The organism is Acinetobacter sp. ANC_7504 (genome assembly GCF_056779995.1).
The window spans coordinates 692,059-749,370 of record NZ_JBWYIZ010000001.1 but is presented as its reverse complement, the minus strand read 5'-3'; the positions used below and the strand labels follow the sequence as shown (position 1 = coordinate 749,370).

The following is a 57,312-nucleotide window of genomic DNA, read 5'->3' as shown; positions in this document are numbered from 1 at the left end:
CTCAAATCCGATTAGCTGACAGTTATCTAAGCGAACCTTAGGTTGATAATACGGTTCGATTAAATTGTCCTGTATGATATAGCGAGCAGTATCAAGTTGTTGCATCTTCTTTTCAGCAAGTGCAAACATTTCGTCATCATACATACGATACCCACCACGACCTTTTTCTTTAAGATCATTTAGAGCGGTATCCGCACATTTCATCAATCCGAATACATCTTGAGCATCTTTAGGATAAATGGCACATCCAATACTCATCCCACTATTAATCACTTTTCCTGCATAAGTAATGGGGGCAATATTTTGTTTAAGCACTTTCTGTGTAGTTTGATGTAATTCTTCTTCTGAGGTCATCCCTGAGACAATAATTGCAAATTCATCTCCACCTAAACGTGAAACAATACACTTGCGATCCAAACTCTTTTGCAGACGTTTAGATAAGACTTTAAGTAGATGATCTCCAGCAGGATGACCTAAAGTATCGTTAATGTTTTTAAAATGATCGAGATCAATAAACATCATACCAATAAGTGTTTTTTCACGATTTGCTTGTGAAATCGCCGCTTTTAATTTATTTTTGAAGGCACGACGATTCATCAGACCCGTCAGATCATCATATTCACTGCTGATTTTTAGTTTAGCTTCGGCAACACGTTGACGGGTAATATCACGTGATACACAGAGAATACTGGTCGTATTTCCTTGTTCATCATGCACAGGTGTTAAAATATTATCCCAATACATCACAGTATCGCCGTGTGTGCTCATCCCCGCAAAACGGGCATTCTTCCCTCGAGCTGCTGTTTTAATCGCTTTTGCCCCCTGTTCACGTACTTCAGGTGGTAACAGCGTTAACCAATCCATTCCAAATTTCTTAACACGCTCTTGACCCAGTAATGCCATGCATCCAGATTTGTTCATGTGTTCAAGCTTGCCATCTGGTGTGATAATTTTTATACAGTCTACGCTGACATCGAGCATATCTGTATTCGCACGCAAGGCCTCAGCAGTTTCACGCATTTTGATTGTACGATCATGGATATTTGTGCAACTTATCATCCAATTTTGCTGGTTGGATTGAATCACCTTAGGTTCAGCAAGCATTAAGAACCAAAGATATTCACCTGATTTATTTTTTATACGACACTCTTTTTCAAATTTCTGACCGTTTTTTTGAGCATCATTCCAAATCTGATAAAGATGTTCAGCATCATCAGGATGAACAAATTTAAGCCAGTCTACGTCACGTAAGATTTGCGTATCCGCACCGATATATTGTTTAAGTGCGAGATTACAATACCCTGAGTTGGTGTGACTGACCCAAATCAAATTGGGCAGTAAATCGAGTGCAAATTTAAAGTCATCTGACAGTGTTAGATGCAAAGGCACAGCTTTGGACTGTAAATGATCAGCTCTATTCAGATCCAGAATGCTCATAGTTCACCTATTCGAAAATAACAACCCATCAAAATGACGAATACAAAAATCAGCGTAAAAATTTAGAATTTAATTAATCAGTATTTAAATTTAGTTAATAATGATTATTAATCATCATTAATTTTAAAATACGTGATAATAATAACACTTAAATGGACTAAATTAATACAAATACCATTTCTGCATGATACATAATTTTTATCACTTGTGAATATTAAATAGACAAAATGCATAAAAAATAATGAAATACGACACAATAATGAATTTATTTGATAATTCGACATCTTAGAATTAAATAATTCCGATTTTAATTAAAAAAATACCTACTTATATTAAGTAGGTGTTGAATAATATAAAAATAATCTAAACTTATTATTAATTTATTATAAAAAATCTTTAATGTTTTTGATCACCTCACTTGGTTTTTCTGCATGTAACCAATGTCCAGTGCCATCAATCGTCACAAATTTAGCTTTAGGATATTGGAACCGAATAAGATCGTTATCACGCTCGAGATTAATATAATCGGATAATTCTCCTTTTAAAAACAAAGTTTCATTCGATTGTGGATTAAGACGTTCCCATGACAAAATCTGAAAATATTGTTGTTTAAGTGCATCTAAGTTGAATAGCCAATGTCCATTGCGGAAAGATTTGAGCAGAAATTGAATAACGCCAATTTCATTAATATATTTCTGCATCAACTCGGTTGCCTCCTTTCTTGAAACAACTTGAGCTTTTTGAACTTCTTCTAAAGCTTTGAAAATTTGATCATGATGAGATTTTTGATAAGCGACGGGTGCCATATCAAGTACAATCAACTTAACTACTCGATGTGGTACAAGGTTTGCTAAGTGCATGGCAACTTTCCCCCCCATCGAATGACCAATGATGTGAAATTGTTGCACATTCATATCATCTAAAGTTTCTACAACATCTTGCGCCATGAGTTGATAACTCATTTGATTAGAATGAGGTGATAAACCGTGATTACGCAAATCAATTTGGATGACATCATGCGTTTCCTGAAATGCTCTCGCGAGCATGCCGAGGTTCGATAAACTACCAAAAAGACCATGAATCAGAACAAGAGCAGGTTGACGTTGATTCGCATTTGATTTGGTGATCTCAGCATTTAGTCGCATATATATACTCAAATAGCTTTAAAAATGTGATTCAAATTCTAACAGTAGAGTTTGTATTTTGGTGTTAGTTTAATTTTTATTTATATAATTCAGTAAATTAAAGACAATCAAAAAAATTCGGTTATAAGTAAAAGTATTGAGTTTTATAAAAATTAGTCCTGTAATTCGATCTTGTGATCGTGCGGAAATTATATATATTATCCGATTAAACTTTTTACTTTGAACATTTTAGGAAATTTAGACCATGTTTCATCATGTAGATGCTTATGCAGGTGACCCTATTCTTTCACTTATGGAAGAATATAGTAAAGATGAGCGTACTCAAAAAGTGAATTTGAGTATTGGTCTATATTATAACGAAGACAGTATTGTACCTCAGTTAAATGCGGTCAAAGCTGCGTACAAAAATATTGAACCGAGCAACGATAAAGTTAAACTTTATTTACCAATGGATGGTTTGAAATCTTATAACGAAGCGACTCAAGCATTAGTTTTAGGTCCTGATAGTCAAGCGCGTAAAGATGGTCGTGCTGTCACGATTCAAACACTTGGTGGCTCAGGTGCACTTAAAGTTGGTGCTGATTTTTTGAAAAAATATTTCCCTGAGTCAGATATCTGGGTAAGTCAGCCAACTTGGGATAACCATATCGCAATTTTTAATGGCGCTGGTATCCAATCTCATTTCTATCCTTATTTTGATGCTGATACAAATGGCGTTAACGTTCCAGCAATGCTTGAGGAATTAAAAACACTAAAAGCAAAAAGTATTGTTTTGCTTCATCCTTGCTGCCATAACCCAACTGGTGCAGATTTAACGCCAGCAGAATGGGATCAAGTGATCGAAGTACTTAAGACGAATGATCTTATTCCATTCCTTGACATCGCTTACCAAGGTTTCGGTAAAGGTCTTGAAGAAGATGCATACCTTATTCGTGCTTTAGATAAATCAGGTATGAATTTCATTGTGAGTAATTCATTCTCAAAAATCTTCTCACTGTATGGTGAGCGTGTCGGCGGCTTAACATTTGTCTGTGATGATAAAGCTACTGCTCAAAAAGTGCTTGGACAATTAAAAGCAACTGTACGCCGTATTTATTCTAGTCCAGCAAGCACAGGTGCATTGTTGGTTGAAAACGTGTTAAACAACGCAGATCTAACTGCTCAATGGCAAGCTGAATTACAAGAAATGCGTGAACGTATTATTAAAATGCGTGAATTGTTAAATGCTAAATTGAGTGCGGCTCTGCCTGAACGTGACTTTAGCTATCTAGTAAAACAACAAGGTATGTTCAGTTATACAGGTTTGACTGGCGAACAAGTGGATATTTTGAAAGATAAATATGGTATTTATTTAGTCCGTAGTGGCCGTATGTGCGCAGCAGGATTAAACTTGAATAATATTGATTATGTGGCTGAATCAATTGCAGAAGTTTTGAAAGCTACCGCTTAAAAACAAAAAACGGGTATATCGCCCGTTTTTTATTGCCCAATTAAAAATGTACAACTGTACGGATTGATTTACCTTCGTGCATTAAGTCAAAGGCTTTATTAATGTCTTCTAGCCCCATAGTATGAGTAACAAAAGGTTCTAATTGAATGTCACCCTTCATCGCATCTTCAACCATTTTTGGTAATTGAGTACGACCTTTTACACCACCAAATGCTGTACCCATCCATTTACGTCCAGTCACTAATTGGAATGGACGAGTTGAGATTTCTTGACCTGCACCAGCCACACCGATAATGACAGATTGCCCCCAACCACGGTGTGCACATTCAAGCGCTGAGCGCATTACGTTTGTATTACCGATACACTCAAATGAATGATCAACACCCCAGCCAGTCATCTCTACAATGACTTGTTGAATAGGTTGATCATAGTCCTTAGGATTGAGGAAATCTGTAGCACCAAACTGCTCAGCCAATTTAAATTTTTCTGGATTAGTATCCACTACAATAATTCGGCCAGCTTTGGCTTGTTTAGCACCTTGAACAACTGCTAAACCAATACCACCTAAACCGAACACAGCAACAGTATCACCTTCCTGTACTTTTGCAGTATTGTGAACCGCACCAATACCAGTCGTCACGCCACAACCCAATAAACAAACGTGTTCAGGGTTTGCTTCAGGATTAATTTTTGCTAACGATACTTCGGCAACAACTGTGTATTCACTGAATGTTGAACACCCCATATAATGGTAAATAGGTTCGCCGTTATAAGAGAATCGAGTCGTTCCATCAGGCATAACACCTTTACCTTGAGTGGCACGTACAGAGACACATAAGTTTGTTTTATTTGATTTACAGAACAAACATTCGCCACATTCTGCAGTATAAAGTGGAATGACATGATCACCTGGTTTTACACTGGTCACGCCTTCACCAACTTCAACCACAATACCTGCACCTTCGTGACCAAGTACCGCAGGGAATACGCCCTCTGGGTCTTCACCAGAAAGTGTAAATGCATCAGTATGACAAACACCTGTATGCGTAATTTTCACCAATACTTCACCAGCTTGTGGTGGAGCAACATCTAATTCAACAATTTGTAATGGCTGACCTGGACCGAATGCCACCGCTGCACGAGATTTCATGATGAAAACTTCCTTTGTAAATTAAGATTTAACAGATAAGTTACAGTAACCGCTTTTGATAAAAACATTCAACTATTTGATTGATGATATTATAGCCATACAACTGAATAATAAGATTTAGGAACGACAGCTTTGATGCTTATGTTGCGACATATATTGTGTTTACTCACATTCTTTATTTTAACTGGATGTAATTTGGCGATGAATACAAGTATAAAACAAGCCCCAATCCAACCTCATACCGCACTTTGGCTCAGTAATACACCAGAAACAAAACGCAATATTGAACAAGGTTTAACTGCATTTTTACCACTTCATGATCCTTTTATGAGTATGGCTTCACGTGTTCATTTAATACGTGAAGCAAATCATACGATCGATTTACAGTACTATATCTGGGAAAATGATGTGATAGGTCAGCATTTATTGTCTGACCTACTCAAAGCAGCTGATCGTAATGTGAAGGTTCGACTGTTAATTGATGATCAAAATGGCACTCAATTAGACTCGACCTTAAGTGCATTGTCTAAACATCCTAATATCGAAATTAAGCTATTTAATCCCTACAAATTTCGCAGCTTTAGAGTTTTGGATTATGTGTTTCGCTTTAATAAAGTCAATCATAGAATGCATAACAAACTGATTATTGCTGACGGAGCGATTGCTGTTACTGGGGGGCGTAATATCAGTAATGAATATTTTGATGCCAGTGACAATTTTCAATTCGCGGATATGGATATTTTATTTGCAGGGCAATCAGTTTCAGCTGCAAACACGGTGTTTCACCAATTTTGGAATGATGAGCTGAGTTATGATATTCAGCAAATAATTCCTGAGTCTCAAAAAGAATTAGCGCATTTAAGATCGCATTATTCAACCAAGCAAAATTTTCAAGGTGCTGAAACTAAAAAACGTATTGATCAAGCAGAACATTTTTTAGAAGAAAATTTAAAAAAACATCCTATTCGTTGGTCTAAAGCTCATTTTGTTGCAGATAGCCCCAATAAAATCAGAGCGAAAGCTCAATCTCATGAACTGCTGTTTAATCAGTTCAAATCCATTATGGGAAAACCCGCTCAAGAAATAAACTTGGTGTCTGCCTATTTTGTTCCTACTGTTCATGGTGAGTCTTTCCTCAAACAATTGAGTGAGCAGAATGTCAAAGTTCGCGTCTTAACAAACTCATATTTGGCAAATGATGTCCCGATTGTTCATGCATTTTATCAAAAATATCGAACCTCACTCTTAAGGTCAGATGTAAAACTTTACGAGTTTAAACCTTATATTGAACGGTCTGATCGGACTTGGTATGAAATTATGACGGGTAATGTTATTCCTGCGAAAGGAAAAAATGCGTCGCGGCTTCATGCTAAATTTTTTACTGTAGATGATAAAGTTTTTATTGGAACATTCAATTTTGATCCACGTTCAGCGTATTTGAATACTGAACTTGGACTGATCATTGAGTCAGCCGATTTTAAAACAGAGATATCTCAATCTTTAGATGAAAATCTTCCCAAAGTTGCCTATCAACTACATTTGGATGCACATCAAAACTTAAGATGGGAAGAACAACGAGGTGAAGAAAAGTTAATACATGATCATGACCCTGAAACGACTCGTTTTCAGAGATTTATGTTCAAATCTTTGTCCTATCTCCCAATCGAATGGATGATGTAAATTCTTTGTTGTGACTGGTTTGTACAATCAGGATAAATTGCATTATTATTCACGTTTTATTTTTTGAACCCTTGGTTCTACTCTACTCCCATGCAATTTTTTGATCTTAGTCGACAGTATAATCTGAACGACATACTCACCCCTTTTTTATCACTTGAAGATTTATCTCAGCATGAATGGTATTTAGCTAAAATTAGTGTTGATTATGATTGCCTTACTGATGAAGACTTAGTTGAAGGTTCTATCACGTTAAAATCTAACCATAATGTTCAAATTGATTTGGCTTGGTTAATTTTAGACAATGGTCATGAGTTACAAGTTTTTTTCAAAGGCATTGAAACCTCTGTCTCAGAACAAACGCTCGTGATTGTGAAGGGTGCCCGCTTAGTTGATGAAGAAGGACAAGAATTATCTGCTCAAGCATTATCTTTATGGATTGATGGTACTCTACTCAATATGCTTCCACATATTCGTAAAGAAATTAAATCACGTTTAAACTTGTGGGATTATGTAGATTATGATGTGTAATAAGCATCTCGATTGACTTTAACAGGTTGTTAAATTAATCCAATTGACTGGAAAAGTTCACGATAGTATTCGGCTTTCTTTTCAAGAGCTAAAGGATAAGCTCTTGAAGAAGATGGCATACGATGAATTCGGATATCTTTGTTATCAAATTGCAGATCCACGACTGTACCCATTTTAACTTTAGTGTGTACAGACGCATTCATTGACTTTAATAAGGTCTCAGTTGCTTTATCACCTGTGGTCATAATATCTCGACAATATGGAATTTTTTTAAGCAATAGAAACATATCTGTCGGTGTAACGATTTCTAGAAATTGATCTGAGGCATTGTCTTTCAAACGCCGTACTTGATAGGCTGTATCAAATATTGCAATGCCCAACTCATTTAGAAAATCTTTCAGCATTTGCTCTTTGAATTGTTTATTTTCACGGTCTAGAAAATAATGAGAGTCTTGAAAAAAGATCAACCCATATATTTTCCACATATCATTTTGAAAATTCGGATAATAAAAATCCATTTTCCATCTTGCTTTCGGCGGAGGAAAACTGCCAAGCATGAGCAATTTGGCTTGTTGAGGTACAAATGGCTCAAGTGGATGTGTTTCGATATCACTCATATCAAATTTCGGTCTAACTTTTCGATCTACAGTGATTTTGAATAATCGAACTAATTTTTTTTGCCCAAAGCTGATAGATTTCTTTACTTGGATGAAATCCATCCTCAGCCATCTTCAAATTGAGTTGTTTATACTCATCCAAATCATATTTAACCAATTCAAATTTTGGTTGTGGTTCAATCCAATTTTCCAATTCAACATTCATTTGATGGGCATATTTTCCAAACAACCAAGCTAAAGGATTTGGTAATGCAGGAAACTCATTCATCGGTGGAACTCCAGTCGCGATAATGAGCTTGGGTGAAAATTTCTCAGCGATCAGTGAATATAATTGTTCTTGTAGGCAGATCCATTTTTGTGGTGAGATGAGCTGTGTTACATCATTGACCCCTATCGAAGTTACTACAATATCAAACTGATCGTTATTAATAGCCTGTATAGTTCGAATTACATCTGAAGTACGATTTCCAGTTTTTGCAATTAATGACCAGCGAATTTGAAAATGATCTCTTAGTTCTTGTAACAATGTTCCGCTTAGCGCATCTTCTTGAAATTGCACACCCACACCAGCAGCAGCTGAATCACCTAAAATTAAAATTGATATTTGAGGGCCATTACCAACCAAACCATTTCTTTCCCCCAAAGCTTCTGCTAAACGAGGTGTATTTTTCTTGACTTGGTAACCTTGCACAAGTAAAGCTGGAATGAGTGCGATTGTCGCTAATTTAAGAAACATGTATTTGATTTTAGGTTTTGATATTTCCTATTTTAAACGATTTTTTGATATTTTCATTGCTATTTATTATTGAAAATAATTATCATTTACATAATTAATTCAAAGCTAAAATCCATGAATCATCCTATCAAATTTTTTTGTATATTGATGTTAGTGAGTTCCGCAGTAAGTGCTGATCTCTCTGTAAATCATTCATTACAAGTCAGCACTCAATCCTATGCCCCTGTATGTGAGGATATGGATGCTAAAAGTAAGGTGCTTCAACAAATCCAAAAACAGATTCAGATGTATCCTGATCAAAAAAATCATCTCCTCGATCAATTTTGGTCGGAAATTCGTAAAAATCAAACCCCAATAATTGAAGATTTTAATGAAACACACCAACGTGTCATTTATTTATATCGTGGTGCAAAACACAATGTGCGATTAATCGGTGGTCCGAGTAATGATCATGAGTGGTTAACTCGACTTAAAGGTACTGATATTTGGTTTAAAGAAAGTATTGTCGATTCAAGATTTATCGGAAGTTATAGTTTTGCTGTGGATTCACCGAATATCGATGGATATTTATCAAATTACTGTCCACATTTAAACCCAAATTTAAAAGAATCACGAGATCAGCGTCGATCTATTTTAAAGGTACAACAACTCGACCCTTTCAATCCTCATAAGTGGTTTGATTCTAAAAACATTGCCTTAAAAACGAATACCACGCTGAGGAATGAAAATATCGCAAAACTCAGTCGAGCGCCCAATTTTATTGATCCAACTCAAATGGCTGAAAAAAGTGAAAAACAATTAACTTCTTCCGTGTTGAAAAGTAAAGTTTTGGGAAATGATCGTCTTATTCAGATTTATGCAACTCCACCTCAAGTCGGAAAATCATATATCACTCTGATTTTTTTTGATGGTGAACAATATGCGCATTTAGTTAAAGTTCCCCAGATATTAGATCAGTTGGTTGAACAACAGCAACTCCCACCTATACAGGCTGTTTTTGTTGGACACCCAAATGATCAATTACGTGCTAAAGAACTTAGCCCCAATCCAGAATACACACAGTTTTTTCAAGAAGAATTATTGCCTTGGATGAGTCAACATTTGCCCAACCAACGTGATCACAACAAAACAGTCTTATTGGGTTCAAGTTTAGGTGGTCTGAGTTCTGCTTATTTGGCGTTAAAAACATCCAATGATATTAGTCACGTCGTGTCACTTTCTGGTTCATTTTGGTGGAAATCTGATCCAAACGATACAATCAATGGTATGAGTAAACTGATCAGAGCTTCAACATTAGACAATACAAAGAAACTCAATTGGTATATTTCAGCCAATAGCTATGAAAATTCGAGACAAAATAATAGCTTAAGCATTCTAGAAACCTCTCCGATTGTCGCTCAGGATTTAATCGATCAAGGACACAATGTTCACTATCAAGAATATATAGGCGGACATTCATATGCCGTTTGGCAAATCGTCATACAAGATGCTTTGAAATATTTCTTTAAAAATAAATCCCACTAAATGTGGGATTTATAAGACGTTATTTTAACTCAGCTTATTGACGAGCTGAAGCGGTAAAACCTTCATTGCAAAACCCAATGGCAACCATGGCCACTTTGGTACATATGCTTTGACTGGTTGCTTTTCGATTGCTTCAGCTAATAGTCGTGATCCTGTGGCTTGATCGACCTCAAAAGGTAATTTTCCAGCACCTTCATTAATTTCAGTTCGAATGTAACCAGGATAAATCGTTGAAACTTTAATTGGTGTTCCAAGAAGTTCAGCCCGAATCCCTTCGGCTAAATGCGCAATTCCCGCTTTACTGGCAGCATAAGCTGTAAGATGTTTTGGCATACCACGCAAAGCACTCATCGACGAAATTACAACTAAATGTCCTGAATTTTGAGATCTAAAAATTTCGACCGCTGCTTCACATTGTGCCATCGCAGAAATAAAATTAGTTTCAACTGTTGCTTTATTAATCGCAAAATTACCTTTACCGATACGACGTCCTTCGCCCACACCAGCATTGACTATCACTCGATCGATAGTGCCTAGCTCATCTTTAAACTCTTTAAATACACGGAAAACTTGCTCATCATCCGTGACATCCAATACCTTCGCACTTACTTTTACCTGATAGCGTTGTTCTATTTCATCTTTTAAAGCATACAACCTTTCTAAACGACGAGCACAGATCGCTAGGTTATATCCTTTTTTTGCAAACTCTTGTGCCATCCCAGCACCGATACCTGAGCTTGCACCTGTAATTAATATAGTTTTGTTCATTCCATTTTCTCTCTATGGCATATAGCCTTGATCAAATCCAAGTGAGCAAATCACGATCTTGTTCTTTTAAATAATGATGTTCATTTAAACTGAGTAATTGTGGTTCTGTACCAACCAATCTTAAGGTGGTAAAACTGGTATTGGTGATTGCCCAGTTCAATGCAAAAGTTTTGTCTGCACTTAAACCAAGTAAATGCCCTGCAACGACAGATATCACACCACCAGACGTATAAACTACGGCATAGCGAGGTTTTTCTGTTTCAAGTTGTATACATAGTTTGTTCAAGCCTTGAAGTACTCTTTGCTGAAATTGAGGCCAGCTTTCATCATAATCATGATGATGATCTCCCTTAGTCCAACGTTGAATTGCACCTTCAAAAATTTTTCCTAAATAGGCACGAGGATCTACCGCTTGACCAACATCTTTTTTAAGTAATGCAGGATCTGCAAAACGTGGTTCATATTTTGCAAACACTTGTTGATGATTGAACTCGTTCCAATGTGGATCGATATCAATATGACTGTCAGGAAAACACTCATTCAAAGAGATATCTGCCGTCTGCTGATGACGTTTCATCGAGCCAGCTAATACATAAGGCTGCTCTTGTATTAACTTTTGAAAATATTGTCCCAACACACGTGCTTGAACTTCACCTTTCTGAGAAAGCTGATCATAACTTTCAGCACCAAATGAAGCTTGACCATGTCTGACCAAATATATTGTCGTCATCTTGGCAGAATATCCTGTAATTTTGCGAGATAAGTTTTTGCAATTTCATTCGCTTCAAGCTTTTGTATACCTATAAGTTTTAAAGCACGAATATGTAATGCATGAATCACAATCCAAAAATCCTTAAATGCAGGATTATCCGTTTGTTTATGGTAATAACGATAATAAATTTGTTGTGCTATGACCGCTAATCTAAAGATCCCAAAAACTTCATAGAACGTCCAGTTAGATGGCTTTAGTCCTGTTTTTTCTAGGTAATAATCCACAACTTCTTTACGTGTAAACATGCCTTTAAGATGTGTAGGTTGTCGACGTGTCGATTTAAAGATCATATTGTCGTTTTCTTCAACCCAATATGCTAAGGCTGATCCTAAATCCATAAGTGGATCACCAATTGTCGCCATTTCCCAATCCAACACCCCGATGACCTCAGTAGGCTGTTGAGGATTCAAAATGACATTATCAAAACGCCAATCGTTGTGAATAATACAGTTGGTTGAATCCTCAGGAATATTGTCTTTAAGCCAATTTCGTACAAACTTAAAGGTCGGCACATTGATGGTATGGGCTTTGTCGTAGCGACTGTCCCAACCTTCGACCTGACGACGGCAGTAACCCTCACCTTTTCCAATTTGCTCAAGAGCTGTTCCTTGATAAGGAACTTGGTGCAATTCAATCAATTTGTCTAAAACATTTATACAAAGCTGATGCACATCAAATTCAGTGAGTTTTAGTTCTGGTGGAAGCTTTGCCCTTGGTATAATTCCCTCGATTCGCTGCATCACATAAAAATCGCATCCGAGTACAGATTCATCCTGACATAATGCCAGCATTTTGGGCACGACTGGATATAGATCTTTTAAAGCTTTCTGAACATTATGTTCTCGAACCATATCATGAGCAGATTTGGCTTTGGTTCCTGCGGGTGGTCTTCTTAATATCAGATCTGCATTGCTATATTTTAGCCGGTATGTCCAGTTTGAAGCTCCACCAGAATATTGTGTAACTTCTACAGGCTCAATCACTTCCACACCATTTTGATTTAACCAGTTTGTGACTGAAACGATATCGAGCTCTTCACCACGTCTGACTTGCCCTGCTGTATCTATAACTGACATATTTCTTCCTTAAATCGAGTGCTCATCTTATTGAGAATGACGAGTTGAAAAACCACGTTTCGCAAGTTCCAATTTTGCAATCATGCCTTTATGCACCTCATCTGGCCCATCTGCCAAACGTAATGCACGCGCTTGTGCAAAAAAACCTGTCAATGGCGTATCTCTAGATAAACCTGCACCGCCGTGAATTTGCATTGCCATATCGACAACTTTTTCCAAAACACTAGGTGCAACGACTTTAATTGCAGAGATTTCAGTGAGTGCAGCCATATTGCCCAGTTTATCCATTTTATATGCCGCATATAAGGTCAAAAGACGTGCTTGATCGATGGCAACACGCGCTTCCGCGACTCTTTCCAAATTACCACCAAGTTTCAAAATTTCCTTACCGAATGCTTTTCTTTGCATTCCACGATCAATCATTAATTCCAATGATTTCTCAGCAGCACCGATACAACGCATGCAATGATGAATACGTCCTGGACCAAGTCGCCCCTGTGCAATCTCAAACCCTTGACCTGCTCCACCAATAAAATGAGTGACTGGAACACGAACATTATTAAAGGTTACTTCTCCATGACCGTGTGGCGCATCATAATCACCAAATACAGGTAACATTCTTTCAATTTTTACGCCCTCAGTTTCAACTGGAACTAAAACCATTGAATGTTGTTGATGTCGACCTTTATTTGCGTCTGGTGTATGTGCCATAAATATAATGATTTTTGCATTAGGATCGCCTAAACCCGAAGACCACCATTTGCGTCCATTTAAAACAATTTCGTCTCCCTCAATTACAGCAGTGGCTTGCATGTTCGTCGCATCTGAAGAAGCAACTTCTGGTTCAGTCATGCAAAATACGGATCGAATTTTTCCGTCTAAGAGAGGTTTTAACCATTGCTCTTTTTGTTGTTCTGAGCCATAGCGCCAAATTAACTCCATATTACCGCTATCTGGCGCATTACAATTGAAAACCGTAGGAGCCAATAAACTACGGCCAGTTAACTCAGCAATGTGTGCATATTCTTGAACTGTTAAACCTTGACCAAATTCTGGGTCTGGTAAAAAAAGATTCCACAAATTTTGCGATTTAGCTTTTTGTTTGAGTACTTCAAGTTCTGCTGGCCACATCCATGATGTCCAATCATCACTTGAATTTAATTGATGAGCTTTATGCCAAAATTCTTGTTCTATAGGCTCTATTTCGTCTTGAATAAAGCGTTGTGCTAAATCATAAAAGTGTTTAGCTTTTTCCGTTAATTGAAACATTAATCCCTCGAACTATATTCTCATCACGCTTTACATCAACATAGCTTGAAACCTACTATGAATGAAATGATTTATTTAAATATTACTTTATGAATAGAATTCATCAGGAATCTGTGGATCTGAGCGCTTTTTCACACATTGATATCAATCTATATCCATTATTTATTGCGATATACGAACATCAAAGTATCAGTAAAGCCGCAAATTTGATGTGTATTACACAATCTGCAGCCAGTCACGCTTTACAGCGATTAAGATTACAATTGAAAGATGATCTTTTTATCCGAAGTGGTATAAAGATGGTTGCGACACCCTTTTCACATCAAATTTATCCACGAATAAAAGAAACATTAATCGCAATTCAGCATATCTCTACTCATCATATATCTTTTGATCCACTGACGATTCAATCTATTCGTATAGCAATTCATGATGAAATTGAGCCTTTAATTTTTCCGCAGTTAATCCGTCATTTTCGTGATTTAGGACTAGCAACACGGTTTCAAAGTATCAAATTAGATCGAACTAATTGGGCAAAAGATTTATTGTCACAGCAACTTGATTTAGTGGTCGATCTTCAACAGAAAGTTGATGAGAAAATTTATTTTAACCCTTTAGTGAATGATCGCTTTGTCATATGTGGTTTGACAACCATCGAAAATTTAGAACAATACAAACATGCCCAACATATTGGTGTTTCATCAAGGCATTCTGGTGTGCTTATTGAAGATTTACATTTTAAAAAGTTGAATATTCAACGTGATATTTTTTTACGCTGTCAACACTATTCAACAGCACTACAAATTTTGAAGGAGTATCCTGACACATTGCTAACCTTACCTTTTAGTATTTTAAAAAATTTGAAATTACCTCAAGATTTAAAAATTTCTGAACTCCCTATTGAACTGCCTCTAATGAAAATGGGAATTTATTGGAATTCACAATTAGCATCACACCAAAAGTTTGAGTATTTAATTTCAGAAATTAATAAAATTTTTGCTTAGGCTATTTAGTAGAAAATCTGTGTGAACACCATCTGTTCAATATTGAATCAAACACTCACTTGGAGTTGATTTATCATATTAAGGCTTGTTTTCTCTTGTATTTTCTATGTTTGATCAACTCCCTGCATCATGGCTCATTGGGCTTGGTGCAATTTTATGCTTGTTACTTCTTATTATCTTCAGACAAATATGGATTTATCTTCTTCAAGTATTTAAACCTTTTAAAAAAGGAAAAACTTATTGGTGCCGTGTTACAGCGGTGAGTGATGGTGACACCCTCTCCTGCCATCGTTTGAATTTTAGACGTTCTAAAACTAAATTACGCTTTGCTTTTGTAGATGCGCCTGAATCTAATCAAAGTTACGGGCTTGAATCCCAACGCTTAGTTAAGAAAATGGTTCAAGGTAAAATTGTTCGTGTAAAAATCACGGATATTGATCGTTATGGACGTTGCGTGGGTGTGGTCTACCGCTATCGCAAGAATATGAATGAAGAATTAGTGAGGCGTGGTGGTGCGTGGGTTTACGAAGAATACATACGTGATCCAAAGCAATTAAAATATATGATCTCGCTACAAGATAGTGCAAAACGCAATAAACGAGGTCTCTGGCGCGGGACCCGTCCTATTCGACCAAGTACTTTTAGAAAACAAAAAAACTAATATTTTCAGTACCCTGATTATCAATAAGTGCATTATGCTTGATTCGTCTAATAATTGAGCGTAAATTCAAGCCAACAAACTAGTTAGCTTGGTTAACTATATGCAAAACTCTCCCAAATTCCGTGTCGTATTGCTGCGAAGTGCGCGACTCTTTAGTGACCGTTTAAATGATATCTTGGCTCAATACCAACTGAACTATTCAATGTGGCAGTTGATTTATCATATCTATGATCATGACTCCATCACTTCAATTGATTTGGCTCATGAACTCAATGTTTCGAAACCATCAATTGCAAAACGCATTAATACTTTACATAAATTAGATGTTATTCAGTTTTTAGAATCATCTGATAAACGCCAAAAATTAATTCAATTAACCGAAAAAGGTAGAGATCTTTATCAAATTTGTACAATTCAGATTGATCAATTTGAACAACAGTTTTTGAATCAAGTAAATCCTGAAGACATTGCTCAAAGTGCTGAGACACTTCAACTGTTTTTGTCTATTTTAGAGCGTTATAAAAGCTTAAATATCGTGGAGGAGTTATGAGTACTTCCTCAAATCAAGTTAATCAGCCTCTTTGGACACGTAACTTTATTTTGGTCAGTTTAATTAACTTTCAATTGGTACTGACTTTTTATCTTCTCGTCATTGTCATTGTGGGATTTTCGATAGCAGAACTTGGAGCGACGACGGCGCAGGCTGGTTTAGTATCAGGATTTTTTATTGTGGGTACACTGATTGGTCGTTTATTGGTGGCTAAATTCCTCGTTAAATTCGGTTCTAAAGTCACCATGCTGTTCGGACTCACTGGATTTCTCATATTTTCAGGCTTTTATTTTCTCCATTTAGAGGTTGGAACTTTATTAATCGTTCGATTCTTGCATGGCTTTATGATGGGGGTTGCCTCCACCGTATTTGGCACAATTATCGCTCAAATTATTCCCGCAACCCGTCGTGGTGAAGGTATAGGTTACTACAGTATGAGTAGTACTTTAGGAACTGCAATTGGACCATTTTTGGCAATCTGGCTAATGCTTCATGTCAGTTACAACATTATTTTTGCCCTATCTTCAATCCTTGCAGTTTTATGTTTAATTACAGCTTTATTTATTCAAGTTCCTCAATTGCAACAGGTTTCGTCTATACCTGATCAGGCCCATACTCAAAATAGTTTTCTATCTCAATATATTGAAAAGAGCGCCTTACCCATTGCTCTGATCATGTTGGTAAGCTCCCTCTTTTACTCTGGTGTTCTATCGTTTATTAATTTTTATGCCAAAGAAATTGATCTGGTTGAAGCAGCATCATTTTTCTTTCTCATTTATGCGTTGACGATTCTGCTCTCTCGTCCTATTACGGGACCACTGATGGATAAAAAAGGCGAAAATATAATTATGTATCCGGCCTTTCTCATTATGGCACTTGCATTCTTCTTGTTAAGCCAAGCTAACAGTTCGGGCCTTTTGTTGATTTGCGCAGGATTATTAGGTTTAGGCTACGGTAATATCCAGTCAATTTGCCAAACAATTGCAGTGAAAAGTACTAGTTTGGAACGAATGGGATTTGCAACCTCAACTTATTTTATCTTTTTAGATGCAGGTTTGGGATTCGGTCCTTATTTCTTAGGTTTAGCTTTAGATTTGATCAGTTACCAACAACTCTATTTATATAGTGCTATGGGTACTTTATTTTGCATTGTCTTATATTATGTATTACATGGGAATAAAGTTAGAAATATGAATATTGCTTAGGCTATTTATGGGTTTAAAAAAAGCACTCCAATGAGTGCTTTTCCATATTTTATTTAAACATTTTAAAACGTGTGGCGTCGTCAATATAGCCTTTATCGAAAGCCTCTCCTTCTTTAGATCCAAATACCAATTGTGCGCGTAGTTTCCACGAAGCCGGTACAGCCCATTCAGATTGGACTTGATCATCTACAATCGGATTATAATGTTGAAGGTTTGCACCTAAACCTTCTGTATGTAAAGCTGTCCAAACCGCAAACTGTGCCATTGCTGTTGAATGTTCCGCCCAAATTGGGAAGTTTTCCGCATACGAAGGATATTTCTCTTGTAAGTCAGTGATTGTATCCATTTCTTCGAAAAATAATACAGTGCCTACGCCTGCAGCAAAGCTATCCATTTTTGCAGAAGTTTTTGCTGCACTCGCCTCGTCCTTCGCATATGACTTTAGCTTCTCTTTCACAAAGCCCCAAAACTTTTCATGTTCAGCGTTAAATAAAATCACCGCACGTGAAGATTGAGAGTTAAAAGATGATGGGCTTTGTTTAATCGCATTCTGAATAAGATCTGTTAAGTACTCAGGAGATTGTTCAACTGCTTTTCCTAAAGCATAAATCGTACGGCGTTTTTGAATTAAATCTAAAAATTGATTCGACATTTTCTGAAATCCTTTGGTATTTCCTCGGGGAAATACGATACTCTGACCTTTAATTCATTAGAAATACTTAACCAAAGATTAAATATTCAACAAATCAAATATGTTGTAGTGTTACATTAAGCATTTATCAGACCAACATCTATCCATTTTGAACCCTAATTCGAAGATTTGATTTTATTCGTATTTTTTTTACCCAATAGTAAAAAGCCCTCCATGATAGAGGGCTTTTCTTGGCATATGTAAGCTTAAAATTTAGCCTCAAGAACCTGAGCCGATACTTGGTTTTTCCATAGGGAGCGTAAGGTTGGCAAATAGAATTTTTCACCTAACTCTACTAATTCAGCATCAATCGCCGTATGAACTTCATGCATGAACAAATAGTCTAAATCTACCGTACTGAGCTTAGGTTGTTCTTTAGAAAACTTTGCTCTTTTTTGTTGAGCAGTTTTTACTAGCTGATCTGCAAATTCACGATTTTTGAATTGTGTAATGGCATTTAGACGCAGTTCAATAACACCCCAACCTGTCAGTAGAAGTTTGAACGTTTCAAAATCTTTTGTTGTTGATTCCCACGTCATGTCTTCTAGATTTTCATCTTTAGGCAGAACAGGAAGTAGTAATTCCATGATACTTGGGAAGATTTTTTTAAAGTTAAGAATAAATTTAACAGGATGTTCACCTGGATAATCTTGAAATTGAACATTTTTTTGAACATCTGTTAAATATATATCGAGCATTGAAAATTTCCGTAGATTGGCTGTCTTAAGTCTAAGATAAGAACTTTGATACAACAGCAATTAAAAGCAATGTGTATTTTAACAATTGTGACGAGTTAATCAATCTCATAATAATTACATGACTATGTGATGAAGTTTTTACTTATTTTTTTAATGTTTTACAGTTATCGCATAATAAATCTTCCTCCGTTGAATATTTCGTTAATTTCTCTATTAATCTCATGATAGCTATCATTATTAGCCACCCTGAGCCCGTTAAAATTGTTAATGTAATGTTCCGAAGATTATTAAATTTATGTTTCTTTCTATTCTGAACTTCATCATCAATACCTTGCTTACAATTGATACATTCTGGTTCTTTGTTCTCTTCCCACCTTTTATGCAAAATTTCGAGTTGATTGTAAATTTTAGGACTATCAATCTCTCTTAAATATTCAATTACTGGTTGGAAGAGGTTGTAATTAGCTTTAAGTATTGATTTGAAACTACTTTTTATTAATTCTTCATCTAAGTTGTTATGTCTGATTCCAATTGCTACAAATTCCAAAAAATTTAATAAATATGTTACAGCCGATTTTTCCTCATCTTCCAATGAATTAAATTTTTCTCTAGTCAATTGCACTTTATCTTTCGACTCTACGTTTTGATCCTTCCCCAAATTCCTTCTTATTTTGGTTGCAATATCAACCTTAGCAATATACGCAGTAGAATTCCTACTATTCATCAATACTTGTACTGAATGACTTCTTATAGTGTTTATAATTTGCACCCTTGAAGTAAAAATCCAACCAAAAACGGCAGCTATAGCTGCTAAAACCGTAACTAATGCTGTCGTTTTAAACTGCCCATCTGTATTTTCTATATCAAAATTTAGAAATTTATAATCTTCAAAAAAACTTTTCCAAATTAATATTTCTACAAACGTGATACCTAATAAAATTAAGATGAGAAGGAGTTGATTACTACTTCTAATCTTAATAAAGAAATTATCTCTACGATAAATATAAAAATAGGCAATTACAGTGACATATGGAATAATCAAAAGATAAGTATAAAAGTAATTCAATTTTATTTTACTCAAAAATAAAGCACCCTAATGGATGCTTTATTACACAAATTTAAATGAGTCTCAACCTAATCCATAGCCTTCTTCAAGGATTAGACGAGCTTTATAATTATTCATGATTGTCTCCTTTATAAAAGCCTTAAGTGACGTATGAAAGGTCGTTATATAAATAGTATTCTGAAATGAATAATTGGTCAATATATTAAAGACAGTTGCTTGTCAATATATGTTATCAACATTCAAATCATAAAATTCACCAAATCAAAATCACTTCACATTAGGTGAAACCATATTCTCAGGTACAACGACTTCATCAAACTGCTCAGCTGTGACTAAATTCAGCTCTACAGCAACTTGTTTCAGAGTCTTTCCTTCCTTATAGGCAGTTTTCGCAACCTTAGCCGCGTTTTCATAACCAATCACAGGATTCAATGCAGTAACTAACATCAACGAGTTATGCAAGAAATAATCGATCTTATCTTGGTTTGGCTCAATCCCCACAGCACAATGCTCATTAAAGCTATTACATGCATCACCTAGCAGTTGAATTGATTGCAGTAAATTATAAGCAATAACCGGCATAAAAACATTTAGTTCAAAATTACCTGAAGCACCAGCGATATTAATTGTCGTGTCATTACCCAAAACCTGCGCAACAACCATCGTCATAGCTTCACTTTGAGTAGGATTCACCTTACCTGGCATAATACTCGAACCTGGTTCATTTTCAGGAATACGAATCTCCCCAAAACCACAACGAGGACCACTCGCTAACCAACGAATATCATTGGCAATCTTATTTAAACTCGCAGCAAGTGTTTTCAGTGCGCCAGAAGCAAATACTGCAGCATCACGTCCTGCTAGTGCTTCAAACTTATTTGGTGCAGTCACAAAAGGTAAACCCGTAAGCTCAGCCAATTTTTTTGCTGCATTTATAGCATAATCAGGATGAGCATTTAGACCTGTACCGACAGCTGTACCACCTAATGGCAATTCATATAACCCTTCTAAAGCTTGCTCTAGACGCTTTAATCCATGATCGAGTTGGGATACGTAACCACTGAATTCCTGGCCTAAAGTTAACGGCGTTGCATCTTGTAAATGTGTACGCCCAATCTTAACGATATTTGAAAATTCTTGAGACTTCTGATGTAAAGTTTCACGTAAAGCTTGAACTGCTGGAATCAGTAACTCATTGATCTGTAAACTAGCAGCGACATGAATCGCTGTTGGAAATGAATCATTTGTAGATTGAGCTCGATTAACATGATCATTTGGATGAACGGGTTTCTGTGCTCCAAGCGGATTACCCAGCTTTTGATTCGCAATATTTGCAATGACTTCATTACAGTTCATATTACTTTGAGTACCAGAACCTGTTTGCCATACCACTAATGGAAATTGACTGTCCCATTGCCCCGTAATCACTTCTTCTGCAGCACCCACAATATAATTCGCCAATTCAGCAGGAATCTGATTTAACTCAGCATTAGTAAGTGCAGAAGCTTTTTTGACCAGCCCCATACCACGGATCATCGCACGAGGAAGTCGCTCACCACCAATTTTGAAATTTTGCAAACTGCGCTGGGTTTGAGCCCCCCACATCGCATCACTTGGTACTTCTACATCACCCATCGTGTCGTGTTCTATACGTGTTTGCATATCAGCCTCAAATATTTCGCTATTCCTTGGAAGAATCATGTTTGATTCGGATTCATCCACCGTTGATTTGATGCTAATCAAAAAACCCATAAATGTAAATGATTATCATTTTAATTATTAAAGGTGCTTTGATAGTATCGCCATTGATCTTCAATCATTTGTTCTAGTGATCGATGTGCTTTCCATTGCAATAATTCTAATGCTTTTAAACTATTCGAACCAATTTGATCTAATTCTTGGAAAACATAATCAGTTTCCTCAGTTCTAATTTTTGTTTCAGTCACTTTTTCTACAGTATTAATCAAGTTTTGAATTGAACTTGGCTGACCTGCGATATCAAATGCTTCGCACGTTGATCTTTGATTAAATAACCACTTTAAAGTTGCAATGACTGCCTCGCACACATCAATGACATGCACAAAACTTCGTTCAACCGTTTGGTCTTTTGTCTTGGCATTCTTTTGTAATTGAATGGAATCGCGCTGCATGGCTGCGATTTGTAACACCAAAGGCAAAATATTTTTAGGTAAAGGGGCAACCACTTCACCCAAAACTCCATGTTCAAAAGCACCAGCTACATTTGCTAGTCTCAGGATCGCAATACTCCATTCTTCGTCCGTTTTAGAGGTATCACGGATGATCTCTTCGATCATTTGCTGGGATTTAATATAAGGGTTTGGATTGGCAAAATTGAGAGGATGTTCTTCATTTAAATTCAAACTCGAAGTGCCATAAACCGCCATACTTGAAAGATGCAATAATGTTCGTACACCAGTTCGTTGCATTGCACGCATCAGACTCATAATGCAACTGACATTATCATTATAATATTCAAGCGGTTTTAAGCGAGACTCCTCTAAAGACTTAAATCCTGCAGTATGTATAACAGCACGGATTGAGTACTGCTCAAAAACTTTATTCAGAGCAGGCGTATTTCTAACATCTAGTTTTACAAAAGGTACATACATCCCAGAAATGTATTCAAGACGTTCAAGCGTTTGTAAATTCGCATTGGCAAGATTATCTACAATGACGACTTCTTGACCATGTGCCAATAAGCTTAAAACAACGTGTGAACCTATAAAGCCTAATCCACCTGTCACTAAAATCATTGTATACTACCTTTTTGTTTAAAAGCCTGAACAAGCTATTTTCAGTTTGATCACCCTATGCGAAGTTTTAAATGAGTACGTTATTACTAATTACCTCGGCACCTAGCTCAATCCATGCTTGGCATGCATTAGGACTCGCACAATCATTGCAAGCGAAAGGCGAAATTTTTCGAGTTTTCTTTTATCAAGACGGCGTTCAAGTTGCAAACAACTTACAGTGGTCGCCAGATGATCAAAGAAGTCTCACACAAGAGTGGCAAAAATTAAATATCAAACTTCCTGTTTGCGTAAGTGCTGCCCTAGCACGTGGAATCACTGATGCTGAAAATGCTCAACGCCATCACATTGAGTCCCATAATCTGGCTGAAGGTTTTCAGCTGGTAGGACTCGGTGAATTGGCAGATGCTGTCTCATCTTCAGCACGTCTAGTTCAATTCTAAATTATTCATTTTTCATTGATTGTTGCAATTGAAAGGTAAATTGTGTGAAATCTGTACTGGTTATATTAACCCAATCAAATCTCAACTCGCTACAAGTTCATGAGAGCCTTTCTGCAACCATGGTTTTAGCAACTTTTGGCGCTGAAGTAAAAGTTTTATTGCAAGGCGCAGCCTTAAGTTTACTCCGTTCCGAATTAAGCTTCGAACCCATTAAACATGCGTTTAAACTGGCTTCCAACCTCGTCGATAGCTTTGAGTTTTATGATCTAAGCCCTATTTTGGTTGAATCAAATCAACAAGATAATCCCTTTGTTCAACATACTACGCATGAAATTAAATTTATTGAATTTAATAAAGAGTTAATTCAAAGCTTTGACCATGTACTGTATTGGTAACTCATATGACCGATAAAACGCTTTATTTAATACAATCTCAATTTGCAAATACTGAACATTGTATTCAACAGGTTCAAAAAACACTGGATACCAATGATGCTTTAGTGCTTATGGGGGATGCGGTGTTGGCATTGTTTACACCATCTGTACTTACGATTCAAAACAAGGTCTACGTTTTAGATCGAGATGCTGAGTTATTACCTTCGCATCTATTGAACGGCGAGTATTTTCAAATTGAAGTGATTGATTACACCACTTTTGCAGATATCATTCTGGGCTTTACACGCTGTATTAGCCTTAAATAAAACAAATTTATTGACTTAGGTTTTACCATGACCACTGAATTATCCCTTGAACTCGATCAAGATGGTCATTTAGTTGACTATACCATTTGGAATGAAAATGTAGCGCAAGTACTCGCGAATACGCTCGAGCTTGAGCTAACAGCTTGGCATTTCGAAGTATTGCATGCGGTGCGTCAGTTCTACGCTCAATTTGGTCATTCTCCTGCAACTCGTCCCTTAATCAAATTTTTAATGAAACACGTCAGCGCTGACATTAATAATGCAGTATTGCAAGAAAAGTTTAAAACAGGCCTAGTTGCTCGCCATCTAAGTCGATTAGCCGGAATACCAAAGCCTGCCAATTGTCTGTAAACCAAAACTACTTTTTGATTTACATAGCATATCGAGTCAGTTCGTAGCTTTAAAAAATGAATTAATCAGTGAAATAGACATTAAAAAACCCGCTATGCAGCGGGTTTAGACATCACCTAGACTAATGATGGTTAAGATGTCGCGTGTCAATCAGGGAAATTGGAATACGTCAACTCAACGCAAAAAATTATAATAAAGTTCGAGTTATCAATTCAGTCCAAATTCATATCAATATCTGACAAATTTGCTAGTTTGCGCTACACCAATCATCAATTGTCATGCCCGATTGTTGAAAACTCGTAGATTGCTGATTTAAATAAAATTGCGCAATACGTTTCATTACATGTGCTTGTTCAACTTGAATAAACTCGTCTGCTAAACCAACAATGTTTAGATAGGCCTTTAACCTTCCACATAAAGCAAGTTGTTGCTCCATCGGTGTGGCTGTACTGTGTTCATCATCTAAAATCTGCTTGGTTTGTTCGATCAGCTGCATTTCATGATCCAGTTTTTGCTGATACACCATCTGTTGTGCATCAATCAAATCATTCGCTACAACCTGTTGTGATACAAAAAAACTTAAACCTACAAAAATCAACCTCACCCATAACATGCACATTAGATTCCTAAATCAGGCTCAGCTTTCCAAACATCCTCATAATCATCTCGATCAATCATAAAACGGAAACCTGTTTCCAATGCAAGAAATGGAATTGCGTCGGGTAAAATTTCTTCAAGCTCTTTCACCGTCATCGTCTCAAAAAAATCTTCGCCCTCGCCTAATTCACCACCATAAATAAACCATGCCACTTTCTCACCTGGTTCAGGCTTATTACGCAAACCGACGATTGGCTCTTGATCTAAAGTATGCTTAGCCACAGCAACAACATCATCTTCATTCACTTTGATGTAAGCAGAATCAAACTCCTCACAGACTAATTTTTGCTCTTCAATAAAATCTTGCAACATGGATGATTCCATTTTCATCATAAATTCAGACCTAATTTTAAGCATAGTGTCGTATAAGCACAATCAATCCGACGAAACAATCTGTTTTTACAATGTTTTTTTTGCTATCTTGATTTTGTTACATATTCAAGATTAAATGGGGGGAATTTCATATGAGCAGCAATTCAAATATTTCAGCAACAAATACCGCTTCTCTACATGGTGGTAAACGTGCCAATGCAGGTCGAAAATCACAGTTTTCAGAAAAAACAGTAGTAATGCGTGTTCCTGAATCAAAAGTGATTCAAATTAAAGAATGGTTAAAAATACGACCTGAAGATGATTTCAATCAACAAATTGAAATTTCACCAATCCAATTTAGAACACGTTTAAAAATTGCCTATCCTATTGAATCTGTGGCAGCAGGCTTCCCTTCCCCAGCACAAGATTATGTAGAAGGACATATTGATCTAAATGAATACTTGGTTCACAACGTAGCATCTACTTTTATACTACGCGTAAATTCTTTATCAATGAAAAATGCAGGGATTGAAGTTGGTGATCAAATCTTGATTGACCGGAGTTTGAATGCAGAACATGGTGATATCGTCTTGGCGCTGATTAATAATGAATTCACAGTAAAAAGATTAATGTTAGAAAAACAAAATGATGGAACGATCCTTTTATGGTTAAAAGCCGAGAATCCAGACTACCCTGACATCTATCCTCGTAGCGAAGAACAAATCATGGTCTGGGGTGTAGTGACTTGTATTTTAAAAAAACTGAAATAAATTGATCTAAGCAGTTCACCCTACTCCTATGCAAAATATTTATCATCAAGAGATTTTTGCGCTCATTGATATTAATAACTGCTATGTCAGTTGTGAGCGTGTATTTAATCCAAGTTTAAATGGTCAACCAGTCGTTGTTTTAAGTAATAACGATGGTTGTGTCGTATCCCGTAGTGAGGAAGCGAAAGCTCTCAATATTGGCATGGCCGTGCCATGGTATGAAATTGAAAAAGATATGCTTAAAGCTGGTGTTAAAGTATTCTCAAGCAACTATGCCCTCTACGGCGATATGTCTAGTCGTTTTTTCACTATTTTAGAGCAACACTTTCATGCAGATTCAGATTTAGAGCCCTATTCAATTGATGAATGTTTTATTCGTCTAACACATTATCAAAATCTTTTTGATTTAGAAAAATTTTGTCGAGAATTAGTCGACCGTATTCAACAATGGATCGGTTTACCTTGTTGTATCGGGATTGGTTACAGTAAAACACAAGCTAAACTCGCCAATCACTTTGCCAAAAAACGTTCTGGTTTTAACCGAGTGTGTTCTTTATTGGATTTGGATCCATGCAGTTTTGATCAATTACTTATAGAAACCTCAGTATCGGAAATTTGGGGCGTAGGTCGAAAAATTAGTAAACAACTTGAAAGTTACGGTATTTATAATTGCTATGACTTAACTTTTGCCAATGAACACTATTTGATGAAGCAGTTTTCAGTGCTCATGGGGCGTACCATTCGTGAGCTAAAAGGTCAATCCTGTATTTCACTAGAAGATCCTGATTTACCGTCTAAACGAATCTTAGCATCACGAAGTTTTGCATCAGCATTAAAGGATAAAGCATTAATCAAGCAAGCCATGATTTTTCATTTAAGTCGGGCTCATGAGCGTTTAACCAAGCAAGAACAATTATGCGCCTGTGTCCATGTGTCTCTTTATGAAAAAATTCCAGTAAAACCATTCAAGAAATCACATTCTCATGTAATTGGTTTGGAATATCCGACGGATGATTTATTAATCCTGACCCATGCAGCACAACAGCAAATTGATGTTTTATTTAAAGAAAATATACGTTATGTAAAAGTTTCCGTCATGTTTTCTGCTTTGAGTGCTAAAAAAACACATACACATGACCTTTGGCAGCCTCATGATTTAATCCAGCAGCGAGATTCACTCATGACAACAATTGGCGCTATGAAAAACCGCTTTGGAAAGCATTGTATTCAAGTGGGCTATCATACCAATCAACAACAATGGAAAATGAAGCAATTGCACCACTCTCCACGCTATACCACCTCATGGTCAGAAATGCTGACTATTGATGACTCACATATGGCGGTTACACAAAACAAATGAATACTTTTGGTCAATTCGGTTTAAAATAGCAGACTCGAAGAATTAAAAGAAAAATGTAATTTTTTAACATTGCCAATTGACTGCAAAGTTCTCAAAATACAGCTCATTGACGACATTGTTTTTTTGCTATTTTTGAAACAAAATATAAATGAAAAGCTTAAAAACATGCCATAATATGCAAACTTTGCAGACATCTTGCAAGGTTATATTGCAACTTTCATATTGGAGCTGTCTTCATGAGTTCGACCATTTTGGTCATACATGGACCAAATTTAAATTTGCTAGGAAAGCGAGAACCTGAAGTTTACGGACATTTAACTTTAGACGATATCAATCATCAACTCATACAGCAAGCTCAAGAAAGTTCAATTCAACTTGAAACCTTCCAAAGCAATTGGGAAGGTGCCATTGTCGACCGAATTCATCAAGCCCAAATTGATGGTATAAAATTTATCATCATCAATCCTGCTGCACTGACCCACACCTCAGTAGCAGTACGTGATGCCCTATTAGGTGTTGCGATCCCATTTATTGAAGTTCACCTTTCAAATGTTCACGCACGTGAAGCATTTAGACACCACTCTTATCTCTCAGATAAAGCTGTCGGTGTCATTTGTGGACTAGGCGCACAGGGTTATTCATTTGCATTAACTCATGCCGTGCAAAAAATTCAAACTTCTACACATCTTTAACCTTAGGAATACGAATTCATGGATATTCGCAAAATTAAAAAGCTCATCGACTTAATGATTGAATCGGATCTTCAATCTATTGAAGTAAAAGAAGGTGATCAATCCATTGCTTTAGCGCGTCGTAATCCTATCGTAGCCGCTGGTGTTGCACCAATACAATCTGCTGCGCCAGAAGCTCCAGTTGTGAAACCAGCTTCTCGTGGTGCTGTTGAAACCTCACCAATGGTTGGCGTGTTCTATGCTGCACCAAGTCCAGGCGAAGCACCATTTGTAAATGTAGGACAAACTGTTTCAGCAGGCGAAACGCTTGGAATTATTGAAGCAATGAAAATCATGAACCCAATTGAGGCAACTCAAAGTGGTGTGATTGAAGAAATTTTAGTTAAAAATGGTGATGTAATCCAATTCGGTCAACCTTTATTCCGCTACCGCGCGTAATCGTTGGGGGTTGGTATGTTGCAAAAAGTTCTCATTGCCAACCGAGGTGAAATTGCACTGCGTATTACACGTGCTTGCAAAACACTCGGTATTAAAACAGTCGGTATCTACTCGGATGCCGATAAAGACCTCATGCATTTACGCTTTGTTGATGAAGCCGTTTGTATTGGTCCTGGTGCAAGTAGCGAAAGTTATCTAAATATTCCTGCAATTATTACAGCAGCGGAAGTGACTGGTGCAGATGCAATTCATCCAGGTTATGGCTTTTTATCAGAAAATGCTGAATTTGCTGAGATTGTAGAAAGTTCTGGTTTTATCTTTATTGGTCCACGTCCTGAACATATTCGCCTTATGGGGAATAAAGTGTCAGCGATTATGGCGATGCGTAAAGCTGGTGTACCAACCGTTCCAGGTTCAGCTCATGCTGTAACACCAAACAATGCCTTGGCCGAAGCAAAAGAGATTGGCTTCCCACTTATCGTTAAAGCTGCTGCTGGTGGTGGCGGTCGCGGTATGCGAATTGTTGAACGTGTTGATACACTGTTGGAGTCTGTACAAGCAGCTCAACGTGATGCTGAAATGTGGTTCGGTGATGATACGGTTTACATGGAACGTTTCCTTCAAAAGCCACGCCATGTTGAAGTACAGGTGATTGGCGATGGTAATGGTCACGCCGTACATTTATATGATCGTGACTGTTCATTACAACGCCGTCATCAAAAAGTGCTTGAGGAGGCTCCTGCTCCGAACCTTCCAGAAGAAGCTCGTGCTGAAATTTTAGCAGCTTGCGTAAAAGCATGCGAATTAATGCAGTATCGTGGCGCAGGCACGTTCGAATTCTTATTTGAAGATGGTGAGTTCTTCTTTATTGAGATGAATACACGTGTTCAAGTAGAACATCCTGTGACTGAAATGGTAACGGGTGTCGATATTATTGAACAACAGCTTCGTGTAGCCGCTGGTCTTGGTTTAAATCTAGAACAAGATCAAATCAAAGTACACGGTCATGCAATTGAATGCCGTATTAATGCAGAAGATCCAACCACCTTCCTCCCATCACCAGGTAAAATCGAGCAATTCTACACACCAGGTGGTGCAGGCATCCGTTTAGATTCTCATATCTATCCAGGTTATAGCATTCCACCTTACTATGATTCGATGATTGCTAAATTAATCGCACATGGTAAAGATCGCGAAACCGCTTTGGCACGTATGAAACAAGCCTTAGATGAAATGATCTTAACTGGAATCAAAACCAATATTCCGCTACACAAAGATCTCATCCTTGAAGATAAGAACTTTGCAGAACAGGCTATGGATATTCACTACTTAGAGAAACATTTGTTGAAACAGGTACAAGGACATAGCGAAGCTGAGTAATTACAGCTTTACAAGATGAATAAAAAAGCCTCTTTTTCAGGAGGCTTTTTTTTATTGAAGAATACGCTGGAAAGATTTTAGCTCATGGCAATATACGATTAAGTTTTGCAAAACATTGTCCACCCTTTTCAGATGCACAGAAATTGATTTGATTCGGATTGTCCCATTTTACAAAATATTGAGACAAATCTCCTGCCTGATCTACTTGATTACCAGAGCAGTCTTTTTCGTTGTTCTCATAATTGACTTGCATGACCAAGGTAGGCAACAAGCCCGAAGAGCTGTCTTGAGATGGTTGATACTCAAATAAACCGACCGACCACTCTTTAGCACTATTCACGACCACCTCATTGTTACCACGGAAATTATAATACTCAACACATTTTTTATTATTTGGAATTTCCATTCCCCATAAACCTAAAATTTCTGGGCGCATGTTGATTCGAATATTATTTTCAGGCTGTTGTAAATCAGCACCTTTAGCTTGCGCTTGGACATTTTGATCGGCAGAAGAAAAAGACGTCATTAATAAAAGTAAAGGTGCAAAAAAAACTGTTTTTTTCATACAACATCTATAGGTCAACGTTTAGAGCTAAATTAGCACATTTCAGCAAGAAAACTCATAGAATTAACGTGATAAGAACAATTTTATATAAGAAAATGAATTCCCTATTGATGAAATTTAAATCATCAGCAGTTTAATGCGATCTATTGATTTATTAGTGCAAAAATATATTCTTATCAGAATAATATTCATTCTATACCTCACAGAAAGCTTAAAAATATAAGATTTTATGCAAGGGAATATACGTTAAGTATGACCATATGGATACGAACAGAGCTGATTAAAAACAATGCACAATCTTTTTTGATTGTCATGCTCATCATTACACTTTGTGCTTTGGCTGGAATACTTGGTCGACCTCTCTCATTTCTCGCAATTTTCTGGCCTGCAAATGCCGTACTACTTGGTCTTTTTTTAAGATTTAGTTATCTCAATAATCTTGGTGGCTGGCTTGGGGCCTTTTCTGGGTATATGCTTGCAGACCTAGGTACTGGCAACACTTTACAACTTACTTGGTTGTTAACTCTTGCTAACTTGCTAAACCCATTAGTGACCTTATACCTACTGAACCGGTTAAAAATCAATTATCAAGAATTCAATAAAGGTCTTACATTTGTTTACTTATTTTTAATTAGTGCTTTTGGAGGGTGCCTAGCGAGCCCAACCTTTGCGATTTTAACCATCCCTTATGTTCCTAACAGCTTTATGGAGCTCAGCCGTATTTGGGTTGATTTTGGCATGTGGTGGAGTGGTGAAATTCTTAACTTTGTCGCTTTTTTACCTATTGTTCTCGCATTACCAAGCAAAACTACAGTTCAACAATATTTTGTAAATCAAAAAAATCAACGTTTAAGTTTGCCCCTTGTCTTACCCTTCATATTTGTTGTTGTATCTGTAATTCTAACTCACTTTTTTATTGGCCCTGGCGCCATCATGTTCCCGATCGGAGCACTCATCTGGGCAGCATTAACCTACAATTTATTGTTGGTTGCAATCATCAACTGCTTTGTATGTATGTTCTTATACAACAGCTTAAGTGCATATTATCTAACAGAATCTCCAGAAGCATTTATTTCGACAACACTGTCTGTTCGCATCGGTCTTTTCATGCTGGCTTTAGGCCCACTAACATTATCAATTATTAGTTTGAATCGCCAAAAGCTATATCACCAAATATTATATTTAGCGAACCATGACAGTTTAACAACGACTATGAATCGCCGATATTTTTATGAAGAAAGCGAAAAGACGATAGACTCAACTCATAGGGAGGCGAAATCCAATATTCACAGCGTGTCTATTCTACTACTCGATATTGACCACTTTAAAAAAATTAATGATCAATATGGACATGAAATAGGTGATATTGTTCTCAAAGACTTTAGCAATATCGTCAGATCTCAAATTAGATCAAATGATTTATTCGGTAGAGTTGGCGGTGAAGAATTTGCCATCTTAATTAAAGATAGTAACCTACCAGCCTGCATTGAAATCGCACAGCGTATATGCGACCGCGTGGCAGAAACACCGATTATGATCAGGCAAAATCAACATCTCAATATTAGTGTAAGCATAGGTTTAAGTTATCAACAACTTCCGTCTGGCACCCCATTCCAACAATTGATTAATCGTGCAGACGTTGCCCTTTATCAAGCGAAATCTGCAGGACGAAATAGATTATGCGTGGATCCGGAATTACTATTTACTCAAACATCATAAGTCACTATCTTGCTTCAGTGGGCTTGAGATTTGGTAAAGCGGATAAAAATATGAAACCAATCAACGTTGAAGCTCCTGCAATGATAAAAATATAGCTGCCAGAAATCAGCTCCCAATATTGTCCTGCCAATACGCTTCCAGATGCCACACCCAAGCCCCACATCGTACTATACAAAGCTTGAGCTCTACCCTGCTGCCCAGCAGAAAAGTGCTCAAAAATAATGCGCATCGCCAATAAGTGAAATAAACCGAAACTGAATGCATGCATTGTCTGGGAGAGAAATTGGAGAACAAAACTTTCAGGAAATAAACCAACAATCAAAAACCTAAGCCCAGTCATCCATAAACAGATCGCAACCAAATGACGCCATGTAAAACGATTTAAAAAAAATGATGCATAGGCAAACATCATGATTTCAGCAATAACACCTGTTGACCAAAGAAATCCTGTTGCTGTGGTACTAAATCCAGATGACTGTAAGTAATTGCTATAAAAACTATAGAATGGTGCTTGAGCAAACAACATAATGAACTCAATTAAGAAAATTGCTTTCACAACTGGTTGTTTTAAAACTGGAATAATGGATTCAAGTGTTTTTTGGGCTTTTGGTGCGCCCTTCGGTTCTTTTACTGTAAATGACCATAAGAACGCTAGAAATGAAATACTCAGTAATAAAATCGGGAGATATTGAATATCAATAATTTCAAGAATTAGACCAATAAAGAAAACACCAACAATAAACCCAATCGATCCCCATTTTCTCACTTTGCCATAAAGTTCATTTCGATTTTCGCCTAACCAAAATAATGTAACGCCTTCAAATTGAGCAAGTATCGCATTTTGAAAAAAGCTGAAGATCAACATTAACAAGGCAATTGATTGAAAATTATTGGGTATAATAAAAATGAGGAACCATATACTCGCTTCCATCCATGTTGCGATTCGCACCAATAGCATTCTTTTACCCGTTTTATCCGCCACCCACCCCCAAATAAACGGCGCAAAAAAACGTGTCATGATTGCAATTGCACTAAGCCACCCAATCTCTAAAAAGCTAAATCCCTGATCTTGCAGATATAGACTCCAATACGGCATGAAGGTACCGACAATCGCATAGTAGAAAAAGTAGAATCCACCTAGTTTTGTTTTAATTGGCAACGCTTGTATCATAATGCAATTACCAGTATTTTCAATAAGTTAATATCATTTAATAGTTGCATACATTTGTTACCACTTAGGTGTAATTGCACTTCATCAGTCTACAAATCAGTCTACAAATTTATTTTTTTGTAGACTCTTCATTTTTTGTAGACTGAAGATATTTACGTCTTAGAAAATAATTCTGTGATCATTTTCATCAGAATTAATTGTTAGTAAGTTACTAAAGAAATTTTATACTTTACCTATAAGGTTTCCTACCCAATTTTGCTATTTCTCTTTTTTGAGAATTCAGCGGATAGCATAACTTGCAAAGTATTGAAAAAATTTCAATCTATAGATTGAATCGTACTAGACTGGGGTAATAGAGTTTGATGAGGAGATTACTGCTAAATTGCTAATGTAAAAATTTATGACAATGCATGAGTAAGAGTTTTTATAAATTACAAATATATTAATTTAAATATTATATTAATAATCGATTAATATCAGGCACTCATAATAAATATTTCTAAAACTATAAATCTTGATACATATTCAGGGTATCTATTAATAAATATAAGGCACATGCTGAGTTTGTCGATAATACTATTGACAATTCAAGGACAATCATTATGTCAAATTTCACAAAGTCAAGTGACTCTAAAACCCAGCAACAGAACCAGCAACAATCAAATCCTGCAGGCGATAATACGCAAAAAGCTCAGCAAGAAAAAAATAAGGAACAGCAATTAAATGCTGAGAACAGACAAACTAAAGATGCTCCGAAAGAGCATACTGAGGTCGAAGTTAAAAAATAACTTATAACTCAGAATTCTTAAATCATTTAAAAGGTTTAACTCCTTTTAGGTGATTAGGATAAATAATGAATATTGTTAAAGTTAAAGTCCATAAAATGTATGAAAACTTTCACAGAAATCCAGCTATTCAATATGTTGGTTTTTTTGATGATAATAATGTATTAATCAGCTTATACGATAACAATAATATTAAACTCATTAATAAAATCGGGACGTTGCAATGGGTAAGCATTGCTACTAATCAAGCTTACTTTGTTGAAATACCAGATTATATTAGTGCCGAGAATTAAACTCATGATGATTAAATACCCTCAAGTAATCCTCGTTTTTCACAAAGAGTCAAACCACAGTGATCGTAGATGTGCTTGGGCAAACTATAATTATCAAGGGAAACTAAATAACATTACAGATTTTTATGGCCAGAATTTATCTCTTTACGATGGCAATAAAGTTGTCATCGATGGTGATATTTGGGTTCTGGAAAGTCATCTACACAAGGTATATAGAGATAGAGGTCGCAAATGAAAAAAATTCTAAGTGCATTCGATTTAAAACGTAATTTATATTTCAGAAAATTAATGCTCGATGGTGATTACAAACAAAATGTATATGATTTAAAGCATAGGAATAATTATGATTTATATGTATATAAATTAATAGATAGTGAATCAGGCAGAAAACTGTACTTTAAAAATTTTATTATATTTAAATAAATTAGCCCTCATTTAGAGGGCTATTCCTTTACTGATTAGCGATAATTACTTTTGAGATTTCCCTTGCAATCAACCATGCTTGATCTTGAATTAGCTTTGCTTCAGCATCATTAGAGATAAAGCCAACTTCAAGAATTAAACCTCCATTTTGTACGAAAGCCAATTTGCCTCGAGCCGATTTAGATTGATCAATCCAGCCACTATCTCCACGAAGTCGTGAACCTGTGATTTTCTGAACGGCTTTAGAGATCTGTTGAGCCAATTTCTTATCTTTAGGTAATGAGATTGTTTCAATACCAACAGCAGTTTTGTTTGCTGCTGCATTCATGTGAATCTCTAGAGCAATTTTAGAGCCTTTGATCAATTTGAGTGCTGAAGACAATGGATCGTTCTGAGTGCCGATACCATCAGTTTTAACCTGTAAGCCCGCCTGCTTTAGGTAATAAGCTAAAGCATTTCGAATGGTTACAACAAAATCGGCTTCTTTAAGATTGCCATTTACCGCACCAGGATCAGAATTTGAATGCCCTGCTGTTACAGTTACAAACTGATTAATGCTATGCAGTTCAGGTTGAGCCTTCAAGCGAGCAAGAATTATAGCTACACCAACAAAACACCCGACAAATTCTTTCCATTGTTCGGGAATGTAGGTTTTTAGCTCTGGTGGAATAACATTCCACACCTGTACAAACTGATCACAGAATAAAATTAAGGCATAAAAAAAGGCGCTAAATGCGCCTACTTGTACTGACTTGAGTTTCCAAGCCTGTTTCCAATTTTCAATTAATTTCATTTTCTATCCTCTCTGAGGCTTTTCATAATAGCCACATCTTGTTTGAGTTGATTGATTGTATTAATGGTCCACGAAGCACTAGTTATAGATATGCCGAGTAGAATAGTTGATGCCCATTTAAGTAAACCTATCGCACCTTGAGCACGATTGTTTTCACGCTCTAGGGCTTCAATCTTGATCCGATGCTGATCAAGTGCTTGGTGATACCCTTTGTTAATGGCATTTGATTCAATAAGTTGTTCAGACACTTTTTGGAGTTTGTCTGTTACTTCATTTAATTTTTTCCAAATTGATGCACTAGGTTCATTCACTAACGCCCCCTTAAAATTGGCAATAAAAAACCACCCAGAGGTGGCTATACATTAAATGGGTTATAGTCCCATTCAGTAAATTCAGATATTGGCTTTTTATATTCCAAAATCCATTGATCAGGTGGTGGTAATGCTACCCATTGCTGAAAATTAAAAACAAACCAAGTTCCGTTTTCTTCTTTAAGATAATAATGTTCGCCAATTTGACTGCGATAATAATCTGAAAAAAACTGGGTACCTTCAGGCGGCAAGTGCATACTGATCTCCTATATACGGCTTACCAATAGCTATAAATTGAACAATCGCCCCAACTGCATTGGTTAGAACCATAGCTGCCAGCAATCCAGCAGCATTCGCGGTTTTTGCTCTACCACGTGCACGCGTAGTTGTAATACTTGATGGGAATAGGCAAGCAAATGCAGCATTCCCGACAGCAGTATTTGTTTCGGGATTTAAAGCAAATCCTGTGATGAATATTTTGGGTGGTTCAGCAAATATGTTTTCAGGAATGTTGATTGTAAAGAAAGCATCCGATTCGTCTGCCACAACCTCACCTTCGTAAACAACTCTAGGCCCACCACTCGAAGACTTAAGAACATTACCTACCCGATTCCAATCAACATATAGTTGATTGTTATGCAGAATAAAGTCATCCGAAAATTCTTCAAGCTCAGGTACTTTTACTTCACTCGGAAACAATATCGTGTTGTTCTGGCTCATAAGGTAAAATCCACCCTTTAATATCACCTTTTAAATTTCTCAAGGCGACCGTAAACATACTTTTAATCAATGCACGTACATCAGCTTCACTCATAAATTGAGTCAAATCAATTCGCACTTGATCACCTGCAGTATCAGTGAGCACTAACACCTTTCCCTCAACCACACCACCATTTACGTGGACATCAGTCATAAATGCTGAAAAATTTAATTCTGTCGTTTGACCAAGCTCATTAACATAAGTGATAAAACGTGCACCTGACTCTGCATCGACTCTTGAAGAGAGAGCTGTTAATGTTTGATTAGCTTTAATAGCATTAATCAATAATTGCGATTCAAAACTTAAGGCAATGGTTCCGTTTGGCTTGATATGAATAGATTCATTATCGACATTTACTTGCAGTTGATTATTCGCATTGATTGCTAGGCTCGGATGCAGATCATCCTTTAGTAAAATATCAAGTATCTGAACCATATATATTCCCTGCTAAATCTCTGAACAAAATTCTATTTTCATTAATTTTTTGATCAATTCGATCATCAACCTCATCTAAAGTTAGTCCAGGATCGCCTTTGGGTCCTTGACGACCAGCTTCATTTACTTGAACGACTTTGATGGGCATTTTCGCAACTATTGCTTTATTTGATGTGCTGACTGTCACCTTAAGCGCTGAATTTTTCACAATGACTTTCTGTGTGTTTTGACTCATAGAAATACCCTCCATTAAGAGATTCTTTCATCAACAATCCATTTGCTTACACCTTTGTCTGGCATAGGAAATACATGACCATCTTTCAAATAAAAGTAGACATCCCAAACATGTTCTCCTATAGGCCAATCATCAGTAGGACCTGTTTCTATAATGAGTCGACCAGGTGTTTCCTCATCAATGGAAATGATGAGTTCTGCAATAACCTCACGACTAATATTTCGTATCTTGCTGCGGATCTCAGTCACATCACTAAAGTCATATGGTGTGCCATCACTATTATTAACGTCTAATGGAATAGGCTTATTCGTACCCTGTTTAATCACGATATCTCGCAATTGATTACCCCTTTAAAAATGAAACCACCCGAAGGTGGTTTGTGATTAATCCGCAGTGGCTTGTGTGATTCGTGTTGAATAGTTCCACGAGGTCGGCTTCCATACGTCCCGTGCAGCAACACGAACATAATATGTTGTCGTTGATTGCAAGCCAGTAATCGTGCAAGCATTTTCGGTACCCGTCCAACGTGCTGCCGTTGTATCAGGATCAAAGTTCGCATTGGTACTGATCCACACTTGGTAATCTTTCAGATCAGGCACTTCACTTGGAATCCAAGTCACTGTGATCGAATCTGCAGTTGCCGATGTGTACACGTTCAACAATTGTGGTGGCACTGGATTACTGATATTCAGTTCAGCATAAGTGCTGATAATCGAACCGTTTTTACTTGCAACACGCACTGTATAAGCACGTTGAATACCGTCGATTTTCGCTTCATCCATACTGTATGAATAATCGGTATTCGTCGTTTCAACTGTGCGAAGCAATACACCATTCGACCAAATCTGAACAATATAACCTGTCGCGCCAGCTGCACTTTGCCATTGCACTTTAAAGCTCGTTCCTTCAAATGCAGATTGAAGCGATAAACCTTTCACACCTGCAGGACGACCACCATTGATGGTGTAACTGTATGCCGTCACTTCATCTAAGGATTCTTCTTTTTGCTCAAGACCATTGAAGCTTGTGAACTTCAGATAAATCTGCTTACCAACCATATTTGAGTTGAAGTCATATTCAAAAATGGCTCGGTCAATACGAACAAATGATTCACCTGCATTATGTGTACTTGCATCATCAAAACGGCCACGAAGCATGCCACTTAATGTATAACGCCCTGATCCATCCAAGGTTGCATCGATATAATTGATATATTCATCACCAACTTTACACAGTGTTGCATCAACTTCAGCATCTTCTAGCGTACCTCCAAAGATTTGAGATGATGTATTCAATTGCACTTGCATCGATGTGTCATCCGCATCAATGGCTGAAACTAATGTACCGTAACGTGCAGAGCCATAGATGGTGCCGATCATTTCATAAGTCGTGTTGTCTATACTTGCCCAGACGTTACAACCACCCCAATTAATACCACCAGATGCAGCTACCCAGATTTGATTTTTACCATCGGTTAATTCTAAAGGAGGCTCAAAAATTGCCGGTGCATTGACGTTGCCTGGTTCCTCATTCCCACCTTGGTACCCATTCGATGATTGCAGATCATACTCAACTGCTGAACGAGATCCGACTGCTAACTCTTCAGCGGTAATCGAAAGTACACCCTCTTCATCTTCTTCAACACGAATGATCCGTACTGGAAACTGATTTAAACCCAAGGATTTATCTGTAATGGTCACAATATCCATCGGTTCAAGTCGGCAGTACTTCCATCCTAATTCAAACTCATATTCATTTCGAACATACAGTTTTCGCTGTAACAGCAATTGCACCGCATGACGAGCAATTTTCGGCTCACAGAAAAAGTCGAACTTAACTGGATCTTGTGTACGCAGACCGAACATTTCGATATTAGCTTGGTCCTTGGCTTCAACTGTTTCAGTGTTGTACTGGTTAAACCGATTCACGTACTCAATCTGGCAATGGTTGTATGCATCGGTATCACGGCTTCGACGTACACGTACTGGTTGATCTTCTCCCAAGAAATCGTCATCTGTTAAGTGATAAACCGGTTCAAGATTTGGCGTAAATGTCACACCATTTCCTGTCACTGCACTGTCACCGTATGAACGGATTTTTAAACCGTCTGGACTTGGTACCACTGCACAATTCACTGCTTCAACAATTTCATTGATGATCTCGAATGCTTCACGCTGTTCAGTTAAAGCAGGACTGATCAACAAATTGGTGGCTGCACAATAGGTTCGAAATTCAGATAAATCTGCCATATTCAGACTAGGTGCTGCACCATACCGTGGATTGGTAATGAAGTCTTCAATTACATCTGCAGGATTGGCATCTTGAATCGTTTCTGAGAATGTAATATCGCTAATTACTTCAAAATTATGATTCGATAAGCTGGCGCTACCGCCCAGATCGTAGTTGGCACAGGCAACATAACCGAGAAATGGATAGTGCAATGCCTGATCAGGATGCTTTGATGGGAGATAACCCCAGACGGGATTATGATCACCATCAAACAGTTCAAAACCTAGTTGATCAATTGGCTTGAGCTGCACACCACCCTCAGTTTTCGTGACAATCTGCTCTTTGTCACGCCAAATAATGCCAATGTCTTTGATCTTGTTTTCACAAAGCCCAAGCATGAAAGACGCGCTATAGGTATAAGTCGTGTTTTTAGTTTTTACACCACCACCTTTACCGCCCTGCTTTGTCGTTGTTGTGTGCGCTGTGGCGGTAAAATCCCCATACCAGAACATATTGGCAGCAACACGGTTTTTGCCGTAAACCAAAGGTTGGCAAAGACCATAAGCAGATTGTTGAATCCGCATTGAATTGATCCGCTTGTCAGATGTGCTGACGGTACCACCACCAAAAACACCACCCATTTTATAGCCCTCTTAAACGATAAAACCCGGCAATTCGCCGGGCTAAACTTCCTTTGGTTCCATCTTGGAGGATGACCCCCTGATGGATATATGAGTGAATGATCGTTGGCCACTCAACGACAATTGCAGCATGACTGATGCATTTGCCAAAATGATACAGAACAATGTCACCAGGCTGCGGCTCAGTCACTTGATCACAAAATTTCTGAATGTGTTCAAGATAGCGCTGCCCCATCTGGTGCATATGCCAGTCAGGTGGATAAGGACCCGGATCGTAATGATCAATTAGCCCCACTGCTTCATAGACTTCACAAAGCAAAGTGGCACAATCCACACCCACACCTTTGATACGCCCTTGGTGATGGTAGGGCGTGCCGAGCCATGTGAGTGCTTCTTGTACTGCAAGTTGGTTTTTCATTTTAAAAACTCGATTTACTGTAGACGCACCAGTTATAAAGTGGCATACCATCAACAATCGACGGAATTGCGTCTTGATCGCGCAATTGACCACGAGGTTTTCCTGCTTCAACAAATGTTGGATAAGGATTTTCATGTCCGATTAATCCATAACCGACATAGCCCGCTGTCAAGCTTTCGCTCACAGTTAAAGTAATTTTATTACCATTTTTTACTTTATTAGTGATTGTTAGCTTTACTCCCGAGCTGTTGTGTACAGTTAAGCCCCAATTTTCATCTTTAGCTGTCACAGTTGTATCAACAGTCAAAGAACCAACTGGTGTGTAAAAATTTACTTCGAGCGTATTGTTATTGATCTTTACGACTGACTCGATTTGGGTTGGCTTAAACTTTTTGCCGATAACATTCAAATTTAATGCTTTGCCAAAATACTCTCCATTTTTATAGTGGCCTGTGTCAGTTAGATGCGTAAAATCAGGGTTTATTGGTAGCGTGTATGGTGCATTCACTAATATGAAATTTTCGTCCTCATTTGAAAGTTCAAGCATAGCTAGTGAACTTTTATACGCTTCACCACTCCAGCTGATCGGCTGAGACATAATCATCTTCACATCTGCAAGCTGCCCAGTAATCGCTTTGATGTCTGCGTTAAGTTGAGAATAGAAAGCGACTAAACTTGATTTATAAGTTGAACTATTTGCATCATTTTCACCGTGAACCCAATTAATCGCAGGAACAAATACTTTGAGTCCTTTGCTATTTGCGATTGCTACAGCTCTAGTTAAACCCGTTATCAAGTTTGTATACGGAACAGTTCCAACTGTTAACCCGGATAAACCAGTTCCACCTTTAGCACTTGTCCACGTTAGAATTTTTGGTCTAAATCCTAAATTTTTTGCACAATCAATCGCTAGCTTTCTGCAAGCACCTTCAGTCACTGTTGCAACTTGTTTCAGTGAATTTTGAATCGTTTTCATCGGCGCAAAATCAGTTAATGTTGCACCATCGACTGTGTTGTTTTCAGTCTGATTGTAGTCAAGCCTGATATCTTTATTTTTGAACATTAATAAAGATGATGCAAAAGTAATGTCATCTGTCATGATTTCAGTTCGATCAACATTTCCAACACTCCCCGTTGCACCGATTGCGTTAGATTGCCCGTAACTCGGGATGACAGTTAATAGATTTGGCGCTGAATAAAAATACGTGTTTTTATAACAGTTGAGTGCAACAGGGGTTTTTGAAATGCGTGTAACCAAGTCAGTTACAGCTAGAGCACAAGCTCCATTATTATCCAGACTCAAAAATTGTCTTGGTGAAATATCACAAACAAATGAATCTGTATCCGCTCGCACAGCCTTCAATTTCCCTGATTCTAGATACAGATAATCGAAAGTCTCTATTGTAGAAATTTGATTACTTTTTAATGAACCTACATTATCTTTCAAAATATTTAGTTCATTACGCAAAGCTGAAACCGTTGATTCAGTCGCTATTTTCTGCCAAGTTGTCCATGTGATACTGTCTGTTGGTGTGGTACGCAATCCAGATCGATGGTATGAATTATTATTCACATCATGTACTTCTTGCATAACACTGTAGCCATCCGAATGAGTTTTGTATACTTTTAACGCAAACGGTACAGTTGTCGGGCTATTTATAGACGCTGCTGCAATACCATTTGAACGCACATAATAAATACCGTCATTTTCGTAAGTATTTAAGTCAGGTGCAGTGGAAACTACTGTTGGACTATTAAATTTATTTGCAGGAATGTCAGTCTTTTTCGCAACTTGATGCCATTTATTTGCTTCGCTTGTTGGGCTAACTGTAGAGTTAAGATTTCTAAAATATAACTCCTGTCCTGTCAAATAAAACTGTACAGCATAATCCCCAGAATTTCCGATCAGGCGTGTAATTAACGTACCTGCCGCTGTTGTTGGTGTTAATCCTGTTGGCAAATTTGTGCTAGACAAAGCAATAGTATGCGATATGTTGCACAAATCAATATTTCCACGAATAGCATTTGCATCGAATTGTTCTGATACTATTCGCTTTTCAACTGTCTTTTCATTGATTTTTAATGATATAGAACTATTTACACCATCGTCAGTCGCTATTTTCTGCCAAGTTGTCCATGTGATAATGCCTGTTGGTGTAGTACGCAATCCAGATCGATGGTATGAATTATTATTCACATCATGTACTTCTTGCATAACACTGTAGCCATCCGAATGAGTTTTGTATACTTCTAACACAAACGGCACAGTTGTCGGACTATTTATAGACGCTGCTGCAACGGCATTTGATCGTGCATAGTAAAAACCATCTGTTTCATAAGTATTTAAGTCGGGAGCTTCGGAGACGATATTTTTACCGAACGCATTCTCAGCAACTTGTGCAAGCATCTCACGCATCTGAGCGTTAGTTTTCGTACGATCCCGAAATTCGGTAGGACTTGGTAAAGACATTTTCTTACCCCATAAAAAAACCCAGCGATTGCTGGGTATGGATTAATACAAATTTGGTTAAACGGCTGTTTCTGGTACCGGTATAAATGGCGCACCACGAAAACGGCTGAAATTATTAAAACGATTTTGACAAGTTTCCAAACGCTTATCACATCCTGGATAAACCTTGATTCGTTGCCCGGACTGCGGTGTTTCCAACAATGGCAAAGTCAATAACAAAGCACCTGATTCATGCATGCGAATCGTCCGTTTCAGACCTGCATTACCACCGTCCAAGAATTCAATTACGCCTTGCGTAAACCAACCCTGTGGCTGATTCACCTGGCATAAAATTCGAGCGTTCGTGCTGCCTGATTCAATCGTCGTTTGCACTATGAAGTTCTGACGCAACAAACCGCATGCCGTATCAAATAGCGTATTCGTACAACTTGGCTGATACAGATTTCTTGGCATTTGCACGTTCAGCTCATCGAGATCCGAAGCAACGCTCGCTTGAATTGAATTTCTGTCTAGGTCAGGTTCAATGATTCGACCTTCAAAAAGCTTGATGGTGCCGGCACTGGTGTCCGTTGGTGTATTCATATCCATAAAAATACGCTCTAACTTAAATCGAGCACCATCAAGCTGACCGTTATGAAACGCTTTAACAACATTGATGCCGTTCCATTCATTATCATCAATACAATCAATACTGATCGACAAATTATCAACTTCAATACCGAGTGACAGACTAATTCCTTCACGGCTGATGATCGGACCACTCGAACTATATGTTTGACCTGCAACAGTCAAATCAAAGTCATAATTCGTATATCGGAATTCATCACCTTGTACAGTTGTGATCGTATACAGATCAGCCATCACAAACTGATCAGCATCAAGCAATTCGATTAATTTTGCAGAAGCAGCTCTCATACTTTATTTCCTAGAGATCCAACGAGATCAACTCTTTTTGCATTCCAAAGTTTATGCATGAAATTCGTAAACTGTTGTTCATCATCAGCAAATCGACAGCGGTAGTAATATGTTCCATCGACTTCAAACTTAAAGCCTCCATCAATTGGTTTGGATAACGTGATCTTTCCATCTTTTGAAATAATTGCAGTTGTATCATCCCAGAACAGATCATCGTCGTTCTCACTCCAAAATTGCTGATTGTCGTTATCATTCCAAAATGTTGGATCCACTTCAAAAACTGTTTCAGCTTTTGTATGAGCCAAAGGTATCACGGATGTATGCATCTGCTTATACAGTTGGAAGCTTGTCGTACTACCATCACCACTGTAAGAGCATGTGTAATCACAATCATCAGGCATCTTGAAAAGAAAGGAATCGAATGCACCACGGCGTTCTAAAAAGAAGCTTTCCAGTTGCTGTAGTTCATTCTTTCCTTTTGATTCACGCAGAAAAGCAAATGACATTGAGATTTCATATTTGGGAATGGCTTGATAACTTGCGCGAAGTTCCCGACCATTCACAGAAGTCATAATTTTGGTATTAAAAATGGGAGTTTTTGACAACTCCCATTCAAGACCAGGTAATTCAGGAAATAATACATCAGACACGAAAACCTCCTTAGGTACCGAAATTACGGCGATGGCCCTTTAATCCACTAGCCAATTCACGACCATGCTTTTCAAAGAAACGCTTTACGTCACGTGAGTCAAAGGCTTGAATTGAGAAATGGTTACTCACTTGCTGACTTGGAGTTTGAGGTGTGCCAAAGCCTCCATCTGCACTTAGTGACTTACCTAAGGCACGAATCGTATTCGCGTGCTGTTTAGGTAAAACCATTTCTTCTTCGTGAAGTTGTGTCATAGGGTTTACACCTGCAGGAATATCGTAACCACCACGGGCTGATGCCACTTTTCCCACAATTGCAGATACACCTGCAAATGCGGCAATACCAGCAGCCACACCCAATGCAGGACCTACGATTGGAATTGACGAAAGCGCCGCCCAAGCACCAGCCATAGCCTCCCAAGCTGACATCATGATTGACTTTAAGACTTCCATGAGCTTTAAACCTAAACGAGCTATTACACCTGTTGAAGTTGCAGCGGTTTTCATGCCTTCACCAGCTACCACGGCGCCAGTTTGTGCAGCTTGCCCAGCCACTTCAGCCGCCGTCTCTGATTTGATATACCCTAATTTAATCGCCATACGAGTTGCTAAACTTGCAGCGTATTTTTTTAGTGGTTCACTAATCATGCTTTGAATAAATGCCCCTGCCAGTTCTGTAAAAATGGCATTCATGGCATTTTTCCAAGTTAGCGTGCCATTCATCATGGACTGAATGCCTTTATCCCATAGACCAGACATTCGTGACGTTAGATTCCCAAACTTATCTTCAAAGTCTTTCATTTGGGCATCAGAAATCATGCCTGGTACTTGGATATCAGACACCGATCTTTGATGATCTAATGCACTGATTTCATTGGTTACGCCACTTACCCCAGAACTATTCCCAGTGAGTTGACTTAGCTCTTGTTCAAGATCTAGGCGCTCCTGCAATCCAATACGCTTGATGGCATACAACTGTTCTTCAAGTTGCTTTGCAAGACGTACCTTTTCAGCATTATTGATTCTTCCAGCATCAAGATCAGCATCTAAACGTGCCATTTCTAGCTCGAATATTTGCTGAGACAAAATCATTTTGCCTTGAAGCTCTTCCTCATGAAGCGCCTTGAGTTTTTCAAGCTGCTCAATACTAATAGCTTTGATTTTGTCAGCGGCTTCCTGCTCAGCTTTGATTGAAAAAGCTTTCTTTTCTTCTGCTGACAATATAGAAGAATCAATGTTACTTAGTTCTTGCTTAAGATCTAAAACAACCTGCTTGCTTTCAACTGCATATTTATACTGCAGTGCTAGCATTTCCTTTTCAGCTTCTTCAGCTTTGCGGATTTGTTCTTGAAGTGATTTATCAAAATCTGAAGATTCAGTCCCTGCTTCTACACCGTTAACGCCAGCCATGTAACCCTTGACGTTTTTCACGTACTGGCGATTAATTGGACCAATACCGGTACCACGATCAACATTCCCTTCACCTGCATGATAAGCAGAAATAGCCTTGTTGATATCACCATACTTATCTAGCAAGAAACGCATGTATTTGGCTGCGCCTTCAGCAGCTTGTTTTGTGTCGAATGGATCAGATACGCCAAAGCGCTTGGCGGTCATATCCAGCATTTGAAAGTTGCCTTTCGCCGTGCCGTATTTAGTCTGAACGCCTTCAACATTTCGACCCTTAGTCTCTTGCATGTTAAGAGCTGATAGCATGCCACTCGGCAAGCCATACTTGGCTTCAAATCCTGAATAGTTAAACTTTTCAGCATTAGCTTTTACACGTGCATTGACCTGCAAGATCTGTTGCTGTTTTTCAAGCTCCTTGGTTTGACGTTTTTGAGTCTCCTCAGCTTTCTTTTCAGCCTCCTCACGCGCTTCAGCTGCTTGTTTACGCTTCCAGTCCGCTTCTTCAGCCTGTTTAACAGCTTCAGGCATTGCACCGTCTTTAGCGGTGTATCCCATACCTGCCTTATCACGAGCATCTGCCATATGCTCAGCACGCTCACGCGACACACCACCAACTTTCATGTTGTGTTGAATATAGCGTTCTCGTTCAGAATGTTTGTTAGATTCACGAACATACTCCATCTGCTTTGCAGTCAAATTGGCTAATGCATTTGCTTTATCGTTGATGGAATTGGTGTGTTCTTTATTATCCTTAGTACCTTGTGTCACAACTTGGTTATAAGTCTTTAGAACACCCTGAGCATCAATGACTGCTTTACGCTCTTTATTAACGGCAGCAGCTTTCTCATCAATTCCAGCCTTATGTTTAGACTCAACTGTTCGTAGGTTATTAATACCTGTGGCTAGTTGATCTGCATTCAGCTTGCCTTGAATATATTGATCGTGGAGCTCTTTAGCTGCTTTTTTATCAGCATCTGATGCATCGGAATGATTAACAACCGCACGCACCAAGCCAAGTAATGCAATTTCCTGTTTACGGAAACCTTGCTCAGCTTTGGATAGGTCTGCCGTGGCTTGTCGCGTCAATACACGCTGTTGAGCCTTATCAAGCTTTTCATATTCCTCACGAAGTTGAGCAACTGTTTTACCTTGTGTGCTTAAAGCAGGTAGAGCTTCATCACTGCTTCGTTTCATGTAAAGAAATGCAGCACCTGCCGCTACACCTTGAAGTGCTAACATACCTAAGCCAGCAGGTCCACCAAGCAATGCGGATGCGCTTCGCAGTACACCCATCGCCGTAGCGGTACGCATTGCCTGTCCTTGAAGCGCAGACAATTGCATTTGATAAGCCATGCCTTGGGCAACACCAATCACAAACTCTTTAGCTAATACGGCGCATTGAACAACCAATTTAGCTGAAATAGCAGCACCTAAAGCGATGACCACAGCTTTGATGTTGTCAAAGTTCTGCGCAATAGCAGTCACTGCAGGCGTTACTGTATTGATCAGCATTGCCTGAAAGCCTTGGAACTGAAGCTCTAGTGTGTAAAGGTTTTCTTTAGCCTTACCGAGGTTGTCCACCATATCCTTAGACATGATAGCGCCAGCATTCTTGGCTTCTTCACCCCATTTTTTAAAGCCTGCACCGCCGTCTTTGAGTAGTGGAATAAGCAAACTGCCATCATTGACGATCTGCTCCATGTAGGTGATGGTTTCAGCGTGCGATAAATTGGCTTTTTCCAATCCATCGTAATATGCCTGGATAACTTCTGGTCCACTTAAATCTTTGAACATATCGATGGTCACACCAATTTTAGGTGCGATCTTTTCAAAGAAGTCCATCATTTCGCCTTCACCACGGCGTGCTTCACCTAGCCGATCTAGCGCGTCCTTACCCATCATGCCGAACTGTTCTAATGACAATCCAGCTGTTTGAGCACCTTTGGCAAAGTATTGGAGGTCTTCTACCGATTCACCCAGCATGTCAGACATTTTCTGAACTTCTGAAGCGGTGCTAATTGCATTGCGAGTGAAACTGACCAATCCATCTACAGCTAAGGCAGAACCAATACCAGCAGCAATTTTTTTACCTAGGCCCAGCATCTGCGTTGAGATATTACTTGAGAGATTATCAAAGGTCTTTTGTACACCAGACACGTCAATCTGAAAGTCCACTTTTTTACCTGTGACTTCAATCTCCTGCGCCGTATCTTTGACAATACTTTCAGCTTCATTCATGCCTTTTTTAAGTTCGGAAGTCTTCGCACCAACGTGCACTTCCACTCGATTGTTGCTCATAATTCCTCTCTTACAGGCATAAAAAAACCGCCGTGAGGCGGTTCTTTAAAATCTATGGATAATCAGAATTTTTATCTTTAATTTTTCGTACCCAAGAATAAAACTGCATTATCTCGGCTACTTGTTTCAGTCACTGCATATAAAGTTTTGTTAGCTGAATCATAATAAGCCACACCCTCAACTGACTGTCCTGCCAGATAGCAAGGTGAATAACCAAAAACTAAATCAACATTGTAGTAAGGTTCATTTTCTTCAGCTGCTATTTTCCCTGAGAACGTACAGCCACTTTGTCCTTTACCTGAAATCACACCCGTATTTGAAATTGTTAAGGTTGCTTCTTCAATACCTTCAACTATCGCTGATTGACCTATATAAGATCCTGCGATTGTCGTGAGATTGGATACCGAGTTATTTAATTCAGCATCATATAAAGTGTCAAATGTAACCTGATTTGAAGGCGTATAAGTGATCGTTCCATTTAGGCTCTTTTTAGTTTCAAAAGTACCATCAATAGATGTGTCGTAAACTGCACTGCCACCAAAATAAAAGTCTTTCCCTTTATTCGCTTTTACTGTGTTATCAGAAACAGTTAAGTCACCAGTCATGAAGCCAGTAATTCCGTTAGAATAAGGTGGTGTATATAAAAACCAGAATTTATTATTTTTATCCACCAATCCAACTACATTCTGTTCTTGATTGGTCTTTCCAGTATAAATACCTGAGACTTCAGCCTTAGACACTGGTGGGTTGTTACCATCATTATTGGAAGATGAAGAATCACCCCCACCACCTCCACCACAAGCAGCCAAAGTGAAAGCTAAAAAACTCACCCCTAATACTTTTTTCATGGTTATATCCAAGTTGTTATAAAGTTCCCGCGAACTTTAACCAACTCAAATACTTTAATCAATCAGGGCGGCCTTAGCCACCCTGAGGAAAGTTCTGCAGATCCGCAAACAAATCATCTTCATCATCGCTTTGAGCATCTTCTGAACCAGTACTGTCTTCAATCCCCATAAATGCCTCAAGGATCCGACACAGACGCTGAATGCCAACATGGCTGGGAGGACACTGCTTTTGATACGCATTCAATGCTTTGACTCTTGGAAAATCCAATTCATTACGCACATAGTCGTAATCCTTGCCCAATGTAAGCACCAAATGCGTGTACAGCTCCTCCCAGTCTATTCCCCCGAATCAGTGGCCTGCTCGTCTTCACCTGTATAAACTAGACCAGAAGCCCCCATGACCGTATCAAATACGGCGTTCACGTGACCAATATCAAGTAGTTCATCAGCAATAAATTCGCGGGTAATGTCAGGATAGTTACGCTTTAAAGAGCTATGTGCTACATCTGCCACTAAAGCAAATTCACTTGGATCAAAGGTTTTAAGCTTCGGCATCAGCTTTTCAGCAGTACCTAAGGACAACGGCGCAAAAATCCAAATCTGGCCATTTATTTTAAGCGGATTACCACGTGGGTTTTCGACCTGGTTAAATTGCATTTGGTATTACTCCGAAGTAGTCCATTTGAAGACACGGCCTAAATCATCGGCCATTGGCTGGAATTCAAACTCAGGTAGATCGTAATCATCCTGTTTTGAACTGAATGCAAGCTTATTGCTGACACAGCGGAAGAATTCAATACCAAAGAATTTACCCTTGTAGTCACGCATCAGATCAACACTGAATTCAGGCGTATAACCCATATCCAAGTTGCTTACGACACCTGATTTGGCACCTGCCACCGTAGCTGTGTATTTAAAGCTGATAAATACCGTTTTACCCACATCGGCAGATGCAAAGGTATAAACACCTGTCGCTTCATCCACACTGTATTGACCTGCAACCGGTGCACTCGCCACACGCTTTAATGGAATAGCTTTGGCATCAGTCACGCCTAAATCTTTCAAGAATGTACCGCTGTTCGGAACGACTGGTGTTACAGATGCTGCAACGACTTCACCATTGATGGTTTGAGCGACTGCAGTAATACCACCTTCAGTGACCACGCCACCAAAGAAAATGGAATTCAACAATGCGCCGTTGATGCGACCCATTGTCGCTTTACACTTAATCGAACCCTTACCGCGTGCGGCATCTACGGCGAACTGACCACGGCCAAAGAGTTCTTTCAAGTCATAGCTGATATCAACTGACGTTGACTGCAGTACGCCCACTTCAACGGGTGTGCCATTGGTGATTGGATTACCGTGCACATCCTGTAATGGTGTGGCAAAGATTTTACCGGCACCAAATAAATATTGAGCCATATCGACCTCTTAAAAATGAGAAAACCGCCGTATTGGCGGTCATGGAATTTATAAATTGCTTTAGGTAGTGGTAAGGATCCGAATCGGAATGATGGCAATCCCTTGGTCATCGAGCATGTTTTCCACTGCTTCAAAAACTTCGATGGTGCCCTCAATCCAGCAATGTTCGACCAATCCCCCTAAGGTTTGGTATTCGCAGATGTCAGGATGATCAGGCGCAAGCTTGGCACGTACTTGATCAATCATCTGATTTAACTGCACGCTCGGCGGTATCGATGGATCTGATTCATGAATGTAAACGTATACTTCTGCTTCAAGTTCAACCTTGGCATCCAAGCCTTTCACTGGTGCTTCGGTTTGATTGCCTTGCGTCACAAATAACGCTGGACGCTGTTCGGGAGTAACATGGTTAAAATGCTTCAAGCGTCGACTGGTGGTTTTAATCCCATCAATACATGAAAGTCGGTCAAACAATGCCTGGTAAATGGCTTCACTATTCACTGCTCAATCCCCTTTCTATTGCTGCATCAATATTCTTCGGCACGATCTTCGCCACTTCAACCAATGAATCACGCATAAAACGGCGTTCTTTCATATCCACTTTACGTGAATGGGCTTTGATCATGATTTGACCAGGTGTAATCGGCTGACCAAAGACTTTCTTGATCATCCGAAGATGCGCCTTAATGGCCATCGCACCTTTAAGCCCAAATTCATGAGCAAAGGCATACGGTACCAAAGCACCACCTGCACCGACTGTACCCTCGATCCAGTCCTTATCCTCTTCCACCTTAGATGAAACGGATCCTCTTAAACGTCCAGATTGCACATTCAGACGCTGACCTGTCAGCATATCTTCCTGAATAGTTCGCTGAAGTTTAAGTGTGAGTGCATTTACCGTGCGCCGTATTTCAGCACGTACACGTTCATTGACCTCGTTAAAATCAACAGCAGCATCAACACGGTAATCACTCATACATCACCTACTTTGAAGCAGTTTCCTTTTTAGGTTCTGCTTTGGTTTCAACCGCACGTTTAAAACTATGCGGTGCCAGAATGTGTGCAATATCGGTATCCGACTCAATCACACCTTTTTCAACCTTGTATGTGGTGCCTGCAATTTCAAGCGAAGTCGCTTTAAAGTTTTCAGGCGCTTGATACTTAAATGACATGCCTTGCTCCTAAACAACGAAAACACCAACACCGATACGATTGGGATTGGTTCCATCATTGCCAATTGGAATTGAATTTTTTAATGCCAGGTAACGCTGACCATAAATACTTTGGTTATAAAATGCATCGGTACCCGAACGTGAAAAACTCACACTCTGACCTGCAATAGTCATACTTGATGCATCTGAAAAGCTGTTACCAGACTTTGATTTGTGTGCAACTCTGAGAATATGTGCTGCATATAGACCCACAGCACGTTCTTTCAGATCACCAAATTCAAGCGCCGTTACAACAAGACCAGCTTCTTCTAATGCATCGGCAATTTCAGCATCAGAAGTATTTAATAATGTTGTGTCGTACTTAAACTTTAATTTAAAAGCTTGTGGGTCCATAGTTCACCTTATTCAGTGGCTTGAGCAAGTTTTTCTTGCAGCTGTTCAAGGGTTTCATCGTCAGCAAAGGTGATTTCAAGATCAGTCAGCGCTTTACGCACGTCATCAATCATGAGCTCAGCAGGTTTAGATTCATCCTTGCCTTTACCTTCATCAGTTTTACCTGATTGAGAGCCTTTGCCACGACCTGAAGTAGGTTTTGAATCACCGACTTCTGCAACTTCTTCAACAGCAAGCTCACCTGCATCAATCAGGTGCTTGGCAAACTTATTTTTTTGAAGTGCTTTGTGCTGAGTAGCTTCAATCACTACGGCGATGCCTTTAGGTAAAGTCACCAGGCCTGCAAAAACAAAAGCGGCACTAGAGCCGCTGTAAGTGTATGAATATTTAGCCATGTGGTTTTAATCCTTATGCATGGTCAAGGTAACGAAGTGAATCAACACGCTTCAGCCAAACACCTTGGTATTTGTAGTGGCCTGGCACAAGTACATCCAGTCCTTTCGGTTGCGCCGTCAGGAACTCAACGCTGTTGCCTTTGAATTGAATACATGATGGATCACGGCGATAGATGATCGAACGGTCAGCACCAGCGGTACCTTTACCATTGCCACGACCAGAACCACGAATAGTTAATGTTTTGCCTTGAGTGGTGAAGATGTTGTTTTCTTCAATGTACTTCAGGAATGTTTTACCACCTGAATCTGGCACGACACGTGTCGATAAGTGAGTGTACTGCGCTGATGCCATTAAGTAAGTGTCAGGCTCAATTGAAGAATCACCATCAAACAAATCTGACGAATCAGCCAATGAGTTATTGAAGTCGGATAAAACCTCTTCAATGGTCGCCGTAGCCCAATCATGCTGACCAGTCACGATGGTCACGCCTGTTTGGTTCAAGAAGCCATTCACCTGTTCAAGCTGCCCACTGGCATTTGCTTTGGTGTAACCGTACCAAGCCACATTAGACATGTGCTTTTCAGCAGCCAAGTTTGCAGCCTGAACTTTGTCCGCTTCAAGCGTGAGGTTCATTTGCTGAGCGGTCGCCAATTCAACCACTGAATATTGGTAGCCAATCACACCCACTTTCACTGGTAGGCTTACAGTATCGTATTCAACTTCTGCAAGCGGAATATCATCACCAGTACCAGCATAATCTTCGCCGATACCCACACCTTTTTTACGAGACAGGATTTCACCACCACCATAAACCGCATTTACATTGGTCACTGGGATGAACTTGGCGTAGTCAAGGACCTGTGCAAGCTGTGGTGTAATTTCGTTTTGTTCTTCGATCTTTACGAAGAGCTGTGCCAATGCATCCATGTTGAACGCATCGCCTACTTGTGCCTGAATGGCATGTGAAATCGGCGTTAAACGCGCTTTCATTTTTGCTAATTTGCTCATGTGTTATTAAGCTCCACGAAGATTAAGAAGGGCTAAACCATCGGCACCTGTCACGGTTTCCCATGCTGCACCTGGTAATTCGGTGCCATCGGTTGATACTGATGAAAGCGAACCCAACGGCGCTAAGGTCGTACCATTGGCGGTTTTCACATAAACCTTGGCAGTGATGTCTGTTACCGGTGCGGTAGGCTTGACCCAAATTGCACCTTCAAACATCACAGGCAACATATCAGCCGCTTTATAGGCTTCTTTACCAGCCGCCGTTTTGCCTGTCTTACCAACGCCGTGGCGTACCACCACACCAAAGTGTGTAGGTGCAGCACCTGACACAGCCGTTACTGATTTGCCGTCAGTCGTGCGGACAACTACGTCACCGTCATTGACTAAAGTCAGACCTGAAAGCGGTAATGACAGTACAACTTCTTTGGCAGTTAAACGGCCACGCTGACCGACTACCGCATTTAATTGCTGAACCATGATTCAAGTTCCCCTTAAATTGTTTTGTATGCAGCAGACTTGTCATAACCCTTATTTTCTTTAGGGTCTTGACCTTGGTTTTGCTGTTGTTGCTGTTGATGTAATGCATCACCGACTGCATTGCCTGGTGTGGTCGACTTCACTGCTGACAGTGCGCGGAATACCGTGTCGATCTGCTCAGGTTTAGCATCACCCACGGCGACACCACCAAGTACAGCGGTCACCAATGTGTCACCTGCTTTAGCTGCAATCACATCACGTTTGATTTGCTCACATGAACAGCCTTCAGTTTTGATACCTGGTACTAAGGCAACGGCGTCCGCAACCACTGACGCACGTTCAGCCACGACCTGATCAAGCTTTTCCGGTGTGATTTGGTTTTTTTCAAGATCACCGACTTTTTGCTTCAGTTCTGCATTTTCCGTCTGCAAGGTATCAACCACTGCTTGTACAGCTGGCAATTCATCACCGATAGCAAATTGTTTATCACCAACTTTGAGTTTTGCTGCTTTTAAGTTTTCAAGCTGGTCTTCTTGTTGCTTTACAGCATCAGCTAGCGCTTGGTTGTCACCAATCTCAAAGCGAATACCGTTTACTTTAATTTCCATCTTCTTCCCCTTTGGGTTTGGTTTATGGTCACCGACGCGACAATCACCGCCACAGCGACCGTATTTCACCAGCGCCACGTGATTGCCTTTAAAATTAATAAATTTGGCTTGATACGGCGTACCATCTGGTGCCGTTCCTTGTTCAATGACAAGATCAGCCGCATAGCCCAATGAGATCTCAACACGCTCATTGTTTTGGATTAAACCGATACTGTTCTGGTCTTTAATGATCAGATCACCGACCAAGAATTCACCCTCTTGGCGCACATTGAAACATTCGCCAATGTGGTATTCCTTCCAGTTGGAAGCATTGATTTCATTCTTAGGTGGGTGATAGTCCGTTGCATCTACACCTTGAAGACTATTGATGACTTCAGGCTTAAATAGATCCTCAGCTGCCACATAGACATTGATAACCTGATCCGCTGAATAACCTTCCAAATTTGGAAATTCATAAGCGTAATACTGACGAACTTGCGGTGCTTTGGCCAAACGTACATTGACGCATTTCAGATACCCTTCTTGAGTAAATGAGCGTGTACTATCGCTTGGTGCAAAATCACCAATTTTGAGTTGGTAAATGAGTTTCATGAGTTAATGACTCAGCTTTTGTAAGATTCCGCATAATAGAAGTGCACAAGCTACGATTGCTGCCATGTGTAATAAGCATTGACCAAACAATCCTGAGTAATTATTTGGCTCAGTTACTTCAATTTTTTTCAAAGGTAGAGGTGGCACAAATTCAGGTTTAGGCTCAGGCTGTTTTGCTGAATTTTGGGCATTAAAAAAGAGCCCATCGGCTCTTAATCTTTTCATTACTCGACTCACATCCTGATGATTCAATGCTTCAATATGAAAATTACAGCTGGTCACCCTATTTTTGTTTTGAGCTTCCAAACGGCGATAAAAACGCTCCTTGGAAAATTTCTTTTTACGCATGACATCACCTTTCTGTGGGCAATAAAAAACCCACCGAAGTGGGTCAATGATCAGCATTGTTCAAGGCTTAAGATACACTCGGATTGAGTGGCCACCTCGAGCAGCATTATAACTATGTTCAACATCACGCACGGTACCTGAAACTTCGTCGCCGTGTTCTGTTGTACCGGTAAATATTTCACCAATTCGAGGTACAACGTCCAAATCCGCATCCATTGCTAAATGATCATGATTAATAATTTCAACTTGCATAAGAAAATTCCTATCTAATGAGAATCAACTTTATGAAAGTTATAAAATTTAATCAATCAGCACATTTCACATAGATAATAAAAAAGCCACATTGAGAGTGGCTTTTGTTTTTCATAAAGCTTATAGGTTATTTACTTAAAGCATTTTTGCTTTGTGCAACTAATGCTCTAGCCTCTTTCATGGCTGCTTTGAAATCCTGCCGCAATGAGACGATTTCTGATTTCGTCAAGGCTATTGGGCTTCTTGAAGTGCCCGAGCTCACCTTGCGTGAGATATTCGATTGGGAAACCAAATTCATTTTTCCACCACTCAGAAAGTTCAGGATGTTTGTTGCGAATAAAATTTAATGTTTTATCTAATGGGACAAGATCTAAATCTCGATAACCTGTTAGAGTAACTCCTAGTATAACCTTTCCACCATTAGATTCAATATGTCCTTTTAAGGCAGCCAATGTACCACCCATCGAAACAGTATCATCTATGATAACGTAGTTTCTACCCACCTCAACGTGTCCATCAAACATTGGCTGGCGTACTATTCGCTCATACGCATTTGCATCAGTATGGTTTGCCTTAACTGTTTGAACAATATCATCACAAACTTCAAGACCTAAATCACCACCAATAATCTCTGCAAAAACAGCAGGAATTCTATTTTTGCCTAAATGCTCTTGAGCTAGAACAGGAACAAGTATTGGATTATGTTCAAGTATTAAAGCACCTATATCTAAAATGTCTTCAGATGTTAAAACATGCTCTACAAGCAATTCATAAGCAGCTAAAACATTACCACCTTTAGCTTGTAAGTATAGCTCTTCAGATGCTTTCCTTAGTGTGCCAGAGGGATATAGTACTTTGATTTTTGGGAAATCACCCCAAGGTGTTCGTACAAAATTAATAACTATATTCCTGTAAGAAATATTCAATACTGTTATTTTAAGCGCTTGAAAATCAAAAACAACTCAATCAATCAAAATATCCTCATAATTCGGCAACGCTGTGCATCGACATCCAATCTTTTGACCAGGATGACCTCCCTTTGGCGGTGTATCCCATCGAAAGGTTTTACCATGATGGCTTCGGCATAACGGACGAACCTTTTCATCCTTTGATGTTAAATAATCGTAAGTCGTTACACCTAAAGACGTCTGACGCTTCTTATTGATAGCACCGTTGATCTTACCCATCTGATCGGCTGCAATCAGTCGTGCACGATTGTCTGTGCTATGACCGAGTTTTTTTATTTCCTGAGCCAGTTCCTGATTAGTTTGCCCTGTCTGCAAGGCATTCATCACCAATGCTTCAAGCTTATCGGTATATTGACTTGGAATAGACTTAATCAGCGAAACGTTTGCAGCAATCTGATTATCGATT

The 57,312-nt window shown here is 38.6% G+C and carries 67 protein-coding genes (2 of these 67 cut by a window edge); 20 read left to right on the top strand and 47 right to left on the bottom strand.

Annotation, left to right across the window (positions count from 1 at the left end; genetic code table 11):
- Nucleotides 1-1,437, bottom strand: partial view of a sensor domain-containing protein gene (locus tag AC1M9F_RS03740; RefSeq protein WP_180027846.1) — the 5' portion only. 699 nt of this gene lie to the left of the window's left edge; 1,437 of the gene's 2,136 nt are visible here — the first part of the coding sequence; it begins with the start codon at nt 1,435-1,437; its stop codon lies off the left edge, out of view.
- Between the two features lie 383 nt (nt 1,438-1,820).
- Nucleotides 1,821-2,582 (bottom strand): alpha/beta fold hydrolase, encoded by a 762-nt coding sequence (locus tag AC1M9F_RS03735; RefSeq protein ID WP_481587912.1) that lies wholly within the window; start codon nt 2,580-2,582, stop codon nt 1,821-1,823.
- Nucleotides 2,583-2,826: 244 nt separating this feature from the next.
- Between AC1M9F_RS03735 and AC1M9F_RS03730 the strand changes: the two genes are divergently transcribed.
- Nucleotides 2,827-4,032: an amino acid aminotransferase gene (locus AC1M9F_RS03730; RefSeq protein WP_481587911.1), complete on the top strand. Its 1,206-nt coding sequence runs from the start codon at nt 2,827-2,829 to the stop codon at nt 4,030-4,032.
- Nucleotides 4,033-4,072: 40 nt separating this feature from the next.
- Here AC1M9F_RS03730 and AC1M9F_RS03725 read toward each other — a convergent pair whose 3' ends face one another.
- A complete protein-coding gene (locus tag AC1M9F_RS03725) occupies nt 4,073-5,182 on the bottom strand; it encodes an S-(hydroxymethyl)glutathione dehydrogenase/class III alcohol dehydrogenase (protein WP_092766302.1) in 1,110 nt (369 codons plus the stop codon).
- Nucleotides 5,183-5,383: 201 nt separating this feature from the next.
- Here AC1M9F_RS03725 and AC1M9F_RS03720 point away from each other — a divergent pair, with 201 nt between their 5' ends.
- Together AC1M9F_RS03720 and AC1M9F_RS03715 are read left to right on the top strand one after the other, a co-directional pair.
- Nucleotides 5,384-6,862, top strand: a complete 1,479-nt coding sequence (locus tag AC1M9F_RS03720; RefSeq protein ID WP_481597091.1) for a phospholipase D family protein — start codon at nt 5,384-5,386, stop codon at nt 6,860-6,862.
- Between the two features lie 90 nt (nt 6,863-6,952).
- A complete protein-coding gene (locus AC1M9F_RS03715) occupies nt 6,953-7,390 on the top strand; it encodes a hypothetical protein (protein WP_481587909.1) in 438 nt (145 codons plus the stop codon).
- Nucleotides 7,391-7,419: 29 nt separating this feature from the next.
- Here AC1M9F_RS03715 and AC1M9F_RS03710 read toward each other — a convergent pair whose 3' ends face one another.
- The gene (locus tag AC1M9F_RS03710) at nt 7,420-8,007 is read right to left on the bottom strand and encodes a uracil-DNA glycosylase family protein (protein WP_481587908.1); all 588 of its coding nucleotides are present in this window, start codon (nt 8,005-8,007) and stop codon (nt 7,420-7,422) included.
- A 13-nt stretch (nt 8,008-8,020) separates the two neighbouring features.
- Entirely contained in the window at nt 8,021-8,743 is a 723-nt protein-coding gene (locus AC1M9F_RS03705; protein ID WP_481587907.1) for an SGNH/GDSL hydrolase family protein, read from the bottom strand.
- Nucleotides 8,744-8,890: 147 nt separating this feature from the next.
- On the opposite strand from AC1M9F_RS03705, the gene AC1M9F_RS03700 reads away from it, so the two are divergent.
- The gene (locus AC1M9F_RS03700) at nt 8,891-10,267 is read left to right on the top strand and encodes an alpha/beta hydrolase-fold protein (RefSeq protein ID WP_481597090.1); all 1,377 of its coding nucleotides are present in this window, start codon (nt 8,891-8,893) and stop codon (nt 10,265-10,267) included.
- Nucleotides 10,268-10,291: 24 nt separating this feature from the next.
- On the opposite strand, the gene AC1M9F_RS03695 is transcribed toward AC1M9F_RS03700, so the two are convergent.
- From AC1M9F_RS03695 to AC1M9F_RS03680, 4 genes are read right to left on the bottom strand one after another with little or no spacing between them, the layout of a single operon-like run.
- On the bottom strand, nt 10,292-11,035 hold the full coding sequence (locus AC1M9F_RS03695) for an SDR family oxidoreductase (RefSeq protein ID WP_179997992.1): 744 nt from the start codon (nt 11,033-11,035) through the stop codon (nt 10,292-10,294).
- Between the two features lie 31 nt (nt 11,036-11,066).
- Nucleotides 11,067-11,765: a histidine phosphatase family protein gene (locus AC1M9F_RS03690; protein ID WP_035267788.1), complete on the bottom strand. Its 699-nt coding sequence runs from the start codon at nt 11,763-11,765 to the stop codon at nt 11,067-11,069.
- Entirely contained in the window at nt 11,762-12,883 is a 1,122-nt protein-coding gene (locus AC1M9F_RS03685) for a phosphotransferase family protein (RefSeq protein ID WP_180027838.1), read from the bottom strand. The genes AC1M9F_RS03690 and AC1M9F_RS03685 overlap by 4 nt, the downstream gene beginning before the upstream one ends.
- Nucleotides 12,884-12,910: 27 nt before the next feature.
- Complete coding sequence (locus tag AC1M9F_RS03680) at nt 12,911-14,152, bottom strand: acyl-CoA dehydrogenase family protein (protein ID WP_481590971.1); 1,242 nt, start codon at nt 14,150-14,152, stop codon at nt 12,911-12,913.
- Nucleotides 14,153-14,241: 89 nt separating this feature from the next.
- Between AC1M9F_RS03680 and AC1M9F_RS03675 the strand changes: the two genes are divergently transcribed.
- From AC1M9F_RS03675 to AC1M9F_RS03660, 4 genes are all read left to right on the top strand, one after another.
- Nucleotides 14,242-15,156: a LysR family transcriptional regulator gene (locus AC1M9F_RS03675; protein ID WP_481597089.1), complete on the top strand. Its 915-nt coding sequence runs from the start codon at nt 14,242-14,244 to the stop codon at nt 15,154-15,156.
- Nucleotides 15,157-15,262: 106 nt separating this feature from the next.
- Complete coding sequence (locus AC1M9F_RS03670) at nt 15,263-15,817, top strand: thermonuclease family protein (RefSeq protein ID WP_481597088.1); 555 nt, start codon at nt 15,263-15,265, stop codon at nt 15,815-15,817.
- 100 nt (nt 15,818-15,917) lie between these two features.
- On the top strand, nt 15,918-16,367 hold the full coding sequence (locus tag AC1M9F_RS03665) for a MarR family winged helix-turn-helix transcriptional regulator (RefSeq protein ID WP_179997997.1): 450 nt from the start codon (nt 15,918-15,920) through the stop codon (nt 16,365-16,367).
- Nucleotides 16,364-17,572 (top strand): MFS transporter, encoded by a 1,209-nt coding sequence (locus tag AC1M9F_RS03660; protein WP_481597087.1) that lies wholly within the window; start codon nt 16,364-16,366, stop codon nt 17,570-17,572. The genes AC1M9F_RS03665 and AC1M9F_RS03660 overlap by 4 nt, the downstream gene beginning before the upstream one ends.
- Before the next feature lie 49 nt (nt 17,573-17,621).
- On the opposite strand, the gene AC1M9F_RS03655 is transcribed toward AC1M9F_RS03660, so the two are convergent.
- From AC1M9F_RS03655 to AC1M9F_RS03635, 5 genes are all read right to left on the bottom strand, one after another.
- A complete protein-coding gene (locus AC1M9F_RS03655; protein WP_481597086.1) occupies nt 17,622-18,224 on the bottom strand; it encodes a nitroreductase family protein in 603 nt (200 codons plus the stop codon).
- 245 nt (nt 18,225-18,469) lie between these two features.
- Nucleotides 18,470-18,961 carry a hypothetical protein gene (locus tag AC1M9F_RS03650; protein WP_035267803.1) on the bottom strand — a complete coding sequence of 164 codons (492 nt, stop codon included), beginning with the start codon at nt 18,959-18,961 and terminating at the stop codon, nt 18,470-18,472.
- 142 nt (nt 18,962-19,103) lie between these two features.
- Entirely contained in the window at nt 19,104-20,042 is a 939-nt protein-coding gene (locus AC1M9F_RS03645; RefSeq protein ID WP_481597085.1) for a DUF4760 domain-containing protein, read from the bottom strand.
- Between the two features lie 252 nt (nt 20,043-20,294).
- A complete protein-coding gene (gene fumC, locus AC1M9F_RS03640; protein ID WP_481597084.1) occupies nt 20,295-21,689 on the bottom strand; it encodes a class II fumarate hydratase in 1,395 nt (464 codons plus the stop codon).
- Nucleotides 21,690-21,799: 110 nt separating this feature from the next.
- Complete coding sequence (locus AC1M9F_RS03635; RefSeq protein ID WP_481597083.1) at nt 21,800-22,801, bottom strand: NAD-dependent epimerase/dehydratase family protein; 1,002 nt, start codon at nt 22,799-22,801, stop codon at nt 21,800-21,802.
- 71 nt (nt 22,802-22,872) lie between these two features.
- Between AC1M9F_RS03635 and tusD the strand changes: the two genes are divergently transcribed.
- Genes tusD through AC1M9F_RS03615 form a run of 4 tightly spaced genes read left to right on the top strand, consistent with a single transcriptional unit; the run spans nt 22,873 to nt 24,292 of the window.
- The gene (gene tusD / locus AC1M9F_RS03630) at nt 22,873-23,241 is read left to right on the top strand and encodes a sulfurtransferase complex subunit TusD (protein WP_035267807.1); all 369 of its coding nucleotides are present in this window, start codon (nt 22,873-22,875) and stop codon (nt 23,239-23,241) included.
- A 44-nt stretch (nt 23,242-23,285) separates the two neighbouring features.
- Complete coding sequence (locus tag AC1M9F_RS03625) at nt 23,286-23,636, top strand: hypothetical protein (protein WP_035267809.1); 351 nt, start codon at nt 23,286-23,288, stop codon at nt 23,634-23,636.
- 5 nt (nt 23,637-23,641) lie between these two features.
- Entirely contained in the window at nt 23,642-23,941 is a 300-nt protein-coding gene (locus AC1M9F_RS03620; protein ID WP_035267811.1) for a DsrH/TusB family sulfur metabolism protein, read from the top strand.
- A 27-nt stretch (nt 23,942-23,968) separates the two neighbouring features.
- Nucleotides 23,969-24,292: a TusE/DsrC/DsvC family sulfur relay protein gene (locus tag AC1M9F_RS03615; protein WP_481597082.1), complete on the top strand. Its 324-nt coding sequence runs from the start codon at nt 23,969-23,971 to the stop codon at nt 24,290-24,292.
- A gap of 247 nt (nt 24,293-24,539) precedes the next feature.
- Here the strand turns inward: AC1M9F_RS03615 and AC1M9F_RS03610 are convergent, their stop codons facing one another.
- A complete protein-coding gene (locus AC1M9F_RS03610) occupies nt 24,540-24,911 on the bottom strand; it encodes a hypothetical protein (RefSeq protein WP_481597081.1) in 372 nt (123 codons plus the stop codon).
- On the bottom strand, nt 24,911-25,261 hold the full coding sequence (locus AC1M9F_RS03605) for an immunity protein Imm33 domain-containing protein (RefSeq protein WP_035267817.1): 351 nt from the start codon (nt 25,259-25,261) through the stop codon (nt 24,911-24,913). The genes AC1M9F_RS03610 and AC1M9F_RS03605 overlap by 1 nt, the downstream gene beginning before the upstream one ends.
- Nucleotides 25,262-25,413: 152 nt before the next feature.
- On the opposite strand from AC1M9F_RS03605, the gene AC1M9F_RS03600 reads away from it, so the two are divergent.
- The 5 genes from AC1M9F_RS03600 (at nt 25,414) to accC (ending at nt 29,901) form a co-directional block, all read left to right on the top strand.
- Nucleotides 25,414-26,031, top strand: coding sequence for a LexA family protein (locus AC1M9F_RS03600; RefSeq protein ID WP_257219868.1), 618 nt, complete (start codon nt 25,414-25,416; stop codon nt 26,029-26,031).
- 28 nt (nt 26,032-26,059) lie between these two features.
- Entirely contained in the window at nt 26,060-27,391 is a 1,332-nt protein-coding gene (locus tag AC1M9F_RS03595) for a Y-family DNA polymerase (protein ID WP_481597080.1), read from the top strand.
- Nucleotides 27,392-27,627: 236 nt separating this feature from the next.
- Nucleotides 27,628-28,083 carry a type II 3-dehydroquinate dehydratase gene (aroQ, locus tag AC1M9F_RS03590; protein WP_035267826.1) on the top strand — a complete coding sequence of 152 codons (456 nt, stop codon included), beginning with the start codon at nt 27,628-27,630 and terminating at the stop codon, nt 28,081-28,083.
- A gap of 18 nt (nt 28,084-28,101) precedes the next feature.
- Nucleotides 28,102-28,521, top strand: a complete 420-nt coding sequence (accB, locus tag AC1M9F_RS03585; protein ID WP_035267829.1) for an acetyl-CoA carboxylase biotin carboxyl carrier protein — start codon at nt 28,102-28,104, stop codon at nt 28,519-28,521.
- 15 nt (nt 28,522-28,536) lie between these two features.
- Entirely contained in the window at nt 28,537-29,901 is a 1,365-nt protein-coding gene (accC, locus tag AC1M9F_RS03580; protein WP_035267832.1) for an acetyl-CoA carboxylase biotin carboxylase subunit, read from the top strand.
- A gap of 82 nt (nt 29,902-29,983) precedes the next feature.
- On the opposite strand, the gene AC1M9F_RS03575 is transcribed toward accC, so the two are convergent.
- Nucleotides 29,984-30,466, bottom strand: a complete 483-nt coding sequence (locus AC1M9F_RS03575) for a hypothetical protein (RefSeq protein WP_035270703.1) — start codon at nt 30,464-30,466, stop codon at nt 29,984-29,986.
- Between the two features lie 252 nt (nt 30,467-30,718).
- Here AC1M9F_RS03575 and AC1M9F_RS03570 point away from each other — a divergent pair, with 252 nt between their 5' ends.
- The gene (locus AC1M9F_RS03570; RefSeq protein WP_481597079.1) at nt 30,719-32,185 is read left to right on the top strand and encodes a GGDEF domain-containing protein; all 1,467 of its coding nucleotides are present in this window, start codon (nt 30,719-30,721) and stop codon (nt 32,183-32,185) included.
- A 4-nt stretch (nt 32,186-32,189) separates the two neighbouring features.
- On the opposite strand, the gene AC1M9F_RS03565 is transcribed toward AC1M9F_RS03570, so the two are convergent.
- A complete protein-coding gene (locus tag AC1M9F_RS03565; RefSeq protein WP_481597122.1) occupies nt 32,190-33,353 on the bottom strand; it encodes an MFS transporter in 1,164 nt (387 codons plus the stop codon).
- A 605-nt stretch (nt 33,354-33,958) separates the two neighbouring features.
- Here AC1M9F_RS03565 and AC1M9F_RS03560 point away from each other — a divergent pair.
- Nucleotides 33,959-34,144 (top strand): hypothetical protein, encoded by a 186-nt coding sequence (locus tag AC1M9F_RS03560; RefSeq protein WP_481597078.1) that lies wholly within the window; start codon nt 33,959-33,961, stop codon nt 34,142-34,144.
- Nucleotides 34,145-34,209: 65 nt separating this feature from the next.
- Nucleotides 34,210-34,434 carry a hypothetical protein gene (locus tag AC1M9F_RS03555; RefSeq protein WP_481590017.1) on the top strand — a complete coding sequence of 75 codons (225 nt, stop codon included), beginning with the start codon at nt 34,210-34,212 and terminating at the stop codon, nt 34,432-34,434.
- A 451-nt stretch (nt 34,435-34,885) separates the two neighbouring features.
- Here the strand turns inward: AC1M9F_RS03555 and AC1M9F_RS03550 are convergent, their stop codons facing one another.
- From AC1M9F_RS03550 to AC1M9F_RS03410, 29 genes are all read right to left on the bottom strand, one after another.
- The gene (locus tag AC1M9F_RS03550; protein WP_481597077.1) at nt 34,886-35,650 is read right to left on the bottom strand and encodes an N-acetylmuramoyl-L-alanine amidase; all 765 of its coding nucleotides are present in this window, start codon (nt 35,648-35,650) and stop codon (nt 34,886-34,888) included.
- The gene (locus tag AC1M9F_RS03545) at nt 35,647-35,961 is read right to left on the bottom strand and encodes a hypothetical protein (RefSeq protein WP_481592616.1); all 315 of its coding nucleotides are present in this window, start codon (nt 35,959-35,961) and stop codon (nt 35,647-35,649) included. The genes AC1M9F_RS03550 and AC1M9F_RS03545 overlap by 4 nt, the downstream gene beginning before the upstream one ends.
- A gap of 44 nt (nt 35,962-36,005) precedes the next feature.
- Nucleotides 36,006-36,218, bottom strand: a complete 213-nt coding sequence (locus tag AC1M9F_RS03540) for a hypothetical protein (RefSeq protein ID WP_481590983.1) — start codon at nt 36,216-36,218, stop codon at nt 36,006-36,008.
- Complete coding sequence (locus tag AC1M9F_RS03535) at nt 36,202-36,660, bottom strand: hypothetical protein (protein WP_481597076.1); 459 nt, start codon at nt 36,658-36,660, stop codon at nt 36,202-36,204. The genes AC1M9F_RS03540 and AC1M9F_RS03535 overlap by 17 nt, the downstream gene beginning before the upstream one ends.
- Entirely contained in the window at nt 36,647-37,156 is a 510-nt protein-coding gene (locus AC1M9F_RS03530) for a hypothetical protein (protein ID WP_481597075.1), read from the bottom strand. The genes AC1M9F_RS03535 and AC1M9F_RS03530 overlap by 14 nt, the downstream gene beginning before the upstream one ends.
- On the bottom strand, nt 37,140-37,391 hold the full coding sequence (locus AC1M9F_RS03525; protein ID WP_481592619.1) for a hypothetical protein: 252 nt from the start codon (nt 37,389-37,391) through the stop codon (nt 37,140-37,142). Before AC1M9F_RS03525 ends, AC1M9F_RS03530 begins: the two co-directional genes overlap by 17 nt.
- 14 nt (nt 37,392-37,405) lie before the next feature.
- Complete coding sequence (locus AC1M9F_RS03520; RefSeq protein WP_481590011.1) at nt 37,406-37,729, bottom strand: hypothetical protein; 324 nt, start codon at nt 37,727-37,729, stop codon at nt 37,406-37,408.
- Nucleotides 37,730-37,774: 45 nt separating this feature from the next.
- Nucleotides 37,775-40,261: a phage tail protein gene (locus AC1M9F_RS03515; RefSeq protein ID WP_481597074.1), complete on the bottom strand. Its 2,487-nt coding sequence runs from the start codon at nt 40,259-40,261 to the stop codon at nt 37,775-37,777.
- Between the two features lies 1 nt (nt 40,262).
- A complete protein-coding gene (locus AC1M9F_RS03510; protein ID WP_481597121.1) occupies nt 40,263-40,679 on the bottom strand; it encodes an NlpC/P60 family protein in 417 nt (138 codons plus the stop codon).
- A 1-nt stretch (nt 40,680) separates the two neighbouring features.
- Nucleotides 40,681-43,149, bottom strand: a complete 2,469-nt coding sequence (locus AC1M9F_RS03505; RefSeq protein WP_481597073.1) for a pyocin knob domain-containing protein — start codon at nt 43,147-43,149, stop codon at nt 40,681-40,683.
- Between the two features lie 57 nt (nt 43,150-43,206).
- Complete coding sequence (locus tag AC1M9F_RS03500) at nt 43,207-44,064, bottom strand: DUF2163 domain-containing protein (protein WP_481597072.1); 858 nt, start codon at nt 44,062-44,064, stop codon at nt 43,207-43,209.
- On the bottom strand, nt 44,061-44,714 hold the full coding sequence (locus AC1M9F_RS03495) for a DUF2460 domain-containing protein (RefSeq protein ID WP_481597071.1): 654 nt from the start codon (nt 44,712-44,714) through the stop codon (nt 44,061-44,063). The genes AC1M9F_RS03500 and AC1M9F_RS03495 overlap by 4 nt, the downstream gene beginning before the upstream one ends.
- Nucleotides 44,715-44,724: 10 nt before the next feature.
- A complete protein-coding gene (locus AC1M9F_RS03490; RefSeq protein ID WP_481597070.1) occupies nt 44,725-48,420 on the bottom strand; it encodes a lytic transglycosylase domain-containing protein in 3,696 nt (1,231 codons plus the stop codon).
- A gap of 77 nt (nt 48,421-48,497) precedes the next feature.
- The gene (locus AC1M9F_RS03485; RefSeq protein ID WP_481597069.1) at nt 48,498-49,268 is read right to left on the bottom strand and encodes a hypothetical protein; all 771 of its coding nucleotides are present in this window, start codon (nt 49,266-49,268) and stop codon (nt 48,498-48,500) included.
- Nucleotides 49,269-49,341: 73 nt separating this feature from the next.
- Nucleotides 49,342-49,578: a hypothetical protein gene (locus AC1M9F_RS03480; protein ID WP_481597120.1), complete on the bottom strand. Its 237-nt coding sequence runs from the start codon at nt 49,576-49,578 to the stop codon at nt 49,342-49,344.
- A gap of 26 nt (nt 49,579-49,604) precedes the next feature.
- Entirely contained in the window at nt 49,605-49,925 is a 321-nt protein-coding gene (locus AC1M9F_RS03475) for a hypothetical protein (protein ID WP_481597068.1), read from the bottom strand.
- 6 nt (nt 49,926-49,931) lie between these two features.
- A complete protein-coding gene (locus AC1M9F_RS03470) occupies nt 49,932-50,693 on the bottom strand; it encodes a hypothetical protein (protein ID WP_481597067.1) in 762 nt (253 codons plus the stop codon).
- Nucleotides 50,694-50,753: 60 nt separating this feature from the next.
- Nucleotides 50,754-51,194 (bottom strand): hypothetical protein, encoded by a 441-nt coding sequence (locus AC1M9F_RS03465; protein WP_481597066.1) that lies wholly within the window; start codon nt 51,192-51,194, stop codon nt 50,754-50,756.
- The gene (locus AC1M9F_RS03460; RefSeq protein WP_481597065.1) at nt 51,187-51,669 is read right to left on the bottom strand and encodes a hypothetical protein; all 483 of its coding nucleotides are present in this window, start codon (nt 51,667-51,669) and stop codon (nt 51,187-51,189) included. The genes AC1M9F_RS03465 and AC1M9F_RS03460 overlap by 8 nt, the downstream gene beginning before the upstream one ends.
- Before the next feature lie 7 nt (nt 51,670-51,676).
- Entirely contained in the window at nt 51,677-51,865 is a 189-nt protein-coding gene (locus tag AC1M9F_RS03455; protein WP_481597064.1) for a hypothetical protein, read from the bottom strand.
- A gap of 9 nt (nt 51,866-51,874) precedes the next feature.
- Nucleotides 51,875-52,258, bottom strand: coding sequence for a DUF4054 domain-containing protein (locus tag AC1M9F_RS03450; protein WP_481597063.1), 384 nt, complete (start codon nt 52,256-52,258; stop codon nt 51,875-51,877).
- An 8-nt stretch (nt 52,259-52,266) separates the two neighbouring features.
- Complete coding sequence (locus AC1M9F_RS03445; RefSeq protein WP_481597062.1) at nt 52,267-52,653, bottom strand: hypothetical protein; 387 nt, start codon at nt 52,651-52,653, stop codon at nt 52,267-52,269.
- Between the two features lie 13 nt (nt 52,654-52,666).
- Nucleotides 52,667-53,662, bottom strand: coding sequence for a DUF2184 domain-containing protein (locus tag AC1M9F_RS03440; RefSeq protein ID WP_481597061.1), 996 nt, complete (start codon nt 53,660-53,662; stop codon nt 52,667-52,669).
- Nucleotides 53,663-53,668: 6 nt separating this feature from the next.
- Complete coding sequence (locus AC1M9F_RS03435) at nt 53,669-54,139, bottom strand: structural cement protein Gp24 (protein ID WP_481597060.1); 471 nt, start codon at nt 54,137-54,139, stop codon at nt 53,669-53,671.
- 14 nt (nt 54,140-54,153) lie between these two features.
- Complete coding sequence (locus tag AC1M9F_RS03430) at nt 54,154-55,338, bottom strand: DUF2213 domain-containing protein (protein ID WP_481597059.1); 1,185 nt, start codon at nt 55,336-55,338, stop codon at nt 54,154-54,156.
- Nucleotides 55,339-55,341: 3 nt separating this feature from the next.
- A complete protein-coding gene (locus AC1M9F_RS03425; protein ID WP_481597058.1) occupies nt 55,342-55,686 on the bottom strand; it encodes a hypothetical protein in 345 nt (114 codons plus the stop codon).
- A gap of 60 nt (nt 55,687-55,746) precedes the next feature.
- Nucleotides 55,747-55,938 carry a hypothetical protein gene (locus AC1M9F_RS03420; protein WP_138742969.1) on the bottom strand — a complete coding sequence of 64 codons (192 nt, stop codon included), beginning with the start codon at nt 55,936-55,938 and terminating at the stop codon, nt 55,747-55,749.
- Nucleotides 55,939-56,105: 167 nt separating this feature from the next.
- Complete coding sequence (locus AC1M9F_RS03415; RefSeq protein WP_481597057.1) at nt 56,106-56,864, bottom strand: phosphoribosyltransferase; 759 nt, start codon at nt 56,862-56,864, stop codon at nt 56,106-56,108.
- A gap of 36 nt (nt 56,865-56,900) precedes the next feature.
- On the bottom strand, nt 56,901-57,312 hold the 3' portion of the coding sequence (locus tag AC1M9F_RS03410; protein ID WP_481597056.1) for a phage head morphogenesis protein. 398 nt of this gene lie beyond the right edge of the window; the window shows 412 of its 810 coding nt (coding positions 399-810); its start codon lies off the right edge, out of view; its stop codon occupies nt 56,901-56,903.

Coding starts and splice junctions, on each gene's coding strand:
- AC1M9F_RS03735 (WP_481587912.1), bottom strand. CDS start 2,582: ATGCGACTAAATGCTGAGATCACCAAATCAAATGCGAATCAACGTCAA.
- AC1M9F_RS03730 (WP_481587911.1), top strand. CDS start 2,827: ATGTTTCATCATGTAGATGCTTATGCAGGTGACCCTATTCTTTCACTT.
- AC1M9F_RS03725 (WP_092766302.1), bottom strand. CDS start 5,182: ATGAAATCTCGTGCAGCGGTGGCATTCGGTCCAGGTCAGCCATTACAA.
- AC1M9F_RS03720 (WP_481597091.1), top strand. CDS start 5,384: ATGAATACAAGTATAAAACAAGCCCCAATCCAACCTCATACCGCACTT.
- AC1M9F_RS03715 (WP_481587909.1), top strand. CDS start 6,953: ATGCAATTTTTTGATCTTAGTCGACAGTATAATCTGAACGACATACTC.
- AC1M9F_RS03710 (WP_481587908.1), bottom strand. CDS start 8,007: ATGAGTGATATCGAAACACATCCACTTGAGCCATTTGTACCTCAACAA.
- AC1M9F_RS03705 (WP_481587907.1), bottom strand. CDS start 8,743: ATGTTTCTTAAATTAGCGACAATCGCACTCATTCCAGCTTTACTTGTG.
- AC1M9F_RS03700 (WP_481597090.1), top strand. CDS start 8,891: ATGTTAGTGAGTTCCGCAGTAAGTGCTGATCTCTCTGTAAATCATTCA.
- AC1M9F_RS03695 (WP_179997992.1), bottom strand. CDS start 11,035: ATGAACAAAACTATATTAATTACAGGTGCAAGCTCAGGTATCGGTGCT.
- AC1M9F_RS03690 (WP_035267788.1), bottom strand. CDS start 11,765: ATGACGACAATATATTTGGTCAGACATGGTCAAGCTTCATTTGGTGCT.
- AC1M9F_RS03685 (WP_180027838.1), bottom strand. CDS start 12,883: ATGTCAGTTATAGATACAGCAGGGCAAGTCAGACGTGGTGAAGAGCTC.
- AC1M9F_RS03680 (WP_481590971.1), bottom strand. CDS start 14,152: ATGTTTCAATTAACGGAAAAAGCTAAACACTTTTATGATTTAGCACAA.
- AC1M9F_RS03675 (WP_481597089.1), top strand. CDS start 14,242: ATGAATAGAATTCATCAGGAATCTGTGGATCTGAGCGCTTTTTCACAC.
- AC1M9F_RS03670 (WP_481597088.1), top strand. CDS start 15,263: ATGTTTGATCAACTCCCTGCATCATGGCTCATTGGGCTTGGTGCAATT.
- AC1M9F_RS03665 (WP_179997997.1), top strand. CDS start 15,918: ATGCAAAACTCTCCCAAATTCCGTGTCGTATTGCTGCGAAGTGCGCGA.
- AC1M9F_RS03660 (WP_481597087.1), top strand. CDS start 16,364: ATGAGTACTTCCTCAAATCAAGTTAATCAGCCTCTTTGGACACGTAAC.
- AC1M9F_RS03655 (WP_481597086.1), bottom strand. CDS start 18,224: ATGTCGAATCAATTTTTAGATTTAATTCAAAAACGCCGTACGATTTAT.
- AC1M9F_RS03650 (WP_035267803.1), bottom strand. CDS start 18,961: ATGCTCGATATATATTTAACAGATGTTCAAAAAAATGTTCAATTTCAA.
- fumC (WP_481597084.1), bottom strand. CDS start 21,689: ATGCAAACACGTATAGAACACGACACGATGGGTGATGTAGAAGTACCA.
- AC1M9F_RS03635 (WP_481597083.1), bottom strand. CDS start 22,801: ATGATTTTAGTGACAGGTGGATTAGGCTTTATAGGTTCACACGTTGTT.
- tusD (WP_035267807.1), top strand. CDS start 22,873: ATGAGTACGTTATTACTAATTACCTCGGCACCTAGCTCAATCCATGCT.
- AC1M9F_RS03620 (WP_035267811.1), top strand. CDS start 23,642: ATGACCGATAAAACGCTTTATTTAATACAATCTCAATTTGCAAATACT.
- AC1M9F_RS03615 (WP_481597082.1), top strand. CDS start 23,969: ATGACCACTGAATTATCCCTTGAACTCGATCAAGATGGTCATTTAGTT.
- AC1M9F_RS03610 (WP_481597081.1), bottom strand. CDS start 24,911: ATGTGCATGTTATGGGTGAGGTTGATTTTTGTAGGTTTAAGTTTTTTT.
- AC1M9F_RS03605 (WP_035267817.1), bottom strand. CDS start 25,261: ATGTTGCAAGATTTTATTGAAGAGCAAAAATTAGTCTGTGAGGAGTTT.
- AC1M9F_RS03600 (WP_257219868.1), top strand. CDS start 25,414: ATGAGCAGCAATTCAAATATTTCAGCAACAAATACCGCTTCTCTACAT.
- AC1M9F_RS03595 (WP_481597080.1), top strand. CDS start 26,060: ATGCAAAATATTTATCATCAAGAGATTTTTGCGCTCATTGATATTAAT.
- aroQ (WP_035267826.1), top strand. CDS start 27,628: ATGAGTTCGACCATTTTGGTCATACATGGACCAAATTTAAATTTGCTA.
- accB (WP_035267829.1), top strand. CDS start 28,102: ATGGATATTCGCAAAATTAAAAAGCTCATCGACTTAATGATTGAATCG.
- accC (WP_035267832.1), top strand. CDS start 28,537: ATGTTGCAAAAAGTTCTCATTGCCAACCGAGGTGAAATTGCACTGCGT.
- AC1M9F_RS03575 (WP_035270703.1), bottom strand. CDS start 30,466: ATGAAAAAAACAGTTTTTTTTGCACCTTTACTTTTATTAATGACGTCT.
- AC1M9F_RS03570 (WP_481597079.1), top strand. CDS start 30,719: ATGACCATATGGATACGAACAGAGCTGATTAAAAACAATGCACAATCT.
- AC1M9F_RS03560 (WP_481597078.1), top strand. CDS start 33,959: ATGTCAAATTTCACAAAGTCAAGTGACTCTAAAACCCAGCAACAGAAC.
- AC1M9F_RS03555 (WP_481590017.1), top strand. CDS start 34,210: ATGAATATTGTTAAAGTTAAAGTCCATAAAATGTATGAAAACTTTCAC.
- AC1M9F_RS03550 (WP_481597077.1), bottom strand. CDS start 35,650: ATGAAATTAATTGAAAATTGGAAACAGGCTTGGAAACTCAAGTCAGTA.
- AC1M9F_RS03540 (WP_481590983.1), bottom strand. CDS start 36,218: ATGCACTTGCCGCCTGAAGGTACCCAGTTTTTTTCAGATTATTATCGC.
- AC1M9F_RS03530 (WP_481597075.1), bottom strand. CDS start 37,156: ATGGTTCAGATACTTGATATTTTACTAAAGGATGATCTGCATCCGAGC.
- AC1M9F_RS03525 (WP_481592619.1), bottom strand. CDS start 37,391: ATGAGTCAAAACACACAGAAAGTCATTGTGAAAAATTCAGCGCTTAAG.
- AC1M9F_RS03515 (WP_481597074.1), bottom strand. CDS start 40,261: ATGGGTGGTGTTTTTGGTGGTGGTACCGTCAGCACATCTGACAAGCGG.
- AC1M9F_RS03510 (WP_481597121.1), bottom strand. CDS start 40,679: ATGAAAAACCAACTTGCAGTACAAGAAGCACTCACATGGCTCGGCACG.
- AC1M9F_RS03505 (WP_481597073.1), bottom strand. CDS start 43,149: ATGTCTTTACCAAGTCCTACCGAATTTCGGGATCGTACGAAAACTAAC.
- AC1M9F_RS03500 (WP_481597072.1), bottom strand. CDS start 44,064: ATGAGAGCTGCTTCTGCAAAATTAATCGAATTGCTTGATGCTGATCAG.
- AC1M9F_RS03490 (WP_481597070.1), bottom strand. CDS start 48,420: ATGAGCAACAATCGAGTGGAAGTGCACGTTGGTGCGAAGACTTCCGAA.
- AC1M9F_RS03485 (WP_481597069.1), bottom strand. CDS start 49,268: ATGAAAAAAGTATTAGGGGTGAGTTTTTTAGCTTTCACTTTGGCTGCT.
- AC1M9F_RS03475 (WP_481597068.1), bottom strand. CDS start 49,925: ATGCAATTTAACCAGGTCGAAAACCCACGTGGTAATCCGCTTAAAATA.
- AC1M9F_RS03470 (WP_481597067.1), bottom strand. CDS start 50,693: ATGGCTCAATATTTATTTGGTGCCGGTAAAATCTTTGCCACACCATTA.
- AC1M9F_RS03460 (WP_481597065.1), bottom strand. CDS start 51,669: ATGAGTGATTACCGTGTTGATGCTGCTGTTGATTTTAACGAGGTCAAT.
- AC1M9F_RS03455 (WP_481597064.1), bottom strand. CDS start 51,865: ATGTCATTTAAGTATCAAGCGCCTGAAAACTTTAAAGCGACTTCGCTT.
- AC1M9F_RS03450 (WP_481597063.1), bottom strand. CDS start 52,258: ATGGACCCACAAGCTTTTAAATTAAAGTTTAAGTACGACACAACATTA.
- AC1M9F_RS03445 (WP_481597062.1), bottom strand. CDS start 52,653: ATGGCTAAATATTCATACACTTACAGCGGCTCTAGTGCCGCTTTTGTT.
- AC1M9F_RS03440 (WP_481597061.1), bottom strand. CDS start 53,662: ATGAGCAAATTAGCAAAAATGAAAGCGCGTTTAACGCCGATTTCACAT.
- AC1M9F_RS03435 (WP_481597060.1), bottom strand. CDS start 54,139: ATGGTTCAGCAATTAAATGCGGTAGTCGGTCAGCGTGGCCGTTTAACT.
- AC1M9F_RS03430 (WP_481597059.1), bottom strand. CDS start 55,338: ATGAAACTCATTTACCAACTCAAAATTGGTGATTTTGCACCAAGCGAT.
- AC1M9F_RS03425 (WP_481597058.1), bottom strand. CDS start 55,686: ATGCGTAAAAAGAAATTTTCCAAGGAGCGTTTTTATCGCCGTTTGGAA.
- AC1M9F_RS03420 (WP_138742969.1), bottom strand. CDS start 55,938: ATGCAAGTTGAAATTATTAATCATGATCATTTAGCAATGGATGCGGAT.